We start from the raw sequence: 48,994 nt of genomic DNA, 5'->3' as shown, positions 1-48,994 counted from the left end.
GAAGTGGTGATCGGCTTCGGGCATCCGGTGTACACGATCTCGGACCCGCGCAACAAGGTCATCAAGGAAGTCGCGAAGAAGCTCTCGAAGGAAGCGGGCCACACCAAGCTTTTCAGCATCGCCGAGCGCCTCGAAACGGTCATGTGGGACGCGAAGAAGATGTTCCCCAACCTCGACTGGTTCAGCGCCGTTTCATACCACATGATGGGCGTGCCCACGGCCATGTTCACGCCGCTGTTCGTGATTTCGCGCACGTCGGGATGGAGCGCGCACATCATCGAGCAACGCATCGACAACAAGATCATCCGGCCCAGCGCGAATTACACGGGACCGGACAACCTGAAATTCACGCCGCTGCGCGAACGCAAGTGAAGCGCATGTAACACCCGGGCCTTGCCGCCGCGCACGGCAGCAAGGCCTTTTTTTGATATCGCAGTCACCGTTCGACCCCCGACAATACCCTTGCAGCATGGCCCTTGAAACCAGACCATGCGATGAGCGAGACACGGCCATGAATACTGCAAACCGCAAACCTCTTCCCGGCACCCCGTGCGATTTCTTCGATGCGCGCGCGGCCGTCGACGCCCTCTCGCCCGGCGCCTACGACACCCTGCCCTATACGTCGCGCGTACTGGCCGAGAACCTGGTGCGCCGCTGCGATCCGGCGATGCTCGACGCCTCGCTGCTGCAACTGATCGAGCGCAAGACCGAGCGCGACTTTCCGTGGTATCCGGCGCGCGTGGTGTGTCACGACATCCTGGGCCAGACGGCGCTGGTCGATCTGGCCGGCCTGCGCGACGCCATCGCCGAACAGGGCGGCGATCCCGCCAAGGTGAATCCCGTGGTGCCGGTGCAACTTATCGTCGATCATTCGCTGGCTGTTGAATGCGGCGGCTTCGATCCCGATGCGTTCCAGAAGAATCGCGCCATCGAGGACCGCCGCAACGAAGACCGCTTTCACTTCATCGACTGGACCAAGCAGGCCTTCGAGAACGTCGAGGTGATCCCGCCGGGCAACGGCATCATGCATCAGATCAATCTGGAGCGCATGTCGCCTGTCATTCATTCGATAAACGGCGTCGCGTTCCCCGATACGCTCGTCGGCACCGACAGCCACACGCCCCACGTCGATGCACTCGGCGTGATCGCGATTGGCGTCGGCGGCCTGGAAGCGGAGAACGTCATGCTGGGCCGCGCGTCGTGGATGCGCCTGCCGGACATCGTCGGCGTGGAGCTGACGGGCAAGCGGCAGCCGGGCATCACGGCGACGGACATCGTCCTCGCGCTCACCGAATATCTGCGCAAGGAAAAGGTCGTCGGCGCGTATCTGGAGTTCTATGGCGCAGGTGCGGCGAGCCTGACACTCGGCGACCGCGCGACCATCTCGAACATGGCGCCCGAGTACGGCGCGACCGCCGCGATGTTCTACATCGACCAGCAGACCATCGACTATCTGCGCCTCACCGGCCGCGAAGAAGAACAGATCCGCCTCGTCGAAACCTACGCGAAGACCGCGGGCCTGTGGGCCGACACGCTCACGAATGCGCGCTACGAGCGCATCCTGCGCTTCGATCTGTCGAGCGTGGAACGCAACATGGCGGGGCCGTCGAATCCGCACAAGCGCCTGCCCACGTCGCAGCTCGCCGCACGCGGCATCGCCGGCAAGTGGGAAGAGACGCCGGGCAAGATGCCGGACGGCGCGGTCATCATCGCGGCCATCACCAGCTGCACCAACACCAGCAATCCGCGCAACGTGATCGCAGCGGCGCTGCTCGCGCGCAATGCCAATGCGCAAGGCCTTACGCGCAAGCCGTGGGTGAAGTCGTCGCTGGCGCCGGGCTCGAAGGCCGTCGAACTCTACTTGCAGGACGCCGCCCTGCTGCCCGAACTCGAGAAGCTCGGCTTCGGCATCGTCGCGTTTGCCTGCACGACCTGCAACGGCATGTCGGGCGCGCTGGATCCGGTGATCCAGCAGGAGATCGTCGAGCGCGAGCTGTACACCACCGCCGTGCTCTCCGGCAATCGCAACTTCGATGGCCGCATTCACCCGTATGCGAAGCAGGCGTTCCTGGCTTCGCCGCCGCTGGTCGTCGCTTATGCGATTGCGGGCACGATCCACTTCGACATCGAGAAGGATGCGCTCGGCACCGGCGCGAACGGCCAGCCGGTGTATCTGAAGGACATCTGGCCGGACGATGCGGAGATCGATGCGATCGTCGCGCAGAGCGTCAAGCCCGAGCATTTCCGCCGCGTGTATGAGCCGATGTTCGCGCTCAAGCAGAAAAGCGGCGACGCCATCAACCCGCTCTACGACTGGCGCGGCCAGAGCACGTACATTCGCCGTCCGCCGTACTGGGAAGGCGCGCTGGCGGGCGAGCGCACGTTGCGCGGCATGCGGCCGCTCGCCCTGCTCGGCGACAACATCACGACCGATCACCTCTCGCCGTCCAACGCGATTCTCGCGAACAGCGCCGCCGGCGAATATCTGACGAAGATGGGCTTGCCCGAAGAGGACTTCAATTCGTATGCGACGCATCGCGGCGACCATCTGACCGCGCAGCGCGCGACCTTCGCCAATCCGACGCTCATCAACGAAATGGCCGTGGTCGATGGCCAGATCAAGAAGGGTTCGCTGGCGCGCATCGAACCCGAAGGCAAGGTCACGCGCATGTGGGAAGCCATCGAGACCTACATGGAGCGCAAGCAACCGCTTATCATCGTCGCGGGCGCGGACTACGGGCAAGGCTCGTCGCGCGACTGGGCCGCGAAAGGCGTACGGCTCGCGGGCGTGGAGGCGATCGTCGCGGAAGGCTTCGAGCGGATCCATCGCACGAACCTGATCGGCATGGGCGTGTTGCCGCTCGAATTCAAGCCGGGCGTGAACCGCGTGACGCTCGCGCTCGACGGCACCGAGACCTATGACGTCATCGGCGCACGCACGCCGCGCGCCGATCTCATGCTCGTGATCCAGCGCAAGAACGGCGAACGCGTGGAAGTGCCCGTCACCTGCCGGCTCGATACCGCCGAAGAGGTGTCCATCTATGAAGCAGGCGGCGTGCTGCAACGCTTCGCGCAGGACTTCCTGGAATCGTCGAAGGCTGCTGCCTGACGCGCCGTCTCTTCTTTCAAAGGATTCGATTCACATGGCACACGCACCTCAAATCAGGATCCCCGCGACCTACATGCGCGGCGGCACCAGCAAGGGCGTCTTCTTCCGCCTGAACGATCTGCCCGAGGCCGCGCGCGTGCCCGGCGCGGCGCGCGACAAGCTGTTCATGCGCGTGATCGGCAGCCCCGACCCTTACGGCAAGCAGATCGACGGGATGGGCGGCGCGACGTCGAGCACGAGCAAGACGGTGATCGTCTCGACGAGCACGCGGCCCGGTCACGACGTCGATTACCTGTTCGGTCAGGTATCGATCGACAAGGCCTTCGTCGACTGGAGCGGCAACTGCGGCAATCTCTCGGCGGCGGTGGGTCCGTTTGCGATCGGCGGCGGGCTGGTCGATCCGGAACGCGTGCCGGACAACGGCATTGCGATCGTGCGCATCTGGCAGGCGAACATCGGCAAGACCATCATCGCGCATGTGCCGATGACGAACGGCGCCGTGCAGGAAACCGGCGACTTCGAACTCGACGGCGTGACCTTTCCGGCGGCCGAAGTGCAACTCGAATTCCTCGATCCGGCAGCGGAAGAGGAAGGCGCGGGCGGCGCGATGTTCCCGACCGGCAACGTGGTCGACGATCTCGATGTGCCGGGCATCGGCTCGCTGAAGGCCACGATGATCAACGCGGGCATTCCGACCATCTTCCTGAACGCCGATGCCATCGGCTACACCGGCACCGAGTTGCAGGACGCCATCAACGGCGACGAAGCGGCCTTGAAGCGCTTCGAGACCATCCGCGCGCACGGTGCGCTGCGCATGGGGCTCATCAAGAGCCTCGATGAAATTGCCACGCGCCAGCACACGCCGAAGGTCGCGTTCGTCGCGCGGCCGGCGGCGTACACGGCATCGAGCGGCAAGGAAGTGGGCGTGGAAGATGTGGACGTGCTCGTGCGCGCGATGTCGATGGGCAAGCTGCATCACGCGATGATGGGCACGGCGGCGGTGGCCATCGGCACGGCGGCGGCGATCCCCGGCACGCTCGTCAATCTCGCGGCGGGCGGCGGCGAGCGTCAGTCAGTGCGTTTCGGGCATCCGTCGGGCACGCTGCGGGTCGGCGCGGAGGCGGTGCAGGCGGAAGGCGCCTGGCAAGTGACGAAGGCCATCATGAGCCGCAGCGCGCGCGTGCTGATGGAAGGGAATGTGCGCGTGCCGTTCGAAAGCTCGAACTAAAGCGTCACGCTTCGTCCGGCAACAAGGCCAGCAGCAGGCGCCGCAATTCGCGGCCCTCCGCTGCCGACAACCTTGCGGTCAGGATGCGCTCCACCTGCTCCACGCGAGGCCGCAGCGTCGCAAGCTGCTTCTTGCCGGCGGGCGTCAACGACAGCACGTAGCTGCGCTTGTCGACGGGATCGTCGGAACGCTCGATCAGCTCATTGCGGGCCATGCGCGCCACGAGTTCCGCGATGGTCGAGCGGTCCACGTCGAGTTCGTCGCCAAGCTGGCGCTGGTTCACGCCCGGCGTCCGTTGCAGGATTTCAAGCGCGGCGTACTGCACGCTCGTGATCTCCGTCGACACCTCGCTCTGCCAGACCGCCAGATGCCGCTGCTGGGCGCGCCGCACCAGACTGCCGGTGAATCGGGAAAGGGCGGCGGGAGAATGTGTTTGAGCAGGCACGGTCGACAGGATCAAGCAGTGGAACGGGTTCGGAACAGCGGACGCAGGAATGCGTTCAGTTCATCGAACGCATCGAGCGGCAGCACATGCGCGACGTATTGATCCGGACGGACCACGATGAGCGCACCCCGTTCGCGATCGATGCCGCGCGCGTCGAAGATATCAGCCGACTCGTCGCGCGTAAATACCTTTTCATAATCCACCAGCCCATAACGGCCCTTGCGCGGCAACAGCAGCGCATGCAAGTCCTGCAGGCGCACGTCGCGATGCGGCGTCTGCAACACCGCGCGCAGATCGATGACGCTGTCGATGTCGGCATCAGGTGGCGTGATGTCGCGCAGCCATGCAGCCAGATGCTCACAGAGCGCGTCGAAGGCTCGACCGCTTGCATCCGCGAACGCATACAGACGCCAGCGGCCATCGGCGAGCGCTGCGTGACCGAGGTGCATCGGCCTGGCATCGGCGATGCGGATCACCGGCGCCGAATGAAAGCGCGTGCCGATCGTGAAGCCGCGCGCGAGCGCCTGATGCGTAGTCGCACCCGTCAGCGGACCCGGCCGGTAATGCGTGGCAACGCCCGCCGTATAGCGGCCCGCGCGCACGAAATACGCCTGCAACTCCGCCGGATCCACGCCGCCCGCTTCCGGATGCGCCGGGTCTTTCGGCGGCGCGGCCATCATTGCGGACCATTCCTTGTCGAAGTCGATCAACTCCTGCGCAACCGGTTGGCGTTCATCGGAATAGGTACGCAGCAGGCTGGCATCGCTGCGGCCCTGAAGCACTGCGCCCAGCTTCCAGCCGAGATTGAAACCATCCTGCATCGACACGTTCATGCCCTGCCCCGCCTTCGCGCTATGCGTATGACAGGCATCGCCCGCGATGAACACGCGCGGTTCGCGCGATGAGCCATCGGGCGTCAAGGCGTCGTCGAAACGTTCGGTCAGACGCTGGCCCACTTCATACACCGAGAACCACGCGACTTCCTTCACATCGAGCGTATAAGGATGCAGGATGCGCTGCGCCGTCTCGATGATGCGCTCCGCCTTGATCTGTCGAATGCCGTCGCGGTTCTCGGGCGTCACTTCGCCGAGATCGACATAGAAGCGCACGAGATAACCGCCCTCGCGCGGGATGAGCAACAGATTGCCCTTGCTCGCCGACTGGATCGCGGCCTTGAGGCGAATGTCGGGGAAGTCGGTCACCGCCAGCGCATCCATCACGCCCCACGCGTGATTGGCGGCGTCGCCGTTGAGCGTCTGACCGATGGCCGCACGCACGCGGCTGCGGGCGCCGTCGCAACCCACGACATAACGCGCGCGGATCTTCGTCTCTTCACCGGCGCGCTCCCCTTCCGTGCGCTTCAGCGTGACAGTGAGCGGATGATCAGAAGCGTCGTCGCGCGTGACATCGACGACTTCGAGCGCGTAATCCGGTTCGAGGCGCTGCGTGGAACGATGCATCAGATCGAGCAGATAGGCCTGCAAGCGCGCCTGATTCACGATCACGTGCGGAAACTCGGACATGCCGGTTTCGGTATCCTGAACGCGTCCGGTCCGACGAATCGCGCCCCGGTCAGCGGCATCCGGCCGCCAGAACACCGTTTCGTTGACCCAGTACGCTTCGCGCAGCAGCCGTTCGCTGAGACCGAAGGCATGGAACATTTCCACCGTGCGGCACGCGACGCCGTCCGCCTGCCCCATCAGCAACGGTCCCGCACGACGTTCGACGATGCGCGTGGTGATCGACGCAAACTGCGCCAGCTGTGCCGCGAGCACGAGTCCAGCCGGACCGCTGCCGACAATGAGCACATCCACCGCGTCAGGCATGGCAACGTGCGGCGCGCCTTCGGCGGCGGGTTCGATGCCCGGATCGTCCGTGCGAAAACCGTTGAGATGAAATTGCATGATGTCTGCCTCCACAAGGTCTCGATTTCTCTGGATCGAAATATACTCCGTATGCCAACTATATCCAAGAATTTATCGGAGCCCTGCGGTTTACCCGGAGAAGGCCGATCGGCTGGTTTTTTTTGAGCGGACCGGCGCCCGTGCGCCGGTCCAATGTGAAGTCAGGAAAGCCGCGGCGCCTTCCTGTGCTGCGTGCCGCATTCATACGCGTAGGCATAGCCGAGCAGCGCGCCCTCGTCCCATTGGCGTCCGACGAAGATCAGGCCGAACGGCGAGCCGGATTCGTAGTATCCGGCCGGCACCGCAATGCCCGGCAGACCCGCGATATTGATCTCGCCGACGGTCGTTTCCTGGATGACTTCCTTGCCGTGCAGCGACGGAAGCTCGTTGCGCATCTGCGGGAACACGAGCGCATCGAGACGATGCTGGCTCATCACGCTGTCGAAGATCGTCAGATAACGCGCCTTCAGTGCGACGAATTCCGGCATCTCGGGCGGCAGCGACGGATCGGCCAACGCGGTGCGAAAGTCCGCAAGACTATGCAGATAACGCAGCACGCCATTGGGGCCGAACGCATCGTCATCCCGCGTCGCTTCGGCGAACTCCGCGAACGTCTTGAGCGCCGCATCCCTGCCCAGGCGTTGCAGATACTTCTCCAGGTCGTACGGAATGGATTCGAGTCCACGCGCATCGAAGTGTTCGAGCGGCGGCGTCGGCTTGCGCAAGTCAGCGAAACCCGAACCGGCGAACGGATCCTCGATCAGCATCGCGCCCAGTTCCACCAGTTCCCGCTGCACGCGTTCATAGAGCGCGGCGGCTTCGTCGGAGAGCGCTTGCGTGCGCCAGCCCGGCCCATACAAGCCGATGCGCTTGCCCTGCAACGCATCCGCCGCAAGCGCCGCTGCATAGCCTCCCGCAGGCTGACGGCCGACGCCGGCCAGCGTCTTCGGGTCTTCGCTGGAATAGCCCGCGAGCGCATCGAGGCACAGCGCCGCGTCGCGCACGGTGCGGGCAATCGGCCCGACGACATCGCGATTGCCCGACAAGGGCACGACGCCCGCATTCGGCACCAGCCCGATGGTCGGCTTGATGCCGACGAGATCCTGCGCCGACGCCGGGTTCTGGATCGACCCGCCGGTTTCCTCGGCGAGCCCGAGCACCGCCATGCCCGATGCCACCGCCGACGCCGTTCCCGCGCTGCTGCCGCCGGGTGCGCGGTCGGGCATCGGCACGTTGAGGGTCGGGCCTGCCCAGCTGTCGTTCGCATGCGTGCCCGTGTGACTCAGGATGGGCACGTTGGTCTTGCCGAGCAGGATCGCGCCCGCGCGCCGCATGCGTGCGACGACCGGCGCATCGCGGGCCGGCATCAGGTCGACGCCGCCATGCTTGCCATACAGCTTCTTCCATCCCGCCGTGGTCGGAAAGCCGACCATGTCCATCGGATCCTTGATGACGACCGGCACCCCGGCGAGCGGTCCCAGCACTTCGCCGGCAGCGCGCCGCCGGTCGATCTCGCGTGCGTCGTCGAGTGCGGCGGGGTTCAGGAAGATCAGCGCGTTGTAGCGCCCGTTATCGCGCTCGATCCGCTCGAAGCAGGCCTGCGCCAGGTGTTCCGCCGTGAAGGCGCCGGCCTTGAAACCCGCCTGCACGGCTTCGACCGTGAGCGTGTCCAGATCGATGTCCATCGCACTGCCTCGTTCCATTCGGTGCTCCTGTTGAGGTGGTGTTCGAACGCGCGACGCTCAAAGCTGCACGCCCCGCGTGAGCGCGCCATCGACGACGAAGTTCGCCCCGCTCACGAAGCTCGCCGCCGGACTCGCGATGAACGCCACCGCGTTGGCGATTTCCTGCGGCCGGGCCATGCGTCCGGTCGGATTCAAAGCGAGCGCGCGTTCGAACAGCGCGGCATCGTTATGCTCGATCCAGTCCCACACGCCGCCTTCGAAATACACATTGCCCGGCGATACCGTATTCGCGCGAATGCCCTTCGCGGCCAGCTGGTTCGCGAGCCCTTGCATGTAGTGAATCAGCGCGGCCTTGAACACGCCGTAGGGTCCGGCGGCGAAATCGATCTCGCGTCCCGACACGCTCGATATCGCGACGATCGAAGCCGCCTGGCTCGCTTCGAGAAACGGCATCGCGGCATCGACGAGATTCACGGTGCCCAGCAGATCCGTCTCGAACTCCTTGCGCCAGGATTCAATGTCGTTGCCAATGGCAAGCGCGCTCACATTGGCCACGACGATATCCATCCCGCCCCAGTCCGCCCCGACGCGCGCGACCCATGCCTTGAGCGCGGCGCCATCGGCCACATCGACGGCCGCGCCCGATGCACGCGCACCGCTCAATTCGGCCAGCGCCTCCGCGGTGGTTTCAACGGCGGTCGCATCGCGCGCGCAGATGGCGACGTCCGCGCCTTCCGCCGCCAGTGTCCGCGCAATCGCCAGCCCGATGCCCTTGGTGCCGCCGGTCACGATCGCCTTCAAGCCCTTCAGTTGCAGGTCCATGTTCGCCGCTCCTGTGCATGTCAGTCAGACGCCGGGACGGCGCGCTCACGCTTTCTCGCGCCCGTCCCCTGAACTCATGCCGCGCGCAATCTGCAGCACTTCGCCCGCCTGGATGACGGAGTGGCAGATGTCGTCGATGGTCACGCGCTTCTCCATTGCCTGCGCGCGCAGCATGTCGTAGGCCTCGCGTTCGCTCACGCGATGCATGATCATCAAGATGTTCTTGGCTTCCTGCAGATGCCGGCTGTCGAGCAGTTTCTGTTCGAGCTTCGCGATGCGCTGCGCATGCTGACGCGCGCGCTTCGAGTGATACAGCGCCATCACCACCGTCGAGAGCAGACCCGAAGCGCGCACCGGCGTCGTGACGATGCCGTCGGCGCCGAGCTTGATGGCCTGGTCGATGAAGGTCGGATTCTCGTAGGAAACCACGCAGATGACGGGCGGCGTTTCCGGGCCGGACCACTCACCGCAGGGCGCGCGTTCTTCCGGCAGCAACGCGCGGAATACGAGATCGACGCGCTCGGGCAAGGTGTCCAGCGGCGGCCAGCAGCGCTCCACCTGAAAGCCCATGCGCCGCAGGTGATTGGCGAGCGTCTGTCCATCGTTGTCGTCCGGATGGAAGACGAGCACCCGCGCATGGCGCTCGAGGATCGAACTGGTGAGGCTCCGCTGGCCTCGGTCCGGGCGCGCGCTCACGTCAGGAGTCCCGCGTGCTCAGCTTCGTGACCCAGTCCCCGAGCGTCTGACGCGTCATATAGGGATCGGGCCCGACGGCGAACTTCGATTCGCGCAGGATGGTGAACTGGCCGTCCGCCGAAGCGCGGCCAATGCGCGGATAGAGCGCCATGTGATGATTCACCGGATCGATGCGCACACGGCCTTGCGGCGCGTTGAACTCGGAACCGAGCAGCTGCGGCATGATGCTCGCGAGCTTGTCGGAGCCCGCGCGCGCGAACGCTTCCGCGAACATGTGCATCTGATAGTAGGCGGCTTCCCAGTTCATGTCGGTGGGCGTGTGCGCGCCGTAGCGCGACTGATGCAGCGCGACCGCACGATGGTTCTCCACCGTGTCGATGCTCTGGAAATACGGCGCGGCCGTGATGTGGCCGGCGGCGCTGCCGGGCTCCATCGCGCGGATTTCCGTCTCCGAAGTATTGAGGCTGCCGATGGGCATGCGGGCCGGATCGAAGTCGGCATGCGCGTAGGCGTCGTAGAGATACGGCACGGTCTCGCCGATCACCGTGCAGAAGATCCAGTCCGGCGCCTTGCGGCGGATATCGGCGATGACCTGCTCGAACTGCTCGCGCGTGGCGTCGAACGGCAGATAGCGTTCGCCGAGGATCGCGCCTTCGGGATGCTGGAGCAGCAGCTCCTGCATCGTGCGATTGCATTCGTACGGATAGACATAGCTCGACCCGACGAAATACACCCGCGCACCGAAGGTCTCGGTCATGAAGTCCGCCAGCTGCACGCCGTTCTGATTCGGCGACGCGCCGCTATAGATGATGTTGTCCGAGTACTCGAAGCCCTCGTACATCTGCGCATAGATCAGCAGACGGTTGTGCTTTTCGACGACCGGCAGCATCGCCTTGCGGCTCGTGGACGTATAGCCGCCGAAGATGGTGTTGACCCCGTCCTTCAGGATCAGCCGCTCCGCCAGTTCGCGGAACGCGGCCGGGTCGGAGCCGGGGTCGTAGTGCAGCGCAACGAGTTCGCGTCCGCCAATACCGCCGCGCGCATTGATCTCGTCGACGGCGAGACAGGCGCCTCGCCATTGGGACTGCTCGAGCAGCGCGGTCGAACCGCTGGTCGAGCACAGCAGGCCCACTCGAATGGGATCGGACAAAGCCATTTCTTGACACGCTCTCTTGTTTGCGCGAAGCCGCGGCCTCGCGCCTGGGTCGTCTGGTGTCGTTTCTTCAGACTGAATGATGCGTTACTTCAGATAGTGCTTCGCGACCATCGCGCCAACCGTGTATTTTGGATCGACAAAATTGCCCAGGCGCACGCGGCCCACCTGACTCAGCATCATGTACGCGTCCCACTTGTCGAAGCCATACTCCGCGGCCATCCACAACACGAGCTCGCGATAGGCAATGCGCGTGGCATCCTCCAGCGGCCGAGCGCTGCCGATGCTCATCAGCGCGTCTTCATTCTCGAGCCTCGGCCAGTCGATCCGCCAGCCCTTGATGAGGTCCACGCGCACGGTGGTCGTGCTCTGATACTCAACGGCGGTGCCGCACACCTCGCCATCGCCCTGGCAGGCGTGCGCATCGCCGATGAACAGGCGTCCGCCCGGCGAGCGCACCGGCAGATACGTGATGCTGCCCGGCCCCATGTCCGGCACGTCCATGTTGCCGCCGTGATTATCAGGTGTGAGCGAGTTGATCGAATCGATTTCCGGCGAAAGACTCAGCGTGCCGATATGCGGCTTGTACGGCAAGGTGTTGCGCTTGCTCCAGTACACGTTCTCCTCGTCGATCCTGATCTTGCGCACCACTTCCGGCAAGGGCTCGTTGAGCAGCGCGGTGTAGTCGGTGCCGGTCAGCCCGCCGAAGTTCGGGATCATGCAGCAGAAGCCGTGCGGGTCCGGGCCGCGCGGCGCCATCTTCTCGATGTACACCGCGACCACGTCGCCCTTCTCGGCGCCTTCGATCATGATCGGCCCGTTCTGCGGATTGAGGAACGGCACTTGAAGCACCTGCGACGGCCTGTCCGTCTCCTCCTTGATCTTGCCTTCGAAGGCATCGCGCGTTTCCACCACGATGCGGTCGCCCGGCTTCACGTGCAGCACCGGATCCGAGTACGGACCGATGGTGTAGTGATAGGTCTTCTGCATCTGCTCGGTGAGATGATGCTCCACCGGCTCACGGCCCGCGCCCTGGCCGCGCTTCATCATGATCGAGTCCTCAAGCCATTTCATGTTCCGCTCTCCGTCACAGTGCCAGATACTGGCGAATGAGTTGCTCGTCCCCGAGTTGCGCGGGACTCAATGTCTCGACAATGCGGCCCTTGTCCATCACGCAGCAGCGTGTCGCGATACGCTCGACCATGCCCATGTCCTGTTCCACCAGCACCACGCCAATGCCGGTCTCGCGCGCGATCTGCTGCAAGGTCTCGCCGATCAGATCCACGATGGACGGCTGGATGCCCTCGGACGGCTCGTCGAGCAACAGCACCTTCGGCGCGCTGATAAGCGCGCGGGCAATGGCGAGCTGCTGCTGTTCGCCGCCGCTCATCGTGCCCGCCTTCTGCGCGTAACGCTGCTTCAGGATCGGAAAATAGTCGACGACCCGCTCGCGCATCTGCGCGGCCTTCGCCCGGTTCGCCTGCGCGCCGACCTGAAGGTTTTCCGCGACCGTCAGCGCGCCGAAGATCTCGCGGCCCTGCGGCACATAGCCCATGCCCTGCTGCGCCCTCACGTAGGGCTTCTCGTGGCCGATAGCCGTACCGTCGAGGACGATCTCTCCGGCATCGAGCGGCACCAGCCCGATGAGCGCACGCATCAGCGTCGTCTTGCCGACGCCGTTGCGGCCGATCAGCGCCAGCACCTCGCCCCGTCCGATGCTGAGCGACACGCCGTTGAGCACGCGTCCGCCGCCATACCCTGCTTCCACGCCCGACACTTCGAGCAACGCGCTCATTTCTTTTTCCCCAGATACACTTCGGCGACATCGTCGCGCGCGAGGATCTCGTCGAGCGGGCCGTCGGCCAGCACGCTGCCGCCGTGCAGCACCGTGACGCGCGACGCAATCTGCTTGACGAAGGTCATGTCGTGCTCGACCACCATCATCGTGAGCCCGGCCGCCGACAGCCGCTTGATGAGTTCGCCCGTTGCATGGGTTTCCTCGACCGACATGCCGGCCACGGGTTCGTCGAGGAACAGCAGCTTCGGCCGCAGCGAGACCGCCATGGCGATTTCGAGCCACTGCTTCTTGCCGTGCGACAGATTGCGCGCCAGCACGTGCTCCTCCTGCTCCAGCATGAAGCGCTCGAGCAGGTCGTCGAGGCTTTCGGGCCGGTCGTCGCGCGCGCGATGCAGCGACAGTTGCAGATGCTGGCGCACGCTGAGATCGGGGAACACGCCCGGTATCTGGAACTTGATGCTCATGCCCAGGCGGATGCGCTGGTGCGGCAGCACATGGCTCATGTCCTCGCCGAGAAACATCACGCTCCCCTCCGACGGCCGATGCTCCCCCGTGATGAGCTTGAAGAAGGTGCTCTTGCCCGCGCCGTTCGGCCCGATCACGCAGCGAATCTCGCCTGCGTCGATGCTGAAGTCGATGCCGTTGATGACGTGCGCGCCGCCGAAGTGCTTCTTGAGTCCGCGCGTTTCCAGCAGCGTGGTCATGATTTGCCCTCCTCGCGCTTGAGACAGGGGCCGCCGTGGCGCGCGCCGCCGCCCGCGCGGCCGGCGAGCCGTCCGAGTTGCCGCGTGACGAACGGCAGCAGGCCTTCGGGCGCGGCCAGCACGACAATCAGCAGGATTGCGCCGAGCAGGATCAGCGCGTACTGGCTGCCGTACACGGCGAGATTCTGCGAGAGCCAGACCAGCAGCGCGGTGCCAAGAATCGTCCCGCCAATGGTCTTGCGCCCCGATGTGGCCACCCAGATGACCGGCATGGCGGCCGCGGTGAGGCCCATCGTCGATGGAGTGATGTAGGAGCCCCAGATCGTGTAGAGCGCGCCCGACAGACCGCCCAGCGTGCAACCGAGCACGAACACGAGCCACTGATGACGGCGGATGTCGACGCCCAGCATCTCCGCGCGCTGCGGGTTCTCGCGGATGGCGATCAGCGTGAGACCGAACGGTCCGTCGAGCAGCTTGCGCATGACGGCGTAGACCACGATCAGCAGGATCAGCACGAGATAGTAGAAGCTGGCGTTCTCCAGCGTCAGCGGGCCGCCTGGCCAGGGAATCGTCAGCGGCGTCATGCCGCCCATGCCGTTGTAGCCGTTGAGCCGCGCTTCCCCGATCGCCCATTGCGGCCCGGCGGTCTGCGCCATGAAGGTTTCGAGCACCAGCGTCACGGACAGCGTGACGATGCCGATGAACACGCCCTTGATGCGGCCATAGAAGATCATGTAGCCGATCAGCGCAGCCGCCAGCACGCTGACCACGAGCCCCGCGCCGAGACCGAGCCACGACTGAAACCAGTAATCGCCATAGTTCAGCGTGAAGATGCCGTAGCTATAGCCCGACAGCCCGAAGAACGCCGTCTGCCCGAACGACAGAATGCCGCCGTAGCCCCACATCGCGGCCAGGCCCATCGCGCTGAAGGCCCACAGCAGGCAGTACGCGAGATTGCCGCTGGTGTTGGCATCGACGACGAGCGGCAGGCACAGCGCAACGAGCCACGGCAGCACGCGCAGGACCCGCGCGCAGGCGCCGGGCGCAGCGCTGGAAGCCATTCCGGTTTGCTTCATGCAGGCCTCCTAGCGCAGGCGGGTAAAGAGATTGCCGAGGCCTTGCGGCATCAGCCGGATCACGACGATCACCGTCAACAGCAGCCCGATCTGCCCGAACAATTGTCCATAGGAAGCCGTGAGCGCCGTCTGGATGATGGCAAGGACGCCAGCCGCCGGCGTCGTTCCGGCAATCACGTTCGCGCCGCCCACGACCACCGAGACGAAGGCCTGCACGATGAAATTGCTGCCCATGGTGGGAACCGCCGTCATGGTCGGGGCGTACAGCGCGCCCGTGAGGCCCGCGAGCCCGGCGCCGAGCGCAAAGGTCAGCGTGTAGAGCCGGTCCGTGCGCAGGCCGAGGCATTGCGCGATGCTCGCGTTCTGGATGGTCGCGCGGGCGCACACGCCGTAGTTGGTCTTGAAGAACAGCAGATAGAGCCCGAAGAGAATCGCGAGGGCAATGAGCGGCAGCACAGCGCGATAGGTCGAGAACGAATATTCGCCGAGCGAGAAGGAACCGAACGGCGTCGCGATGCCTTCCATGGACGGCCCCGCGACGAGCAGCATGGTCTGCTGCACGATGAGGCTGATGGCCCAGGTGGCGACCACCGAATCGAACAGGCGGTCATAGAGATGACGGATCACGAGCCGTTCGACGATCACGCCGGCGCACGCCGCCGCGAGCGCGCCGAGCAGCATCGCGAGCGGCAGCGGCAGGCCGCGCTTCGCGGCGATGATGGTGACATAGGCGCCGCACATGATGAACTCGCCGTGCGCGAGGTTGATCACGCCCATCATGCCGAAGATCACTGCGAGACCGAGCGCGGCGAGCACCAGGTAGGCGAAGTTGTCGCCGAACTGGTAGACGAGCGAGTAAAGCGTGGTGAGAGTGGCCATGCATGCTCCACGTTCAGGAAGACGCGCGCGCGGCGCCTGGCAGCGCGCGCCGGCTTCGGATCAGGACTTCTTGGGCAGGTTCGACGGCGTGTACTGGCGATGATCCGGCTTGTTCGGCAGATCGCAGCCGACCTTGCCGAGCCAGTACGGCTGCACGTCGTCCCATACCTTCGGAATCTCGACGCTATGGTCTTCCTTCACGTGCACCAGATAGATGGTATGGCTCGCGTGATGGCTCTTCGGGTCGATGCAGACCTTGCCCTGCGCGCCTGTCGTGCAGATGTCGCCGCTCTCGAGCGCATGGCGCACCGCATCCTGGTTCGTCGTCTTGGCCTTTTCGACGGCAGCCTTGTAGAGATAGATGGCGTCGTAGGCGTTGGCCGCTTCCTGGTTGATGTACGGCTCGTTCGGGAACTTGGCGTGGAAGCGTTTCTTGAAGTCATTGCTTGCCGGTGAATCGACTTCCTCGACATAGTTCGCCGTCACATACATGTCCTTCAGTGCCGGCGGTTTGAAACGCTTGTGCTCGTAGGCCTGGCCGACGTTGACCGAACTGGCCATCGGCAGGTTCAGATGCGCCGATGCCTGCTGCTCGTAATACGACGCCTGGTTCGCGCCGACCAGCAGCGTGACCACGAAGTCCGGCTTGGCCTTCTGGATGTTCTGGATGGTCTGGCCGAACTGCGACACGGACAGCGGGATGAATTCCTCGCCGACCATCGTGCCGCCATTCTCCTTCACGATGTTGCGCACCCATTCCGCCGAGATCTGCCCGAAGTTGTAGTCGGCGGCGATGGTGTACACCTTCTTGCCGTACTTCTGCATCATCCATGGAATGAGCGTGGAGAACTGCTGCTCGGGCACCGCGCCGGTCACGAAGGTGTTCGTGTCGCACACACCGCCCTCGTACTGGTTGTCGTACCAGTAGAGCTGATGTGCGCGGTCCATGATCGGACGGATGGCCTCGCGCGATGCGCTGGAGAACGCGCCGAAGATCACATCGGGCTTGTCGGTCTGCACGAGACGCCGGGCGAGTTCCTGGAACTTGGTGTTGTCCGACTGCGTGTCGTAGGCGATCAGCGTCACCGGACGTCCGAGTATGCCGCCCTTCGCGTTGATCTCCTCGACCGCAAGTTGGGTAGCGTGGATCTTCGGAATGGTGGCCAACGCGAAGTTTCCTGAAGCGTCCTCCAGCAAGCCGATCTTCACGGGATCGGCGGCGCTCGATGCGAGCGAGGTCAGTGCGAGTCCTGCGGTAAGGGCGAGACGCATCCAGCCCGACGGCTTCAGCAACATGCGGGTTCTCCAGAAGTGGGCGCTAGAACAGCGGAATATTTCGGACAAAAAAAAGCCCCTTGACGAACCAGTGGTTCGTCAAGGGGCTTCTGTGCCGGGTCCTCGGGCGGACATCATTGTCGGGCCGCGAGGGTGACTCAAGTCTAAAACGCTGAATTTTTGCTTGTCAACCTCGATCAAAAATCAGTGATGCACGTGAACGCGCGTGCAGCGTCGCTCAATAATCCCACAGCACCGGCACGAAGCGAAAGCCTTCACCGTTCTTCGCAACGTGTCCGATGGAAGGGAACGCGACATGCGCCGCGGCCAGCAAGGCGCCGGATTCGGCGGCTTCATCGAGCAACGCGATACGCACGTCCGCGGCTTTCTCGGGATCATGCTCGAAGCCGTTTTGCCAGGCGGGATGATCGAAGTTGACTTCGAAGATCGCGTCGCCGACGAAGGTCAGCTTCTCGCCGTTCGACGCGACATCCACCACGCAATGCCCCGGCGTGTGCCCACCCGTCACGCGTGCCGACACACCCGCTGCGACGTCCACGATCCGGTCGAAGAGCACGATGTTTTCGCTGTACAGCTTCACGAAAGTTGCAGCCGCTCGGCGCAGCGCGGGCGGTACCGATTCCGGCATGACCGTCCTGCTGAAGTCAGGATCTTTCCAGAACGCCACTTCCGCCGCCGCCACATGAATGCGCACGTCAGGACGCAGCTTGGCCTTCACGCCGTCGTTGTTCAGCCCGCCGACATGATCCATGTGCATGTGCGTGATCACGATATCGGTGATCGCCTTCAGGTCGATGCCCGCCGATTCGAGACGCATCACCGACTGACCCGCGCGCGAGAAGTATTCGAAGCCGTCGCCCACGCCCGAATCGATCAGGATCAGATGCTCGCCGCTGCGCACGAGCGCGATGTTCAACGCCCAGTCGAACCTGTCGCGCTGCAGGAAGCGGCTATCGAACCATGCGTTGCGGTCCGCCTCGCTCACGTTGGTGGACATCGTCGAGGTCGGCAGCGGCAGCACGCCATCGCTGATCAGCACGACATCGACGTCACCGATACGCACCGCATAGCGGGACGGCACGAGTTCGCCTGCATTCTTCCTGCCGAGGCTCGCGGTAACGGGCTGCACGTTGCGGGTAATCTGGCTCATGTTCGAGACTCCTTTCATCACGGGATATGCCGCACGAGGCGACGAATGTCGCGGGCCTGATCCGGCTCGCGTTTCGATCAACTGTGCGACAGAGTGTAGTGAGGAGAAGCGCGCGCCAGTAGCGTCGCGAAGGCCTACAGGATGTTGTCCTGGCGGCAATAATCGATGGTGCGGGAACGCTGCGCCGGCAGCGCGTATAACCATCAGGCAGCGGCGCTTATACAGGAATTTTGGGGCGTCATTCAAACGCCTCGCGACTTGTTTTCAAGTGGGTGCGTACCGGGTGCGCAACTGGACACGGCGTTCGCACCGAGCCTTGCGACGTCGCGTCGCAGCCCTTGCCCCCAGACGTTTGCTCCCGCCACGAGGCGTGGAGTTCGAGCGTCAGTCCGGCTTGCGGCGCCGCCTAACTACGGTCCATGTCGCAGTGATCGCGCCTCGCTGCGCGCATATTGTTTCGGCGCCATGCCGGACCAGCGCCGGAACGCACGAATAAAGGCCTTTTCCGAGGCATAGCCCACTCTCTCCGCGATCTCGATCAGCCTCTGCCGGGTGTGCCTGAGCGCATCACTCGCGAGATACATGCGGTACGACGTGAGATGACCGATCGGCGTTTCGCCGGCGAGTTCGACGAAACGCGCGCTGAAGCGCGAGCGCGACATGCCCGCCGCAGCCGCCAGCGACTCGACAGTCCAGTCACGCTCCGGATTCCGGTGCAGCAACGCGATGGCTTTGCCAATCTGCGGGTCCATGATGCCGCGCAACCAGCCGGTATGGCTGACCGCCGAACCCAAATGCGCGCGCAGCAATTGCACGAACAGCACGTCGGCGAGCCGCGCCGCCGCCACCGCCCAACCCGGCTGGCAGGACATCGATTCGCGGATGAAGGAAGAAAGTGTGCTCGCGAGCCAAGGGACCATGGCAGGATCGTTCGCGCGCACGTGAATGAGCGGCGGCAACACCGAGAAAAGCGGACAGCGCATGGCCTCGCGATATACCACGATACCCGTATATAGTTCGCTCACCGAGCCGCCGCCGCCCGCGCTGAAGCGCAGCGGCGTGTCGAAGCTGGGGCGTATGCCCTGGCTCGCCATCAGGTCGTCGAATGGCACGGGCCTGACCTCGGGCGACGACGCGAGCACGTGCTCGTGCCCATGCGGCAGCAGCAGGAAGTCACCAGGTTCGACGAGCACGGGCTCCATCCCTGCGACGATGACGTAGAACGGGCTGCCGAAGGCCGTTCTGAACATGGCGCCGTCGACAGCCGGCTTGCTGAGCGCAAACGGCGCGGTGAGCGAGAAGTACCCTGTGACCACGGCGTCGGCGCACAGGTCCGCGAGAATATCGCTCAACAAGTCGGTTGCCATCGCCTTCTCCGATCCGGGGCTAGAAGCGCCGCTCGATGCCTACCATCGCGCCGAACTGGTTCGCGCCCGTCTGTACCGCGCCCCCAGCCGCGATCGCGTTCGCCGCAAGCGGGCTGTTGAACATATAACTCACCGACGAATAAGCGGTGGTGCGCTTCGAGAGGGCGTAATTCACGCGCCCGACCAGCATCGTCGAATTCGAATCGTCGCGCAAGATGTAGCGCAGCGCCTGGCCGTCGCACCAGAGCGCGGGCGTGAAGAACCAGGTCGTCCCGAGGAAGAAGATATCGGATTGTGCATGCCTCTCTGCCGAGGTATTGCGCCGGATCCACCCGCCGCCCGCCTTGCCGCGGCTGTACTTCACATATGCGTCGACGATGACCCGCGTGTCTTTGTAGTCCGGGTTCACGAGCGGTGCCGCAGCGCCCGGGCCGCCGTTCATCACGTCGTACGACGCAGCCACCCCGCCCCACGTGCCATCGTAGGCGAGCATCGCCGTGTACTGGCGGCAGGCCACCGCGTCGCCCGGAATCTGGCCCGCGCAGTTCGTCGCGGAAGGCCCGGCAGGTCCTGCCGCGTCGCGGCCGAAGCTATAAGTGCCGCCTGCCGTCACGCCATGAAACTCCCCGAGATAGCCGATAGCGCTGTCGCTGCGCGCGTTTGGCAGATAGCCATCGAAGCTCGCCATCGAATGAATCGAGGGACCGATAACATCTGCGTTGAGCAGCGCGTACATCGACATGTTCATCTGGCGGCCGAGTGTGAACGAGCCGTAGTCGCCGCTCAGGCCCACATTGGCTTGGCGCCCGAAGAGCCGGCCGCCGTAGTTCAGCGCACCGCTGTCCGTTGCGAAGCCGTTTTCCAGGACGAAAAACGTCTTGAAGCCACCGCCTAGATCCTCGACGCCGCGCAGCCCGAAGCGCGACGGCATCTCGCCGGTAAGCGACGGCATGCCGACGAACGAGCCGCCTTTTGGCACGTTGTCGTAGTACTCGATGCCGGTATCGACGATACCGTAAAGTGTCACACTACTTTGGCCGCAGGCCAGACTCGCCGTACCGGTCAGTGCGGCTACCGCCCATAGCTTCTTCAATACCCACTCCAACTAAGTCGTGACAATTATCGATGCAATGTCCCACCTGCTTTGACCAGGAAGAGGCATCCGCTGCCGGCGATCCGCGCCCCACAGGTCGGGTCGCCCCCGGCCCGCCTTCGATCAATTCGTCCTGCTGCCTGCAAGAATCCACTGCACGACGGTTTGAGCGTCTGCGGTGCTGATCGGGTTCGGCGGCATGGGCACGGCGCCCCAGTTGCCCGAGCTGCCGTTCTGCACGTGAGTCACGAGTGTCGCGAGTGCGCCGGCATTGCCCTTGTAGCGGGCGGCCACGTCGCGGTATGCGGGACCAACGAGTTTCCTGTCGACGGCGTGACAACCGAAGCAGGCATGCTGGGTCGCGATCTGCTGGGCGCGCGCAACGTCGATCGCGGCTTCGGCGCGCGCGCCGGTTGCGCTCAGCACCGCTACCAACGGCACGATCAAGCTACGGATACGGATCATGTAAAACACCTCGTCAAAGGTTGAACGGAAGGGTTCCCTTGCCTCAGCCAAGTGGCTGTTCGAGCGGCATCGTGCGCAGGTGCTTGCCCGTCGCCTGAAACAGCGCGTCGGCAACGGCCGGCGCGACCGGCGGCAAGGCTACTTCACCGCAGCCTTGCGGCGGCCGGTCGCTTGCCACGATCACCACCTCGATCGTCGGCATCTCGGCGAGATACAGGAGCGGGTAGTTGGAAAAGTTGTCCTGCTCCACAGCGCCGCCCTTGAACGTGATCTCGCTCTTGAACGTGTTCGTCAGCGCGAAGCCAATGCCGCCCTCGACCATCTCGCGAATCAGCATGGGATTGACGGCGCGCCCGCAGTCGATGCCGCACACCACCCGTTCGAGTTTCGCGCGGCCCTCCACCATGCGCAGTTCCACGATCGTGGCGACATAGGTCGTGAACGCGCCGCCGCGCCCGGTGTAAAGGCAATAGGCAACGCCACGATGCACCCCCGCCGCCGGCTTGCCAGACCAGCCGGCCTTCGCGGCGGTCTGGTCGAGCACGCGCACGGCAAGCGGGTCGTGTTGCAGCATCGTCCGCCGGTACACGAGCGGGTCGATCCGCGCCGCGTGCGCGAGTTCGTTGACGAAGCTTTCGAGGAAGAACACGCTCGACGTACTGCCCACGCTGCGCATGAAGCTCACGGGAATCGGCTGGGTAACGTTGACCGAATCAACGAGCAGGTTCGGCACCGCGTAGCCGAGGTCGTACAGGCCATCGAGCATGGTTTCGTCCCAACCGCCCATCTTTTCGAAGTAGTCGCGCTTGATCGACCAATAGAGCGACTGCCCCACCACGCGCACGCGCATGGCTTGCGGATAACCGTCGGGACCAAGCGCCGCGCGCATGCGCGCCGAGACGCCTGGGCGATAAAAGCCGTGGCGAATGTCGTCTTCGCGCGAGCGGATAACCTTAACGGGTTTGCCCACGGCCTTCGACGCCACGGCCGCGTGAATCACGAAGTCCGGCAGGTACTTGCGCCCGAAGCTGCCCCCAAGGAAAGTCGTGTTCACGATCACCTTTTCCGCACGCACGCTGAAGATGGCGGCGAGCGTCCAGCGCACCTTGTCCTGCCCCTGAATCGGCCCCCATACCTCGATGTCGTGCTCGCGCACGTGCACGGTGGCATTCACGGGCTCCAGCGTCGCGTGCACGACATAGGGCGTGTGATAGTCCGCTTCGACCACGCGCGCCTGCGGCGCATCGAGATACGCCGCCGCGTCGCCGATTCGCGTGGCGACCGGCGCCCCGGTGGCGTTTAGCGCGGCCTTGCGCTGCGCGAGTATCGTCGCACTGTCGAAGGGTGCCGTGCCACCGTCGTCCCATTGCACGTCGACCGCGTCGCAGCCCTTCTTCGCCTGCCAGTACGACTGCGCGACCACGATCACGGCATCCTTCGCCTGCACCACCTCGACCACGCCCGGCATCGCGCGCACCGTATCGCGATTGCGCACGGCAACAGGCCTGCCGTTGAGCGTCGGCGCCATTTTCACGGCCCCGTTGAGCATGCCTGGGACGACCACGTCGACACCGAACCCTGCACGCCCGCTCACTTTCGCGGGCACGTCGAGTTTGTGCAGCGACGCGCCGATGAGCGTGTGCATCGATTCCGGCTTCAAACGCGGCTCCGCATCGAGCGGCAGCTTCGCTACGTCATCGAGCAATTCGCCGTAGGCGACCGCGCGGCCCGTTTGCAGCTGGATCACTCGGCCGCTCTTCGTCGTGCACTGCGTGGGCCGCACGCCGAGCCGATGCGCGCCGGCCTTCAGGAACGCCTCACGCACCTGCGCGCCGGCCACACGCAAGCGCGTGTAGAACATCGTCATCGACATCGAGGCGCCGACGAACTGCTGCGGCATTTCATTCGCTGCCGAAATACGGTAAGCGTCGCGCCCCGTCACGAACGCCACGCTCACCTGGCTCCAGTCGGCATCCATCTCGTCGACGAGCACTTGCGGCAGTCCCGTGTAGACGCCTTGCCCGACTTCCGCCTGGGACAGACCGATTATCGTTCGGCCGTCGGCGTCGATACGCACCCAGTCGTTGATCTCGTGAAAGCGCGAGGTTTCGCCGGCAGCTTCGGCGTGGGTGCTCCAAGCGAGCGGCAGCACGAGACTGCCTGCCACGGCAAAGCCTACCCTCAGGAAAGCGCGTCGGCCTTCGCTGCACGCGCCCTGATCGCACTCACGAATTCGCTGCGACATGAATGGCCTCGCGAATACGGTGATAGGTCGCACAGCGGCACAGGTTCGTCACGCCCTGGTCGATCTGCGCGTCGGTGGGGTGCGGATACTGGGTGAGCAGCGACGCAACGGCCATCACCATGCCCGACTGGCAATAGCCGCATTGCGGCACGTCCTGCTTGATCCATGCGGCCTGCACGGGATGCGTCACGCCGGGCGAAAGCCCTTCTATGGTGGTGATGCGGCGCCCCGCGACCACTGATACCGGGAGCACGCACGAGCGCGTCGCCTCGCCTTCCAGATGCACCGTGCACGCCCCGCACGCGCCGATGCCGCAACCGTACTTGGTGCCGGTCAGGCCGGCGGCCTCGCGAATCACCCAGAGCAGCGGCGTTTCTGGATCGCCGTCAAACTCGAAGGGGCGTCCGTTCAGTGTGAATTGCATGTCATCTCTCCCGGAAACATTGTCGGCCGAAGGCTCACTGCCGCCGAACGCGATGAGTGAAATTCTTGGGCCGGACCAAATGTTCGGCAATGGCATGCACACCCGATTAGGTTGCCGATCGTCTCGCAATGCGTCTTGCAGCGAGTAACCAGCAGAAGGGATTTGCTTTCCCTGAAACACTGTCATGCATGGTTTCACTGAATGCGACAGTCATATGGCCGCCGCATCATCCATACATGGCATTTTCTCGCTTGACGAAACATTGGAGAGACTCATGCACCTGTGGAGATTTCGGTTTCCCAATGAAAAACCTCACCCCGAACGGGCGCTCGTCGCGACGAGCGCCATCGGCATGGCCGAGAGCATCGGGTTCATCACGCTTCCAACTGCTCCAGCACCTTCCCCTTGGTCTCGATGCCGAGACAATGCACCGCGATAGCCGCAAGGAACGGCACGGCCGCGAGAACATAAAATGCAACATCGAGATTGCCGCCAACCATGGTTTTCGAAACGATGGCCGGCGCGAAGATCGCCGCCACCTTCAGCCACGCACCGCCCACACCACAGCCGAGCGCGCGAATACTCGTGGGATACAGCTCCGGCGTATAGACGTACGCGGTGATGAACCCGCACGCCAGCAAACCCAGCGCCAGCGCACAGAACGCCGCGACCACGAACACCGACATGGCGTGGCACACGCCCGCCATCACCAGTGATAGCGCGCACAAGACGAACGAAACGTTGATGATCGGCTTACGTCCCACCTTGTCGACGAGCAGCGCACAGATCAGCGACCCCAGCACGCCGAGTATCGACGCTGCCACCGCGAGATTGAGCGCAAGCTGCAACGGCGCGTGATAGACCGTGCGATAGATCGTGGGCAGCCAGGTCGAAAGTCCGTACTGGATGAAACCGCAGGTCATCCACAGCATCGCAACGGCGAGCGTGCGCCTGCGGTACGCCGGGCCAAACAGGTCCTTCACGCGACGCCTGGGGTGACGGCTGACGAGTGCTTCGAACGCCTCGGCCTGCGCAGGAGCCGAAAGTGCGCCCTTGACGGTGCGCTCGAAAGCGGTCACGGCCATGTCTGCATCATTCAGGCGACGTCGCTCGGCCAGCCAACGCGGCGACTCGGGCACGAGACGGCGCAGTACGAAGAACAGCACGAGCGGCAGTCCGCCGATGAAGTACATCGCCTGCCAGCCGAAGCGCGGCACGATCCACGCACCCAGCGCATTTGACGCGAGCAGCCCGATCGGGAACACAATTTCGAAAAGTAAAACGAACCGTCCACGGCCATGAGCACGGCTGATCTCATTGATATACGTTGCCGCCACGGGCAACTCGCCGCCGAGCCCGAAGCCCTGGATCACGCGCAGCGCTGCAAATGCGGCAAACGTAGGCGCAAAGCCGCAGGCAATGCTCGTCACGCCGATGATGCCGGAACTCCAGGCGATCGCACGCACGCGGCCATGCCGCTCGGCCACCCATGGAAACAGGAATGCGCCGAACAATTGCCCGACCGATCCCGAGGCGATCAAACACGCGATTTCCCATGGGCTCAGGTGCCACTTCTGGATGAGAATCGGCAGCGTCGCGGCAATCGCGATCACGTCGAAGCCATCAAAAAACGTTGCAAGGCCGACGAGGAGGCGCGCACGCACCTGCATTGCGTTGGCCGGCAAGCGTTCCAGCCGGGCAATGATCGAGCCGCGCGTATGCGGTTCGTCCACGGCGAGTCGGTTGCTCTGTCCCACGAATTCATCGATGCTTCCCATGCGTCTCATCCTTCCACATGTGTGTGCGCCATGCGAGCGCCTTGCTGGTGTCGGTCGAGATCGAGAGATCGACCGGGCGGCCTCGACTCATCCACTTGCGCCCAAGCTTCAGGTCGCGCGGCGCATCGATGGCGATATCGCCGGGCAGGGTGCCGTGCCTGACGAAGCGGAGCGCAGCGCGCTTCCAGCGAGGTTGACGCGTATGGCAAGCTGCGCGTCCGCCGGGAGGTCACCGGGAATCAGCGCGTTCACGTCGTACTGGCCGGAGCAGAACCACGGAATCCCGGCATATGCCACCTCCGGGCCCCGCACGGCCTCTGGCACGCCGCCGCACGCGAACACGCGCGGGTTGACCGTCGCGATGACGAGCCGGTCGTCCTCCACCTCGCGCCCCGAACGGGGCTTTACTCCACGCGCCGTGCGGTCGATCGAGGTCGCGCAATCGGGCTGCCACGTCTGGATGTCGAGCGTATCGACATCGCCCGCCAGCACCGCTCTCGGAAGCGGCGGCCGCTCGTCGGGCAAATCCGCTGCGCCGGCGACCATCACGAGGCGCCCTGCAAAGCCCTCCTTGCGCAGCGTCTCGACGACTGTACGCGACGCTTCGAAGGCGCCCTCGTCGAGTGAGCCGCTCATTGCTTACGCTGCGTCATGAACGCTCCGTGCGGTGAATCGGCGCTCTTCTGGCGGCGCGTATTGCCGTCGAGACCACCGTCCACGGCCCATTCCGCGAACACAGTGGGGCCCGGCTCGAAATCGCGCGGCTGCCACGCGGGTGTGAGCACGTCTTCGTCGGCGTAATACTCGATGAGGCCGCCCGCCGGGTTCATGAAGTTCCAGAAGTACGCCGACGACACCGGATGCCGGCCCGGGCCGAGTTGCGTGGTCCAACCGCAACGGCTGAGGTGCAGGCCGCCGCCGAACACTTCGTGAATGTCGCGCACGGTAAAGGCCACGTGGTTCAGCCCCTTCTTGCCGTCGGGCAGCGCGAGCAGGAACAGGTCATGATGGCCGCCGTGCGGCGCGCAGCGCATGAACGCGCCACGCTTCGGATAACGGTCCGAGGTCTCGAAACCAAGCAGTTCGTGATAGAACGCTTCCTGTTCGGCGAGGCAGTTCGTGAAGAACACGACGTGGCCCACTTCGACGGGCTCCGCACGCTCGTACACGGGCGAAGGCGTATCGACGCGCAGCGCCTGGCCCCACACGTTCGACGGCGAACCTTCGACGTCGAGTTCACGGCGACGCGTGACTTCGACGCGAACCGCCATGCCCGCCGGGTCGAAGCAGCCCACCGCGTCATCGGTTGTGTAAAAGCCGGGCTGGCAGGCGAGGAGCTCGCGCAGCGCCGCGAGCTCCTCGCGCCGCGCCACGCCCCACGTGACCTCGCGCAGCGTCGGACCGGCTTCGAACGCCTTCGGCAGCGACGGGTCGTTCGCGTCGACGGCGAGCACCGTGCAGCCGTTCAGCGTTTCGAAACGCGCACGTGTTTCGTCATGCGCAACGTCCTTCAAGCCCCAATCGACGAAAAAGCGCCGGCAGGTTTCGAAGTCCGTCACGCCGTAAGTAATCTGTTCGATGCCGAGAATCGTCATGTTCGTGGTTCCTGTCGGTTCAGGCATTTGCCCAGGGCAGCGGTGCGTCGTTCAAGCCCCAGTAAAGGGTCTTTTGCTGCATGTATTCGCGAATGCCGAGTCGGCCCTTCTCGCGGCCCATGCCGCTCTCCTTCCGGCCCGAGAACGGTGTGGCGATCGAAAACAGCTTGTAGGTGTTGATCCACACGGTGCCCGCTTCGAGCGCACGCGCGGTGCGCCAGGCGCGCTTGTAGTCGAGCGTCCAGATGCCGGCGGCGAGACCGAACACGCTGTCGTTGGCCTGCTCGACGAGCGAGGCTTCGTCATCGAACGCCAGCGCCACGAGCACCGGTCCGAAAATTTCTTCCTGGCAGATGCGCGCGCTGTTTTCGAGTCCTTCGATGATCGTCGGCTGGAAGAAGAAGCCCCTCTCGCGTCCGTCACCAACCGGGCGTTCGCCACCGCACAGCAAGCGGCCGCCCTCTTCGAGGCCGAGCGCCACGTAGCGCTCCACCGACTCACGGTGCTGCGCCGTGATGAGCGGCCCCATCTGCGTCTCGGGCCGCGAGGGGTCGCCTACGCGCAGCTTGCGCGCGCCCTCTGCGAGTCGCTTCATGAACGTGGCGTAGATGGGCCGCTGCACGAACAGGCGCGAGCCCGCAATGCACGCTTCGCCCGACGAACTGAAGATGCCGTATAGCACGCCGTTCACGGCGTGATCGAGATCCGCGTCTTCGAACACGATGGTCGGCGACTTGCCGCCCAGTTCGAGCGAGACCGGGATGAGTTTCTCCGCCGCAATGCGCGCAATGCCACGGCCAACTTCCGTGCCGCCCGTGAACGACACTTTCTTCACCAGCGGGTGGCGCACGAGTACGTCGCCGATCACCGAGCCCTTGCCCGGTAGCACGCTCAGCACGCCCTTGGGCACGCCGGCTTCCTCGCAGATGCGTGCGAGGGCGAGCGAAGCGAGCGGCGTCGGCTCGGCGGGCTTGAGCACCACCGAGTTGCCGCCCGCGAGCGCGGGGGCGAGCTTCTGCGCGTCGGAGGCAATGGGCGAATTCCAGGGCGTGATGGCCGCGATCACGCCGATCGGCTCGTACACGCTCATCGTCAGATAGTCGCCGCGCGAGGGCGTCAGTTCTTCGTCGAGCGTTTCGAGGCAGCCCGCGTAATAGCGGAACGTGCTCGCCGCGCTCGCCACCAGCGCGCGAGTCTCGCCAATCGGCTTGCCGTTGTCGCGCCGCTGCAGGTTCGCAAGCGCTTCGTGGCGCCGCGTAATGAGATCGGCAATGCGGTAGAGCACGAGCGCACGCTGATGCGGCTTGAGCCCGGCCCAGTCGGCGCGGCGCCAGGCGGCGTCGGCCGTGACCACGGCTTCGGCCGCGTCTTCGGCGCTCGCTGTCGACACCTCCAGGTTGAGCGACTGGTCGGCCGGATAGAGGCTCACATAAGGCGCGGCGCGCCCGCGCCGCCACTCGCCGCCGATCAGGATGTCGCCGTTGGGCACCAGATCGTGCACGTGGCTCGTATCGAATGAAGTCATTTCACAGGTCCTGGAATCTGTCTCTTCGCACGTGCCATTGCAGCGGCACGGCCCCGCATTACTGCGCCTCGTTCAGATCACGCAGCGTACCGCGCGGTTGCGCAGTGCGCGAATCGCGCTGTACGCGGTCAACGCCGAGGTTTTCGGGTTGTCGGGCAGCGGACGGCCGCACATTTCGAGCGACATCTCGCCAAACGCGCCGCGCGCGACGATGCGATGCACGTTGCGCTGCACCGCCGGATCGGCGATAAGGCGCACACGCGTTTCGTCCAGGCCGAGGCCCGCGAGCGCGATCGTCGCCGCCACGTTGGCGTTCTTCGGAAAGAGGCGCGCCGCCTCACGCGCACTGCCTTCGAAAACAATGTGTTCGCTCGTGAGCGTGCGCAGGTCGCATACGGCTTCGGCCGGTGTGTCGAGCCAGCCGAGCGGCGGCTTGCGGCTCGTGTACAGCACCTCGTCGAGCCCGCCCAACCGCGCCGCCGAAAGCGCGTCGATTCCGCCAATCGCGCCCGGCAGCAGCGTGAGCGTGGCGCGGCCTTCGTCGGCGGCAAGCGAGAGCCGCTCCAGCAGGTGAACGTCGGAGAGCGCGCCGATCGACGCCATCGCACAGTCGGTGCCCGACTTCAGTAGCGGTACCACGTGATCCTCGAGCGCGCCGTGACCCGCGCATTCGAGCGCGAACTGCGGTTTCGCAGAAAGCACATGCACGGACGACACGACTTCCACCGACGCATCGACAATGCCGCGAACCGCGGCCGCATACTGCGCAGGCACGATCACGTGCGAGACATGCACGAGCGGATCGGAGGCCACGGCCCGATAGACCGTCTGCCCGATCGCGCCAAAGCCGATCATCGCGACGTGGACAGGCGCGTGCCGCGATGCTTCCCAGTGGGCGTCATGCATGTTGCGACTCCTCCGCATCTTCCTTGCGCACCGGCGGGCCGGCGAATGCGGTCTCGAAGCTGCCCACGGTTTTCATGTCCACTTCGAGCAGCACCGGACCTTCGCATTCGAAGCCTTCGCGAATCAGGGCCTCGGCGTCATCGAGCGTAGAGACGCGCAAGTGCTTGAGCCCGAGGCTCGCGCAGAACTGCGCGAACTCCGGCTGATGCAGATCGACATACATGCGGCGGCCGCCGTACTGCGCGTCCTGAATGTTGCGGATCACGCCATAGCATTGGTCATTCATCAAAACGATCATGACGTTCGCTTTTTCCTGCACGGCCGTTGCCAGTTCGCCCACGTTGACCATCAGGCCGCCGTCGCCGACAAGGCACACCGTCTTCGGTGCCGAACCCGCCAGCGCCGCGCCAATCGCCATCTGCATGCCTTGGCCAATGCCGCCGCCAAGCGCATGCACGCCCGCGCGCGGCGTGAAGATCTTCAGCATGCGGTTGCCCCACGTGCTGTTCGAGATCGTCACGTCGCGAACCCAGTTGTAATCGCGGCCCACGACACGCTGCAGTGCGTCGACGAGACGGCGGTAAGGCCCGAGCCCCTTCGCCGTTTCGGCCACGGCCGTTTCGTGCGTGGCGGCGAGGTCGACGGCGAACTGCGGATCGACTTTCATGCGGCCTTCGAGCTTCGTTGCGAGCGCATCGAGTACCGCGACGGCGTCGCCGTGAACGAACAGCGCGTTGCAGTAGCCGCGGTTGTCGGCCAGCGCGTCGGCATCCACGCGATAAAGCGGTTGGGGCAAGGCGAGCATGTACTTGAGCGTTTCGTTGCCGCGCAGGCGCGAGCCCACCACGAGCATTGCGTCGCAAGTCCTGTAGAAGCGCTCGACCGGCTCGCTGACATTAAACGCACCGAGCGTGGCCGAATGATCTTCGGGCAGCACGCCACGGCCCTGCACGCTCGTCACCACGCCGAAGCCCAGCGCCACGAGACGCTCGACTGCCGCGCGCGCGTGACGCGCGCCGCCGCCGAGCCACAACAGCGGACGCCTCGCCTTGGCGAGCGCGTTCGCGAGTTCCTGCACGCGCGCGTCGTCGTGCGTGAGCGTAGTGAGGTGCGGCGCGGCGAGGTCGGCGGGCCACTCGACCCGTGCGGCCTGAATGTCGATGGGAATCTCTACGCTCACTGGGCCGCTCGGCGCGGTGCGCGCAACGCGCACGGCTTCGCGGATGGTCGGCAGCGCCGTGTCGACCGAACGCACGCGAAATGCGGCCTTCGAGATCGACTTGAGCATCGTGAGCTGGTCCGGAGCCTCGTGGATATAGGCGAGGTCCTGATCGAGATAATCGCTTTCGATCTGGCCGGTGATATGCAACAGCGCCGTGCCCGCGGTCAACGCTTCGACCATCGCGCCGGCCGCATTGCCCGCTGCCGTGCCGGTGCTCGTGAAGGCCATGCCGAGGGCGCCGGAAACGCGCGCGAGCCCGTCCGCCATGTTGACGGCGCCCGCTTCGCCGCGTGCGCCGACGTAGCGGATCTTGCCGCGCCGGCCGATCGCATCGAGGATCGGCATGTTATGGATCGAGATCACGCCGAACGCGGTCTTGACGCCACATTGTTCGAGAAAGGCGGCAATCAGCTCGCCGACGGTAGTGGTTTCAGACATGTCGCGCAACGCCTCCAGATACATCGATATGACTGCCCGTCGTGTAGGACGACAGCGCCGTCGCCAGATAAAAGAGCGCCTGGGCCGCTTCTTCGGGGCGACCGAAGCGGCCAAGCGGAATGTTCTTCTTGCGTGCGAGCTCGCGCGCCCAGTCGTCCCAGCTCTGGCCGGCGGCCTGCGCCTGTTCGTCCGCTTCATGGCGGCGGCGCCACTGGCCCGACTCGACGATGCCGATCAGGATCGAGTTCACACGAATCCGCTCGGGCGCGAGTTCGCTCGCGAGCGACTTGATGAGGCTCAGCACGCCGGCGCGCGCCGACGACGTCGCAACCATGTGCAACTCCGGCTGCAGCGCGAGCAGCGAATTCACGCAGACGATCGATGCGTTGCCGCTCGCCGCCGCGCGCAACATCGGCAGGAATGCGCGCGTGGGCCGGATGATGCTGAAGTACTTCAGTTCCAGTTCGTCGCGCCAGGCTTCGTCGCTGGTGTCGGCGAACGTCGAGATGCGGCCCTGGCCCGCGTTGTTCACAAGCATGTCGGTGCGGCCGAAGCGCGCCTGCACCGCGCTCGCGAAGGCGCTCACGTCGATCGCGTCGAGCACGTCGCAGCGCGCGACCAGCAATTGCGCCGCGGGAAAGCCATCGCGCAGGCCCCGCTCAGCGCGTTCGAGACGCGCGGCGTCGCGGCCGCAGATCGCGACCGAGGCGCCCGCCTGCAGAAAGAGTTCCGCCGTCGCGAGCCCGATGCCGGACGAACCGCCCGTCACCACCGCGACCTGACCGGTCAGGTCGAATCGAATCATCGGATCCCCAGGGCCTTCATGTATGGGTTGTGCTTCTGCACGGCCGAGCCGTGGCAATTGAACCGCTTCGCGAGGTCGCCAGCGGCATGACGCACCTTGTCGACAAGGAAAGCCGAGCAATTCCAGCGTCTGCAGCAGGCGAAACACAGTCGTGCGCGGAATGCCCACGCGGCGCGACCATCTGGGCACGTCGAGCATTCAGTGAGAATGCGCCGTCCCCGTTCCAGACCCGGCACGCGATAGTGCGCGTCGCTGCGGTCCTCGTCGGCGTCGGTTGCCGCGCTGGCGAAGTCGAGCGTCATTCAGTGACTCCGATTTGCGTCGCAGGCGCGGGCGAACGCGGCAATCAACGCGTTGTAGGCCCGCGGGGCTTCGATATAACCGGCGTGGCCGGCGTGCGGCACGATCTGCAACGGCGTGCGCGCAGCCTTCGCAATGCGTTCGCAGGCCGCGGGTGAAGTGATCGTGTCCTCGGCGCCCACCGCGACGCTCACTACGCCGCGGTAATGCGCGAGATCGGCCGCGAGATCGGCATGGGCGAGCAGATGGGTAGCCTGGGCGTAGCCCTGCGGAATCACACACGACATGTTCCAGCGCACCCATGCGCGCGCGGCCTCGTCGGCGGAGGCGGAAAGCATGTTTGGGCTGCGCCGTTGCGCGAGGCCCGCCGGGCCCAGCTCGGCGAGCATGGCAAGACGCGCGTCGCGCTTCTCATCGCGCAGCGCTTGCGTGGCCGCGCCGTATCCGCCTGCCGGCGAAACGAGCAGCAAGCCGCCGAGCCTTGCCGGATGCGCTACGGCGAACGCGCCCGCGACGATTGCACCAAGCGAGTGCCCGACCAGCACACAGCGCGACACGCCGAGCGCATCGAGCCACCCCGCGAGCACGCGCGCATAGTCTTCGGGGCGCGGCGAGGCCGGCGCCACCGGCGTGGAAACGCCGTAGCCTGGCGCGTCCCACGCGAGCACGCGGCGCGTGCCGCCCAGCGCTTCGAGTTGCTGGACCCAGGAGCCCGCCCCCGAACCGAGGCCATGCAGCAGCACGAGCGGCAACGCGTGTGTCGCGTGTGCCGCTGTCGCCTCGCGATACGCGACGATGACTCCGCCCGCGTCGGCAATGCGCGCCGGGAAGCGCGCGCTGCGTGCTTCGAGAGGCGCGGCGGCGCTATAGGCGGGTTGGTGGATATCATTCATGGATTCGTTTGCGGCAGCAGGCAATCTGTCATCCTTACTTTTTCAAGTCACGCTTGATCTTCGCGAGCGGCGAGTCCGGCGGGTATGTCGGCGTAATGGGCTTCGGCGAGCCGAGCATCACGCACATCAGCGCGTCTTCCTCGCCAACGTTGATTTCCGTGCGATAAACGCCCGGCGGCACCGAGATCAGATCGCGCTCGCCGAGCACGGCTTCCCAGGTCTCGCCATCTTTTTCGCAAACTACCTTCAACTTGCCGCGCAGCACGAAGAAAATTTCTTCGACGTCGGTATGGATATGGCTCGGGCCGATGTTGCCGGCCGGAATCACCATCGTCGAAAACGTGAAGCCGCCTGCGGGCACGGTGTTCGAATCGTTCGCCACGCCCGTACCGCCCGTGCCTACATAGCGCATTTGCGCGCGGCGATACGTCGGGTCGTAGTCGGCCTGAAACTTCAGCGCGTCCCAGTCGTAGCGGCGCGTGTCGAGACGCGCCACGCGGCCGTTCATCCACCGGTCAAAACTGGCGTCTTCGGGACGCTCCCACGACTTGCGTTCGATATCAGCATCCACCATCGCTTTCTCCTTTCGCTCCGACCAGGTCAATTCATCACAAAGCCGCCGTTCACCCGCAGCAACTACACGCTTACGACGCGCGCGGCATCCGGAGGCAGGAACAGCACCGGGGCTCCCTCTGCCCCTATCGGACGCGATAGCGACGATCGCCCCGCAACCCGACTCGCACAGCAGCGCTTCAGCTGACGGGTCCATGCCAACGCGGCGCCGTTGAACACGAACTCCGGCGATGTGTCGCCGGACAGGTCGCCGGCATGTCCGGCACGTGCGCCGTACTCCAACCAGCTGCCGCTATCGGCCCTGCATCTTGTTCCTTATATGGAACATTGATTTACATATGGTCATTATATGAATCGGGTTCTCAGGGAAAAACAAAAATCCTTTTGTTCCAGGGAAAACACTTAGGTAGCTTCGAAAAAATCACCGTACCAATTCCCCGAAACGCTCGACGAGGTTGCCGAAACGCTTGATATTCAATACCTTGCGATCATGAGACTGCACTCATCCCGCCTTCCTGAAAGTGTCTCGATGACTTGCAAGTTTTCGAATACGTTCCACCCACGTTATTATTAACCACCTATGGAACAAATGGGTCGGCCTTCTCGGTCCCAGGCGGGAGCGACCGAAATCAAAGTGAGGTCTACGCAGGGCTGGCGTAGTCAGTTCATGGTTGCCAACAGCGTGGTGGGCGGCGCAGCGGCTTCTATGCTCTCCGGCCACCGCCGGACACACCACATGACCGGCCACGTGCACGCGCTTTCGAAGTCCACGCCGATGTACGTGAACGCGCTCTACGAGCACGCCACTTCGAGGCGCAGGCAGCGCTCTTCACGGCGGCGGGCATACATCCGGATCAGGCGATCGTGCTGACCGGCATGCGCCGCTCGTTCTGGTTGCGCGCGAAGCATGCACGGCGAGGCACGTGAAGCGCGGGCGCGCCTCGCCTGCTGTGGCAGCCGGCGTGTTTCAGGCCGCCGGGACCGCCCGGCGGTGCGACGCGAGCAACGCCGTAGGATCGTTCGGCCCGGGCCGGTAATTCAGGCGCGTGGACAGATCGAGCGCCGCGCCGCACACGGCGCTGACCAATGGCGCACGTTCGGCCTCTCCGCCGATGTTCGAGCGCGGCACCGTCACGGTAATCGCCGCGACGATGCGCCCCGACTGGTCGCGCACGGGCGCGCTCACTACCGATATGCCCGTTTCGAAGGAAGCCTCGCTGAGCGCAAAACCGTGCTCGGCGCTTTCGCGCACGCGCGCGTAGAGATCGGCAAGGGTGGCCGGCGTGCGGTCGGTATAACGTTCGAACTGCTTCTCCGGATAGAGCGCGCGCAGTTCGGCAAGCGTGAGGTCGCCCATCAGCACCTGGCCGTGCACAGTGGCATGCCCGGGCAAACGCGTGCCGACATTCACCTTCACGGAACTGAACATGGGCTCGCGTGTTTGCGCCTTCGCGACGAACACCACGTCGCGCCCATCGCGTATCAGCAGGTGAGCGCTCAGGCCCGTCGTGTCACGCAGGCGCTCCAGCACGGGCGTGCCGAGATCGGTAAGTTCGAGCGAACTCAGATACTCGAAGCCGAGGCGCAGCACTGCGACACCCAGTTGAAACTGGCGGTCGCCGTTGACGCGCTCGAGAAACCCGAGCGTTTCGAGCGTCTGAAGCAGGCGGAACGTCGTGGTGCGCGGAATGCCGATACGGCGGGACAGTTCCGGTGCTCCGAGCACCGGTTCGCGCGCGGAAAATTCGGTCAGGATGCGCAGGCCGCGTTCGAGTCCTGGCACGAGATACGCGGACGCACCTGCCTCCTCCTCGCCCCGCTCCTCCATAGGTTCGTCCGATCCTGCACGATCGGACGCGACGATCTCATCCGCGGTGGCCCGCACTTCGCTTTCGCGCTGCCGCGCACCGCGGCGTGCGGCATCAGTGGTATTTCGTTTGGCCATTGTCGGCTGGTCTGTCTGACGGGTCGTTTGTTCTTTGGAAAAATAGCACGTGGCACTCGCGATCCCATGCTCACGCCGCATTCGTCTGCAATGGGAGCAAAGCCACGCCCGGCCTTTCGCCGCGCGCCTGGGCGACGCCGGAAGTGTCCGGTTCACACTGAGCGAGCATATCAGGTGGCCCCGGTGCGCCCCGTTTGCGCATGCTCACTCATTCGCCACCTCAGTGACGCCCGATGCCGTCGGATACATCACGCAGCGCCCGCTGCAATAGCGCTGCCTGCAAGCCGTAACGGAGCGAAACGGCTGGGCAGTTCCTTGCGTCGCATAAACCGCCGCCCAAAACCTTAGGGCTCGAAAAAGTAGCCTGCCGTCTCTTCTCAAACGATGCCCTCTCCCCGAACGGGACATTTCAGCGCCGAACGGAGAGACGGACGAAGCGACCCCGTTAAAGGCTGGAACGGGACAGTGCACTGGCGGCGGCCCTGACGCTCGCTTCGACCGTTGCGCGCAGGGAAACATCATTCGAAAACGCGATGTCCGGACCGGCTACGCTCAGCGCGGCGAGCACGCCGCCGCGGCGATCCGCGACGGCCGCCGCGCACGAATCGATTCCCGCTTCGAGGCCCGAAAAACTCCAGGCGCATCCTGTTTCGCGCACTTTGCCGAGCGCGGCATTGAGCGCTTCCCAGTCTGGCTGGTCGGCGACGCTTGCATCTGGACTGTGCGCGTATAGGTCGGCGAGCGCTGGCCCGTCGAGCGTTGCCAGCATGGCAAGTCCCGGCGTTGCGCGATGCGCCGGAATACGGCTGCCGACACGAATGCGGCTGACGAGCGGCGTATCGGGCGTCTCGCACAACAGATAGATCAGTTCGGTGCCTTCGAGTACAGCCAGATACGCCGACAAGCCTGTTTTCGCGACCAGTTCGGGCAGGATCTGGCGCGCGCGCGAGGTGAGATCCGCCGAGCCGAGCGCGCTCGCTGCCAGCGTCAGGAACGGCATGCCGAGCCGGTGGCCGCCGCCGGACGGAATGGGTTCGATCAACCCGGCCGACGTCAGCGATTCGAGCAGCCGCATCACCGTGACGCGGTTCACGTTGATCTGCCGCGCGACCTCGCTCAGATTGGTGGTCGAGCCGCCGTCGGCGATATGGCGCAATAGGCTGAACGCGCGTTCGACGGGCGTTGCCGACGCGCCGGAAGCGCTCGCAGTGTCCGATGGCTTGGTCATCTTCAGATAGTTCCGGTCAGTTCAAGTCGTGCGCAGGAGGCTCATGGCAGCGCCACGGACCACGCGTCGTATCCGTAAACCCAGTCGGCATTGCCGCCCGTCTTCAGCCAGTTGTTGCCACGCGAGCCGATCTGGATCCTGGCGGTGCGCTCCTGGCGCGCGCGTTCATAGCGCGAGAGCGCCGCGCCGAGCCCGCTGGCTTCGACGCCCTCGAGCGCACGAGACAGCACAACAGCGTCCTCGATCGCCATGCCCGCGCCTTGCGCCATGAACGGCATCATCGGATGGCATGCGTCGCCGAGCAGCGCCATGCGCGCACCCGTCCAACTGGCCAACGGATCGCGAATATACAGGGCCGACGCGAGCACGGTGTCGCAAGCGTCCAGCAGTACACGTGCTTGCGGATGGAAGTTTGCATAGGCGCGCCGCAACGCGTCAGCATCGCCGGGCGTGGTCCACGATTCGTGCGTCCAGTCGGCTTGCGACGTCGTCGCGAATATGAACACATTGCGGCCGCGATCGAGCGGGAACGTGACGATCTGCAGATCGTCGGTGGGCCCCCACCATTTGACGAACGCGCCAGGATTGCTGCCGCTCAGGCGTTCGGCGGGCACCACCGCGCGATATGACACGATGCCGGTGAACTGAGGGTGTTCTTCGCCAAACAGGAACTTGCGCACGCTGGAATGGATGCCGTCGGCGCCGACCAGCAGGTCGAAAGCCTGCGTCGAGCCGTCCGCGAACGTCACGCCTGCCTGGCCGTCTGCATCGGCGAATGAGACGCTTCTTTTGGCGAGGTGCAGTGCGCCGGGCGCCATGGCCTGCTCGAGCGCGGCCATGACGTCCGCGCGGTGCATCGTCAGTTGGGGCGCACCGTACTTGCGTTCCGCTTCATCCGACATCGCGAGCCGAGAGGTTTCTTCGCCCGTGTCCCACATCCGGCTGATACGCGCGTTCGGACGCGCCGCCGTTTTCCGCAACTGTACGCCGACACCCAGACCGTCGAGCGCGCGTACCGCATTCGGTGTCAGGTTGATATCCGCGCCGACCCTTCCAAAGCGCTCGGCCTGCTCGAACACGCTTACCTGATGTCCCGCTTGTTGCAGCGCGATTGCCGCCGCCAACCCGCCGATTCCGCCGCCAATGATCCCGATATTCATGCTCTTCCTCGCCTGGACTCGCCATTGAATTGTTCATTTATGAACATTACGAACGAAAATGAACAATCATTCTGTGACAGTTTGGCTTCGATCGCAAGGGAAAGCTCATCATGAAAGGCCAAGCTACACGTGCCCGGAAATGCCGTTCGCTCGAGACGAACGACAGCCTTTTGCGATGTTGGAGAGATCGTAGACAGGCAAGCGCGCCTGCGTCGAAGACGCGCGTCACTGCTTGCGAAGTACGCGCAAGGGCGCGCATGGAGTGAGCGTACATGGGTCCGTCGCCCGCGCCGGAATTGCCAGGGCGTCGGTCGCTCTTGTCAACACGCCCCCTGCCTTCACTCGCGGAGTCGCATCACCTTGCGTTCGCGTGGTTTCGCACACCGGAACGCGCAACCTGTTGATTGCTGCGCGAGTGTGTTCGGGAACGGGTCGGTGCGGACCTGCCAGAAAACATCCGGCGCAGCAACGCCCGACTACGCTTTTGTGAGTCTGGGAAACCTGTCGGATTCAGTGCGAGGTGCATTGAGTTGTATTGGCTGTATTCGCGGTGTTGGCCAGGACTTGATCTGACAGCAACGCCGCCAGAGCCCCGGAACCACCTCGGCACGTCACCCGCCCGGCGACCAGCCCCCGCCCCCGAACGCCCCTTCCAGAAACTCGACACAAGCCTTCACCCGCGCCGAGGTCGCGAGCCGCGACGGATAGACCGCGAATACATCGGCGGGCTGCGTGACTTCCGGCAGAATCTGGATCAGCCGGCCATCGTCGAGATAGGTCCGCACGTTCCAGATCGAGCGCAGCATCACGCCGCGCCCGGCCAGCGCCCACTGCACCGCGGCCTCGCCATCGTTCGAAGCCAGCGCGCCGCTCACTCTCACCCGCATGTCCTCGCCGTTCACGACGAAACGCCAGACGCCGAACGGATGATCCCGCTCCTTGATGCACAGACATTCATGTGCCTGCAACTCGCCGATACTCCGTGGCGTGCCGCGCGCCCTGAGATACTCCGGCGCAGCGCATAGAATCCGGTGATTGGTCGCAAGACGCCGCGCGATCAGATGCGGCGCGATGTCATTGCCGACGCGGATATCGAGGTCATAACCTTCAGCGGCCACATCGACGATACGGTCGAACAAATCGAGCCGCATGTTCAGTTGCGGATGAGTCTCGATGAAGCGCGCGAGCACCGGCGCGACCACCCGCCGCCCGAAGCCGAAGCTGCTGGAAATCCGCAGCATGCCGCGCGGCGCGTGCTTGACGCCGGACACATCGTCGAGCAGTTGATCCGCATCGTCGAGCAGCTTCTGCGCGCGCCGGTACAGCCGCTCGCCGGCTTCGGTGAGCGCAACGCGCCGCGTCGAACGAAACAGCAGCGGCGCATCCAGCGCGCTTTCCAGCAACTGGATGCGCTTGCTCACATAAGCGGGAGACACCGACAGAAAATCAGCGGCCGCCGCAAAGCTGGACTTCTGCGCGACCACATGAAACACGCGCAGATCGTTCAGATCGACATGCCGGTTCAATCGAGCCCGCCTTCGCACACATACTTGACGCACAGGTAGTCGTCGAGCCCGTAGCGCGATCCTTCGCGGCCATAACCCGATTCCTTCACGCCGCCGAACGGCGCCGCCTCGCTCGACACCGCGCCTTCGTTCGCACCGATCACGCCCGCCTCCAGTTGCGCCGACACGCGATGAATGCGCCGCGCATCGCGCGTGTAGAAGTAGGCGGCAAGTCCGTAAGGCGTGTCGTTCGCGGCGCGGATCACGTCTTGCTCCTGCTCGAAACGGAACAGCGGCACGACCGGTCCGAAGGTCTCCTCGCAGCACACGGCCATGCCGTCTTGCGCGTCGAGCAGCACGGTCGGCGCATAGTAGTTCGGACCGATCGCATCGAGCCTGCGGCCGCCGGTCAGCACGCGTGCGCCGAGCGACAGCGCATTGTCGACGTGACGCGCGATCTTCTCGACCGCACGCGCGTTGATCATCGGGCCGATCTGCGCGGTCTCGTCGGTGGCAGGCCCGACCTTCAGCGCCGCCACGCGCTCACCGAGCTTGCGCGCGAAGGCATCGTAGACGCCCGCCTGCACGTACACCCGATTCGGGCACACACACGTCTGCCCGCCGTTGCGGAACTTCGACGCCATGAGCCCTTCGATCGCCGCATCGAGATCGGCGTCGTCGAACACGATGAAAGGCGCATTGCCGCCCAGTTCCAGCGACAGCTTCTTCAACGTACCCGCCGATTCACGCGCAAGATGTTTGCCGACCGCCGTCGAGCCGGTGAAGGTGATCTTGCGCACACGTGCATCGGCGAGCCAGTCGGCGACCGCCGCCACGCCCCGTTCGCGCGACGCCGAGATCATGTTGAGCACGCCTGCGGGCAAGCCGGCTTCCAGCGCGAGTTGCGCAAGCGCCAGCGCGGTGAGCGGCGTGTCCTCGGCGGGTTTCGCGACCACCGTGCAGCCGACCGCGAGCGCGGGCGCGATCTTGCGGGCGATCATCGCGAGCGGGAAGTTCCACGGCGTGATCGCCGCGACGATACCGATGGGCTCCTTCACCGCGCTCATGCGCTTGCCGCGCTGCTGCTGAGGAATGAGGTCGCCATACACGCGCGGCCCTTCCTCCGCGAACCACTCGACATACGACGCACCGTAGCGCACTTCGCCACGCGCCTCGGCAAGCGGCTTGCCCTGCTCGGTCGACATGATGCGCGCGAGATCTTCCAGGTTCTCCAGGATCAGCCCATGCCAGCGGCGCAGGATGGCCGCGCGCTCGCGCGGCAGCGTCGCGCGCCAGGCGGGCCATGCGCGCGCGGCGGCATCGGTCGCGGCGCGCGCATCGGCGGGCGTGCTGTCGGGGACCTCGGCGAAGCGCTCGCCGCTGGCCGGATTGATGACCGGATAGCGCCCGTCTTCGGCCGCCCCGCTCCATTTACCATCGATCAGATTGCCCGTGCGTACGAGCTCCGGTCGCGTCAGTTCGAGAAACATGCGAATTCCTTGTGATGAGTCCGGCGATCCCGCTTCAGGCGCCGCGCGCGAACACCGTGCCGGCTTCGTGCATCGCGTCGATCTGTTGGTCGGCATAGCCGATCTCGCGCAGCACCTCGCGCGTGTGCTGTCCGAGCAAGGGCGCGGCGAGTCCCGATTGCGACGCATTGCCGCCCGAGAAACGGATCGGCAGGCCGATGCCCCTCACGTCGCCCGCGAGCGGATGATGCGACTCCACCACCATGCCGCGCGCCTGCGCCTGCGGATGCTCCAGCGCCTGCGCGACATCGAGCACGGGACCGGCGGGCAAGCCCACTTCGTCGAATGCGCGAATCCATTCGTCGGTCGTGCGGGTCATCAGGCGCTCGGTCAGCAGGCGCACGAGTTCGTCGCGATTGGCCATGCGTCCGGCGTTGTCGGCGAAGCGCGGGTCGGCGGCGAGTTGCGGCATGTCGAGCACCGCCAGCAGGCGTTCGTAGTTGCTCTGGTTCGCCGCGCCGATGTTGATCCAGCCGTCCTTCGACGCGAACACCTGATACGGCGCGCTCGTCGTGTTGGCCGAGCCCATCTTCTTCGGCAGGGTCCCTTGCGCGAACCAGCTCGCGGCGGGCCAGTACATCTGCTGCAGCGCGGCCTCGAACAGCGACGTATCGACGACCTGCCCTTCTCCCGTTTTCAGCTTGTGCGTGTAGGCCGCCGAGATGCCGAGCGCGGCCAGGATACCGGCGTTGATGTCCGCCACCGGCGAGCCGGCCTTGACAGGTGGCCGCCCTTCCTCGCCGGTCAGGCTCATCATGCCGCTCATGCCTTGCGCGATCAGGTCGAAGCCGCCCTTGCCCGCCCACGGACCGGTCCGTCCGAAGCCCGAGATGCAGCAATAGATGAGACCCGGATTGAGTTCCTTCAGCGTGTCGTAGCCGAGACCGAACTTCTCCATCGTGCCTTCGCGATAGTTCTCCGTGACGACATCCGCGCTCGCGAGCAGCTTGCGCAGCACTTCGCGCGCGCCTTCCGTCTTGAGATTGAGGCCGATGCCGCGCTTGTTGCGGTTGACGATCATGAACGAAGCCGATTCGCCGTTATCGAGCATCGGCGAGAAGCGCCGCGAATCGTCGCCCAGCGGAATCTTTTCCACCTTGATGACTTCGGCGCCCATGTCGGCAAGCATCATTCCGCACACGGGTCCCGACATGATGTGCGCCAGTTCGATCACGCGCATGCCGCTCAAAGGTCCTGCCATGTCTGTCTCCTTTCAGTTCGATTCGATGATTCAGGCCGCGCGCCGGTCGACGCCACCCGCGGCCAGTCTGCTTTCGCGGGTGACGAGCAGCACCAGCGCCGCGCCGAGCGCAAGGCACGCGCCGACGACGATCAGCGCCACGTCCGTGCGTCCCGTCACGGTATTCAGATAACCGATCAGATAGGGCGCGATAAAGCCCGCCAGATTGGCGATCGCGTTGATCAGCGCGATGCCGGCGGCCGCCGTGACGCCGGTCAGCAGCGCCGTGGGCAAGCCCCAGAAGAGCGCCGGAATAGAGTACACGCCCATGTTCGCCAGGCACAGCGCGATGATCCCGAGCACCGGCTGATGTTGCCAGACGACGCACAGCGCGAAGCCCAATGCGCCGGTGACATAGGCGATCGTCAGATGCCAGCGCAGATCGTTGCGGCGGCTCGAACTCAGGCCCATCAGCACCATCGCGGCGATTGCGCAGGCGCTGGGGATCGCCGTCAGCAGCCCGATGCTCAGCGCATCCTTCACGCCCATGCGTTGCACGAGTGTCGGCATCCAGAAGCTGATTGCGTAGAGGCCCATCGTGAAGCCGAAATAGATGGCGATCAGCGCCCAGATGCGGCCGCTCGCGAGCAGCGCGCCGAAGCCCGTTTCGAGCTTGTGGCGGTTCTCGCTGGCGAGCACGGTTTGCAGATGGCGCTTTTCGTCGTCCGAGAGCCAGGACGCGTTGGCGATGCTGTCGTTCATGCGGAACCAGATGTACACGCCGAGGAGCAAGGTTGGAATACCCTCGCAGAGGATCAGCCATTGCCAGCCCCGCAATCCGCCGAGATCGCTCATGTAGTGCAGGATCGCGCCCGATACCAGACTGCCGAACAGACCCGACGACGCCAGCGCCACATAGAACACGCCCCATGCCCGGCTGCGCCGCGCGCCCGGATACCACTGGCTCATGTAATAGATTGCGCCCGGAATGAAGCCCGCTTCGGCGAGGCCGAGCAGGAAGCGCATCCCGTAGAACTGCATCGGCGTCTTGACGAAGATCGTCGCGCACGAGAGCAGCCCCCATGTCAGCATGATGCGCGAGATCCAGCGCCGCGCGCCCACCTTGTGCAGGATGATATTGCTGGGCACTTCCAGCAGGAAGTAGCCTACGAAGAAAATGCCCGCGCCGAAGCCGTACACCGCGTCGCTGAAATGCAGGTCGCTCGCCATCTGCAGCTTGGCGAAACCCACGTTCACGCGGTTCACATAGGAAAAGAAAAACGCCAGCATGAGGACCGGAAGAATTCGCGTGGATATCTTCCGGAAGAGCCGGTTCTCGTCGATTGCCTGCATGTTCGTCTCCTGGGTTTTCTTTATGATCATGCGTTGGGAAAGGCTTGTTTCACGGCGCGTCTACGCGATACACACGCCGGCAGGTTTCCGCGAACAGCGCGCGCAACTGTGTTTCAGTGGCGTCGGGCAGCGCGCCGGTCACATCGGCGATCATTTGCGTGAAGCTTGTGGAGAGACCGCCTACCGGCAGGTTGCTCGCGAACATCGCGCGCTCATAGCCGAACATGTCCACGGCTTCGCGCACCACGCGCCGGTTGCTAGCGCTGTCCCACACGCCGCCCTTCAGACCGAGTTCGGAAACCTTGAGGTGCACGTTCGGGCAATCGGCAAGCGCCCGCATGCCGCGCCGCCACACGGCAAGCCCCTGCTCCGAGCGGTCCAGCGGCAGGCCGAGATGATTCAGCACTACCGTCGTATCCGGAATGCCGCGCACCACTTCGGCCGCTTCCTCCAGATGCCAGAACGGCACGCGCAAATCCCACGAAAGACCGAAGCGCGCGAGCGAGGCGAGGCCGCGCAGCCATGCGGGGTCCTGCATCGTGCCGGGTTGGCCACGCACGCTCGAGGCCGCATCCGGCGCCGTCACCGGCTTCGACCGCACGCCGCGCACGAGCGGATGGGCCGCATGCGCGGTGAGCACCGTTTCGCAATCGTCCTGGGTAAAGTACACATGCGCGACCGCCGCGCACGGCAAGCCTTCACACGCCTTCAGTCGCGCAAGGAAATCGTTCTCGCGGGTCTGCTCGCTGCGGGCGCGCTCGGCTTCCATGTGCACCGTGCCGATCACGTCGAAGCCCGCCGTCGCGGCGCGATAGTCCGCAGGCAGGAAGTCGCGGCAGATCGCGCGGTAATCGCCCAGGAAGAAGTCCGGGTTATACGCGTCGGTGAGCCACGGATAGTGGCCATCAGACAGATCGAAGAAATGATGGTGCGCATCGAGGATCGGCAAGTCGAAGCCCAATGCGTTACGCGGCGCGCCCGCCTGCATCACGCGGCCTGCTCGACGTTGCCCGTAAGCAGCGCGATCAGTTCCGGCACCGGCGTGTGTTCGCCGCCTTCGGTCACGGCCTGTTGATACACGTCGCGCACTGCGCTGGCCGCCGTATGCGCGGCGCCGACTTCACCCGTCATCGCGACGTAATAGCTCATGTCCTTGAGCGCATTCGACATCGAGAAGCGGAAGCCGGAACTGTCCGCCGACTCGATGAACGGCTTCAATCGCTTGAACACGACGCCGTCGCCGCCGCCCGCCGCCAGCACGCTGATGAGCACGTCAGGGGACACGCCTGCGCGGTTCGCACACGCGGCGGCTTCGGCCAGCACGGCAGAGAAGCCGAGCGAGACGAAGTTGTGCAGCAGCTTGAGCCGATGCCCCGAGGACGCCTCGCCCGCGTACACGATGTTCTCCGCAAACGTCTGCAAGAGAGGCAGGCACTCGTCGAACACCGCGCGCTCGCCGCCGACGATCAGATTGATGCGGCCTTCGGCGGCTTCCTTCGGGGTGCGCGTCATGGGCGCATCGAGGAAGCGCGCGCCGGCGTCCTGCACCGCCGCCGCAATGCGCATGGTCGATTCGGGAATGGCCGTCGAGCAGTCGATGACCACCGTCCCCGGACGCAAGGCCTCCAGCACGCCGCGATTGAACAGCACGTCCTCCACTTGCGGCGTGCCGGTGACGCACAGGATCAGCACATCCACCGAAGCCGCGAGCGCCTTCGGATCAGCCGTGGTGCGCGCACCCGCCGCGCGCAGCGCATCGAGCGGCTGGTTGCCGGGATGTTCCAGCACGTTCAGTGCATAGCCGTGCTTCTGGATGTTGCTCGCGATACCATGCCCCATCATCCCTACCCCGATCACGCCAATCTGCTTCATGCCATCTCCTGGTGTATGTTGTCGGTGCATGCGAGACGACTGACTCGCATCGCAAAGTCATAGTACAAATTTATACGACACATTTGTCAAGCGAATTTCTCGACGATGTTATGATCGAGTGACCCGAACTCATCGCTTCCGATCATGCAAGACGCCAGGATGAACAACGACGAATCCACCCTCGCCGACCGCGTGACGCGGCTGCTGGTGGATCAGATCCGCAGCGGCTACTACCCGGTGAATGCGCGCCTGCCCACCGAGAAGTTCATGACCGAGCAGTACGGCGTGAGCCGCACGGTGGTCCGCGAGGCCATCTCGCGCCTCAAGTCCGAGGGGCTCGTGGACACGCGCCAGGGCAGCGGCACCATCGTGCTCGATCCGAAGGCCGCGCAGGTGTTCCGTCTCGCGCGTGACGAGGTCAATCCGGCGGCGGGCGTGGTGCGCATCATCGAGTTGCGGCGCGGCATCGAGGCCGAGATGGCGGCGCTGGCCGCCGAGCGGCGCACGGTGGCGCAAATGAGCGTGATCCGGCGTGCGCTCAAGGCCATCGACCGCGCGGTGGCCGAAGGCGGCGACGGCGTCGAGGCCGACCTCGAATTCCATCTGGCCATTTCACGCGCGGCGGGTAATCCCTACTTCACCGAACTCCTGTCGATGCTGACGCACGCGCTCCAGGACGCCATCCGCATCACGCGGACCAACGAGGCGCGCCGCGCCGATCTCGCCGACGACGTCCGCGCGGAACACGAAGCCATCGCGGCCGCGATCGAGGCGCGCGACCCCGACGCCGCGCGTCAGGCGGCGCACGCGCACATGCAGCGCACGGCCATGCGCATCCAGCAGGTGGATCGCAGTTTCTGGAGCGGCGACCGCGGCGCGGCCGCGCAACGGCTGTCGCGCGCGCGGCTCGATACGGTGATCGAAAAGCCGGCGCGTGGTGCAAAGGGGTGAATCAGGCTGGCGCGTAAAACGCCACTGCGTTGTCATGGAAGAGGCGCCGTTGATCGGCCTCGCTCATGTCCTGCACGATCTCGAAGAAGCCGTCATAAATTTCGTCGAACGTCGCGCACAGGCTGTCCACCGGGAAATTGCTCGCGAACATGCAGCGGCCGGCGCCGAACAGTTCGATGGTCGTGCGCACGATCCAGTCGTTCGCTTCCGCCGTCCACGGCATGCCGGGCTGACCCAGACCCGAGATCTTGACCCACGCGTTATCGCATTGCGCGAGCTCGGCCATGGCATCGCGCCACGCCGCGAGCATGGCGGCGCTGCGATTGGCGGGCAGACCGGTGTGATTCAGCACAAGGCGCGTATCCGGATGATCGCGCGCCAATTCAGCCGCTTCGTGCAGATGCCACCACGGCGTCTGCAATTCGAAATGCAGGCCGTGTTGCGCAAGCCGCGCATAACCCGCGCGCCACGCCGCGTCGCTCATGCCGCCCGCCGCGCTCATGCCCGGCGCGGCATTGGCGCGGGGCTTGTGACGGATGCCGCGCACGAATGCATGGCGCGTCAGTCCCGCAAGCGTCGCGTCGAGATCCGGGCGATCCAGCCACGCCTGTCCCACGGCGACGCTCGGCAAGCCTTCCCGCCGCCGGAGTTCCGCGATGTACTCCATTTCGCCGAGCGGACCGCGCGGCTCCCATTCCGCCTCGATATACACGCTCCCCGCAAGCCGGAAACGCTGTGTGTCGCGCCGGTAATCTTCCGGCAGGTACGGCGCCCGGATCGTGCGATAGTCGCCATAGCGGAAGTTCGCGATGGTCTCGCCGCACAGCCACGGATAGGTGTTAAGGCGCGTGTCCCAGAAGTGCTGGTGGGCGTCGAAGATGGGCAGGGTCATGTCGGCAGGAATCCGGTCGAAATCCACGGCACGAACGCGACCACCACGATCACCAGCAGCAGCGCGAGCAGATACGGAACGACGCCGCGCATTACGCCGTCGGGTGAGGTCTTGCCGATCATGCACGCCGCATAGAAGCCCACGCCGAAGGGCGGCGCAAACAGGCCGACGCCCATGCACAGCACGACCACGATGGCATAGTGCACGTCGCCGATGCCGAGCGCGCGCGCCACCGGAAACAGCAGCGGACCGAACAGCACGACGGCCGGAATGCCTTCGAGCACGCTGCCGAGCACAAGAAACACGACGATCGAAATGGCCAGGAAGCCGATGCGCCCGCCCGCCACGCTCTCCATCAACGCGGCCAGCGACGCCGAGAAACCCGACTGCGTCAGCGCCCAGGACATGGCCGTCGCCATGCCGATCGTGAACAGAATGGCTCCCGACAGACTGGCGGTTTCGATCAGGATCGGATACAGCCGCCGGAACTCGATATGCCGGCGAAACGCATGCAGCGCGAGCCCCGCGACAATCGTATAGGCCACGCCGACGGTCGCCACTTCGGTCGCGGTCGCGACGCCTTCGACCACGGCCGAGCGGATCAGCACCGGCAGGGCGAGCGCGGGCAACGCGGCCAGGAAGGCGCGCAGGATCTCGCGCGGCGGCGCACGGCGGAACAGGCTTTTCGGTTCGGAACGGGTCTTGAACCAGACCACGGCCGCAATCGCCAGGCTCGCGACGCACGCGGGCAGCAGGCCGCCGGTGAACAGCGCGGTGATGGAGATGCCGCATACGGCGCCGATGGTGATGAGCACGATGCTCGGCGGAATGGTCTCGGTCATCGCCGCCGATCCGACCAGCAGCGCAACGAGTCCGCGCGGATCGCAGCCGCGCTCTTTCATTTCGGGAAACAGCGCGGGCGCGACGGCGGCCATGTCGGCTACCTTCGAGCCCGATACGCCCGAAACGAGGAACATCACGACCAGGAGGACGAATTGCAGGCCGCCGCGCAGATGGCCGATCAACGCCGCCATGAATTCGATCAGCGCGCGCGCCAGTCCGGACAGATCGAGCAGCGCGCCGAGCAGCACGAACAGCGGCACGGCGAGCAGGATCATCTGCGACATGCCCTCGTCCATGCGATTCACGACGATGCTCACGTCGATGCCTGCCGCCAGGTTCAGGTACGTGACCGTGGCCACACCGAACGCGAAGGCAATGGGAATGCCGGCCGCGATCGCCATGCCGAGCAGCAGCACGAAGAACACCAGCAGGTTGTAATTGCCCATCGCGGCCAGCGGTTCACGTGCGAACCACAACGCCGCGCCGATCGCGCCCAGCACGGCGAAGGCCAGCGCCAGCTGACGCGGCGAGCTTTCACGCACCAGCACCGCGAGCGAGGCGATCAGCATCAGGATCGCGCCAACCGGCAGCGCCGCCGTGCGCAGGCCCACGGGAATTTCCAGCGCGGACGTGGTGATCGCCATGTCGGCCTGCGCGTGACCGATGGCCGGCACGATGATCAGCGCGACGAACACGCACACCAGCATCGCAGCGACCGTGCGGCACCAGGTCTGCCAGCGCGCGGGCAGCCGGCTGACGAGCGCGGTCATCGCCATGTGCTCGCCGCGATCGAGTGCGAGCGCCGCACCGAACATCGCGAGCCAGACGAACAGGATGGACGCGAGTTCGTCCGACCAGACGAGCGGCGCATCGAACGCATAGCGCGCCACCACGCCCGCGAACAGGATCACCGTTTCGGCCACCACGAGCAACGCCGCCAGCGCGCCGGCCAGCCGCATCGC

At 64.9% G+C, this 48,994-nt stretch carries 41 protein-coding genes and 2 pseudogenes (1 of these 43 running past the window's edge); 4 read left to right on the top strand and 39 right to left on the bottom strand.

Annotated features, from left to right (window positions below):
* From QCE64_RS14765 to prpF, 3 genes are all read left to right on the top strand, one after another.
* Window positions 1–372, top strand: a 372-nt coding sequence (locus tag QCE64_RS14765) for a citrate/2-methylcitrate synthase (RefSeq protein WP_310004521.1), incomplete at its 5' end; no start/stop codon positions are given.
* A 139-nt stretch (window positions 373–511) separates the two neighbouring features.
* Window positions 512–3,109, top strand: coding sequence for a Fe/S-dependent 2-methylisocitrate dehydratase AcnD (gene acnD / locus QCE64_RS14760; RefSeq protein ID WP_310004520.1), 2,598 nt, complete (start codon window positions 512–514; stop codon window positions 3,107–3,109).
* 34 nt (window positions 3,110–3,143) lie between these two features.
* On the top strand, window positions 3,144–4,337 hold the full coding sequence (gene prpF / locus QCE64_RS14755) for a 2-methylaconitate cis-trans isomerase PrpF (RefSeq protein ID WP_310004518.1): 1,194 nt from the start codon (window positions 3,144–3,146) through the stop codon (window positions 4,335–4,337).
* Window positions 4,338–4,341: 4 nt separating this feature from the next.
* On the opposite strand, the gene QCE64_RS14750 is transcribed toward prpF, so the two are convergent.
* The 37 genes and pseudogenes from QCE64_RS14750 to QCE64_RS14570 form a co-directional block, all read right to left on the bottom strand.
* Window positions 4,342–4,782, bottom strand: a complete 441-nt coding sequence (locus QCE64_RS14750) for a MarR family transcriptional regulator (protein WP_309920953.1) — start codon at window positions 4,780–4,782, stop codon at window positions 4,342–4,344.
* Window positions 4,783–4,793: 11 nt separating this feature from the next.
* Complete coding sequence (locus tag QCE64_RS14745) at window positions 4,794–6,686, bottom strand: FAD-binding monooxygenase (RefSeq protein ID WP_310004516.1); 1,893 nt, start codon at window positions 6,684–6,686, stop codon at window positions 4,794–4,796.
* 161 nt (window positions 6,687–6,847) lie between these two features.
* Entirely contained in the window at window positions 6,848–8,389 is a 1,542-nt protein-coding gene (locus QCE64_RS14740; RefSeq protein WP_310004515.1) for an amidase, read from the bottom strand.
* Window positions 8,390–8,428: 39 nt separating this feature from the next.
* Window positions 8,429–9,193, bottom strand: a complete 765-nt coding sequence (locus QCE64_RS14735; protein WP_310004513.1) for an SDR family oxidoreductase — start codon at window positions 9,191–9,193, stop codon at window positions 8,429–8,431.
* A gap of 45 nt (window positions 9,194–9,238) precedes the next feature.
* Window positions 9,239–9,889, bottom strand: a complete 651-nt coding sequence (locus QCE64_RS14730; protein ID WP_309920941.1) for an ANTAR domain-containing protein — start codon at window positions 9,887–9,889, stop codon at window positions 9,239–9,241.
* 1 nt (window position 9,890) lies between these two features.
* Window positions 9,891–11,045, bottom strand: coding sequence for a transporter substrate-binding domain-containing protein (locus tag QCE64_RS14725; protein ID WP_310004511.1), 1,155 nt, complete (start codon window positions 11,043–11,045; stop codon window positions 9,891–9,893).
* Window positions 11,046–11,129: 84 nt separating this feature from the next.
* On the bottom strand, window positions 11,130–12,116 hold the full coding sequence (locus tag QCE64_RS14720) for an acetamidase/formamidase family protein (protein WP_310004509.1): 987 nt from the start codon (window positions 12,114–12,116) through the stop codon (window positions 11,130–11,132).
* A gap of 13 nt (window positions 12,117–12,129) precedes the next feature.
* The gene (locus tag QCE64_RS14715) at window positions 12,130–12,837 is read right to left on the bottom strand and encodes an ABC transporter ATP-binding protein (RefSeq protein ID WP_309812794.1); all 708 of its coding nucleotides are present in this window, start codon (window positions 12,835–12,837) and stop codon (window positions 12,130–12,132) included.
* Window positions 12,834–13,544, bottom strand: a complete 711-nt coding sequence (locus QCE64_RS14710) for an ABC transporter ATP-binding protein (protein ID WP_309932101.1) — start codon at window positions 13,542–13,544, stop codon at window positions 12,834–12,836. Before QCE64_RS14710 ends, QCE64_RS14715 begins: the two co-directional genes overlap by 4 nt.
* Window positions 13,541–14,620, bottom strand: coding sequence for an ABC transporter permease subunit (locus QCE64_RS14705; RefSeq protein ID WP_404987377.1), 1,080 nt, complete (start codon window positions 14,618–14,620; stop codon window positions 13,541–13,543). The genes QCE64_RS14710 and QCE64_RS14705 overlap by 4 nt, the downstream gene beginning before the upstream one ends.
* A 9-nt stretch (window positions 14,621–14,629) precedes the next feature.
* Window positions 14,630–15,499 carry an ABC transporter permease subunit gene (locus QCE64_RS14700; protein WP_309920932.1) on the bottom strand — a complete coding sequence of 290 codons (870 nt, stop codon included), beginning with the start codon at window positions 15,497–15,499 and terminating at the stop codon, window positions 14,630–14,632.
* A gap of 60 nt (window positions 15,500–15,559) precedes the next feature.
* Window positions 15,560–16,795: an urea ABC transporter substrate-binding protein gene (locus QCE64_RS14695; protein ID WP_309834307.1), complete on the bottom strand. Its 1,236-nt coding sequence runs from the start codon at window positions 16,793–16,795 to the stop codon at window positions 15,560–15,562.
* Between the two features lie 217 nt (window positions 16,796–17,012).
* The gene (locus tag QCE64_RS14690) at window positions 17,013–17,945 is read right to left on the bottom strand and encodes an MBL fold metallo-hydrolase (RefSeq protein WP_309932100.1); all 933 of its coding nucleotides are present in this window, start codon (window positions 17,943–17,945) and stop codon (window positions 17,013–17,015) included.
* A gap of 410 nt (window positions 17,946–18,355) precedes the next feature.
* Window positions 18,356–19,312, bottom strand: a complete 957-nt coding sequence (locus tag QCE64_RS14685) for an AraC family transcriptional regulator (RefSeq protein ID WP_309920925.1) — start codon at window positions 19,310–19,312, stop codon at window positions 18,356–18,358.
* A gap of 19 nt (window positions 19,313–19,331) precedes the next feature.
* Window positions 19,332–20,405, bottom strand: a complete 1,074-nt coding sequence (locus QCE64_RS14680) for a porin (RefSeq protein WP_310004506.1) — start codon at window positions 20,403–20,405, stop codon at window positions 19,332–19,334.
* 123 nt (window positions 20,406–20,528) lie between these two features.
* Window positions 20,529–20,870: a c-type cytochrome gene (locus tag QCE64_RS14675; RefSeq protein WP_310004504.1), complete on the bottom strand. Its 342-nt coding sequence runs from the start codon at window positions 20,868–20,870 to the stop codon at window positions 20,529–20,531.
* 43 nt (window positions 20,871–20,913) lie between these two features.
* On the bottom strand, window positions 20,914–23,115 hold the full coding sequence (locus tag QCE64_RS14670; protein ID WP_309920919.1) for a molybdopterin cofactor-binding domain-containing protein: 2,202 nt from the start codon (window positions 23,113–23,115) through the stop codon (window positions 20,914–20,916).
* Window positions 23,096–23,539, bottom strand: coding sequence for a 2Fe-2S iron-sulfur cluster-binding protein (locus tag QCE64_RS14665; RefSeq protein WP_309920916.1), 444 nt, complete (start codon window positions 23,537–23,539; stop codon window positions 23,096–23,098). Before QCE64_RS14665 ends, QCE64_RS14670 begins: the two co-directional genes overlap by 20 nt.
* A 374-nt stretch (window positions 23,540–23,913) precedes the next feature.
* The gene (locus tag QCE64_RS14660) at window positions 23,914–25,317 is read right to left on the bottom strand and encodes an MFS transporter (protein WP_310004502.1); all 1,404 of its coding nucleotides are present in this window, start codon (window positions 25,315–25,317) and stop codon (window positions 23,914–23,916) included.
* Window positions 25,301–25,953 (bottom strand): annotated as a pseudogene (locus tag QCE64_RS14655) (oxidoreductase C-terminal domain-containing protein). The gene QCE64_RS14660 and the pseudogene QCE64_RS14655 overlap by 17 nt, the downstream one beginning before the upstream one ends.
* On the bottom strand, window positions 25,950–26,912 hold the full coding sequence (locus tag QCE64_RS14650) for a VOC family protein (RefSeq protein ID WP_310004500.1): 963 nt from the start codon (window positions 26,910–26,912) through the stop codon (window positions 25,950–25,952). The pseudogene QCE64_RS14655 and the gene QCE64_RS14650 overlap by 4 nt, the downstream one beginning before the upstream one ends.
* 19 nt (window positions 26,913–26,931) lie before the next feature.
* Complete coding sequence (locus tag QCE64_RS14645; protein WP_310004498.1) at window positions 26,932–28,437, bottom strand: aldehyde dehydrogenase; 1,506 nt, start codon at window positions 28,435–28,437, stop codon at window positions 26,932–26,934.
* 72 nt (window positions 28,438–28,509) lie between these two features.
* Entirely contained in the window at window positions 28,510–29,343 is an 834-nt protein-coding gene (locus QCE64_RS14640; RefSeq protein WP_310004496.1) for an aspartate dehydrogenase, read from the bottom strand.
* Window positions 29,336–31,003, bottom strand: a complete 1,668-nt coding sequence (locus QCE64_RS14635; RefSeq protein ID WP_309920902.1) for a thiamine pyrophosphate-binding protein — start codon at window positions 31,001–31,003, stop codon at window positions 29,336–29,338. The genes QCE64_RS14640 and QCE64_RS14635 overlap by 8 nt, the downstream gene beginning before the upstream one ends.
* Window positions 30,996–31,808: an SDR family oxidoreductase gene (locus QCE64_RS14630; protein ID WP_310005780.1), complete on the bottom strand. Its 813-nt coding sequence runs from the start codon at window positions 31,806–31,808 to the stop codon at window positions 30,996–30,998. Before QCE64_RS14630 ends, QCE64_RS14635 begins: the two co-directional genes overlap by 8 nt.
* 138 nt (window positions 31,809–31,946) lie before the next feature.
* Window positions 31,947–32,006 (bottom strand): annotated as a pseudogene (locus QCE64_RS14625) (hypothetical protein); the annotation flags it as partial.
* A 104-nt stretch (window positions 32,007–32,110) separates the two neighbouring features.
* Window positions 32,111–33,001: an alpha/beta hydrolase gene (locus tag QCE64_RS14620; RefSeq protein WP_310004494.1), complete on the bottom strand. Its 891-nt coding sequence runs from the start codon at window positions 32,999–33,001 to the stop codon at window positions 32,111–32,113.
* Between the two features lie 34 nt (window positions 33,002–33,035).
* Window positions 33,036–33,575 (bottom strand): cupin domain-containing protein, encoded by a 540-nt coding sequence (locus QCE64_RS14615; RefSeq protein WP_310004492.1) that lies wholly within the window; start codon window positions 33,573–33,575, stop codon window positions 33,036–33,038.
* Window positions 33,576–34,541: 966 nt separating this feature from the next.
* Complete coding sequence (locus QCE64_RS14610) at window positions 34,542–35,402, bottom strand: IclR family transcriptional regulator (protein WP_404987403.1); 861 nt, start codon at window positions 35,400–35,402, stop codon at window positions 34,542–34,544.
* Between the two features lie 562 nt (window positions 35,403–35,964).
* A complete protein-coding gene (locus QCE64_RS14605; protein ID WP_310004488.1) occupies window positions 35,965–36,747 on the bottom strand; it encodes an IclR family transcriptional regulator in 783 nt (260 codons plus the stop codon).
* 41 nt (window positions 36,748–36,788) lie between these two features.
* Complete coding sequence (locus QCE64_RS14600; protein WP_310004486.1) at window positions 36,789–37,907, bottom strand: FAD-dependent monooxygenase; 1,119 nt, start codon at window positions 37,905–37,907, stop codon at window positions 36,789–36,791.
* Between the two features lie 611 nt (window positions 37,908–38,518).
* Entirely contained in the window at window positions 38,519–39,433 is a 915-nt protein-coding gene (locus QCE64_RS14595; RefSeq protein WP_310004484.1) for a LysR family transcriptional regulator, read from the bottom strand.
* Window positions 39,430–40,902, bottom strand: a complete 1,473-nt coding sequence (locus QCE64_RS14590) for an NAD-dependent succinate-semialdehyde dehydrogenase (RefSeq protein WP_309932090.1) — start codon at window positions 40,900–40,902, stop codon at window positions 39,430–39,432. Before QCE64_RS14590 ends, QCE64_RS14595 begins: the two co-directional genes overlap by 4 nt.
* Before the next feature lie 34 nt (window positions 40,903–40,936).
* Entirely contained in the window at window positions 40,937–42,142 is a 1,206-nt protein-coding gene (locus tag QCE64_RS14585) for a CoA transferase (RefSeq protein ID WP_309932089.1), read from the bottom strand.
* 30 nt (window positions 42,143–42,172) lie between these two features.
* Window positions 42,173–43,474, bottom strand: a complete 1,302-nt coding sequence (locus QCE64_RS14580) for an MFS transporter (protein WP_309932088.1) — start codon at window positions 43,472–43,474, stop codon at window positions 42,173–42,175.
* A 49-nt stretch (window positions 43,475–43,523) separates the two neighbouring features.
* Complete coding sequence (locus QCE64_RS14575) at window positions 43,524–44,462, bottom strand: amidohydrolase family protein (RefSeq protein ID WP_310005778.1); 939 nt, start codon at window positions 44,460–44,462, stop codon at window positions 43,524–43,526.
* On the bottom strand, window positions 44,462–45,346 hold the full coding sequence (locus QCE64_RS14570; RefSeq protein ID WP_310004482.1) for an NAD(P)-dependent oxidoreductase: 885 nt from the start codon (window positions 45,344–45,346) through the stop codon (window positions 44,462–44,464). The genes QCE64_RS14575 and QCE64_RS14570 overlap by 1 nt, the downstream gene beginning before the upstream one ends.
* 159 nt (window positions 45,347–45,505) lie before the next feature.
* Here QCE64_RS14570 and QCE64_RS14565 point away from each other — a divergent pair, with 159 nt between their 5' ends.
* Window positions 45,506–46,297 (top strand): FCD domain-containing protein, encoded by a 792-nt coding sequence (locus tag QCE64_RS14565; protein ID WP_310004479.1) that lies wholly within the window; start codon window positions 45,506–45,508, stop codon window positions 46,295–46,297.
* A gap of 1 nt (window position 46,298) precedes the next feature.
* On the opposite strand, the gene QCE64_RS14560 is transcribed toward QCE64_RS14565, so the two are convergent.
* Both QCE64_RS14560 and QCE64_RS14555 read right to left on the bottom strand, forming a co-directional pair.
* Window positions 46,299–47,189, bottom strand: a complete 891-nt coding sequence (locus QCE64_RS14560) for an amidohydrolase family protein (protein WP_310004476.1) — start codon at window positions 47,187–47,189, stop codon at window positions 46,299–46,301.
* On the bottom strand, window positions 47,186–48,994 hold the 3' portion of the coding sequence (locus QCE64_RS14555; RefSeq protein ID WP_309920868.1) for a TRAP transporter large permease subunit. Its footprint extends 78 nt past the window's final position; the window shows 1,809 of its 1,887 coding nt (coding positions 79–1,887); the start codon falls outside the window, past its right edge; it ends in the stop codon at window positions 47,186–47,188. Before QCE64_RS14555 ends, QCE64_RS14560 begins: the two co-directional genes overlap by 4 nt.

Source organism: Caballeronia sp. LZ043 (assembly GCF_031451075.1).
Taxonomy (GTDB): domain Bacteria; phylum Pseudomonadota; class Gammaproteobacteria; order Burkholderiales; family Burkholderiaceae; genus Caballeronia.
Note: the sequence above shows the minus strand (reverse complement) of the source record. Positions and strands in the feature narration are given on the sequence as shown.

Coding starts and splice junctions, on each gene's coding strand:
- acnD (WP_310004520.1), top strand. CDS start 512: ATGAATACTGCAAACCGCAAACCTCTTCCCGGCACCCCGTGCGATTTC.
- prpF (WP_310004518.1), top strand. CDS start 3,144: ATGGCACACGCACCTCAAATCAGGATCCCCGCGACCTACATGCGCGGC.
- QCE64_RS14745 (WP_310004516.1), bottom strand. CDS start 6,686: ATGCAATTTCATCTCAACGGTTTTCGCACGGACGATCCGGGCATCGAA.
- QCE64_RS14740 (WP_310004515.1), bottom strand. CDS start 8,389: ATGGAACGAGGCAGTGCGATGGACATCGATCTGGACACGCTCACGGTC.
- QCE64_RS14735 (WP_310004513.1), bottom strand. CDS start 9,193: ATGGACCTGCAACTGAAGGGCTTGAAGGCGATCGTGACCGGCGGCACC.
- QCE64_RS14725 (WP_310004511.1), bottom strand. CDS start 11,045: ATGGCTTTGTCCGATCCCATTCGAGTGGGCCTGCTGTGCTCGACCAGC.
- QCE64_RS14720 (WP_310004509.1), bottom strand. CDS start 12,116: ATGAAATGGCTTGAGGACTCGATCATGATGAAGCGCGGCCAGGGCGCG.
- QCE64_RS14715 (WP_309812794.1), bottom strand. CDS start 12,837: ATGAGCGCGTTGCTCGAAGTGTCGGGCGTGGAAGCAGGGTATGGCGGC.
- QCE64_RS14710 (WP_309932101.1), bottom strand. CDS start 13,544: ATGACCACGCTGCTGGAAACGCGCGGACTCAAGAAGCACTTCGGCGGC.
- QCE64_RS14705 (WP_404987377.1), bottom strand. CDS start 14,620: ATGAAGCAAACCGGAATGGCTTCCAGCGCTGCGCCCGGCGCCTGCGCG.
- QCE64_RS14700 (WP_309920932.1), bottom strand. CDS start 15,499: ATGGCCACTCTCACCACGCTTTACTCGCTCGTCTACCAGTTCGGCGAC.
- QCE64_RS14695 (WP_309834307.1), bottom strand. CDS start 16,795: ATGTTGCTGAAGCCGTCGGGCTGGATGCGTCTCGCCCTTACCGCAGGA.
- QCE64_RS14690 (WP_309932100.1), bottom strand. CDS start 17,945: ATGAGCCAGATTACCCGCAACGTGCAGCCCGTTACCGCGAGCCTCGGC.
- QCE64_RS14685 (WP_309920925.1), bottom strand. CDS start 19,312: ATGGCAACCGACTTGTTGAGCGATATTCTCGCGGACCTGTGCGCCGAC.
- QCE64_RS14675 (WP_310004504.1), bottom strand. CDS start 20,870: ATGATCCGTATCCGTAGCTTGATCGTGCCGTTGGTAGCGGTGCTGAGC.
- QCE64_RS14670 (WP_309920919.1), bottom strand. CDS start 23,115: ATGTCGCAGCGAATTCGTGAGTGCGATCAGGGCGCGTGCAGCGAAGGC.
- QCE64_RS14665 (WP_309920916.1), bottom strand. CDS start 23,539: ATGCAATTCACACTGAACGGACGCCCCTTCGAGTTTGACGGCGATCCA.
- QCE64_RS14660 (WP_310004502.1), bottom strand. CDS start 25,317: ATGGGAAGCATCGATGAATTCGTGGGACAGAGCAACCGACTCGCCGTG.
- QCE64_RS14650 (WP_310004500.1), bottom strand. CDS start 26,912: ATGACGATTCTCGGCATCGAACAGATTACTTACGGCGTGACGGACTTC.
- QCE64_RS14645 (WP_310004498.1), bottom strand. CDS start 28,437: ATGACTTCATTCGATACGAGCCACGTGCACGATCTGGTGCCCAACGGC.
- QCE64_RS14640 (WP_310004496.1), bottom strand. CDS start 29,343: ATGCATGACGCCCACTGGGAAGCATCGCGGCACGCGCCTGTCCACGTC.
- QCE64_RS14635 (WP_309920902.1), bottom strand. CDS start 31,003: ATGTCTGAAACCACTACCGTCGGCGAGCTGATTGCCGCCTTTCTCGAA.
- QCE64_RS14630 (WP_310005780.1), bottom strand. CDS start 31,808: ATGATTCGATTCGACCTGACCGGTCAGGTCGCGGTGGTGACGGGCGGT.
- QCE64_RS14620 (WP_310004494.1), bottom strand. CDS start 33,001: ATGAATGATATCCACCAACCCGCCTATAGCGCCGCCGCGCCTCTCGAA.
- QCE64_RS14615 (WP_310004492.1), bottom strand. CDS start 33,575: ATGGTGGATGCTGATATCGAACGCAAGTCGTGGGAGCGTCCCGAAGAC.
- QCE64_RS14610 (WP_404987403.1), bottom strand. CDS start 35,402: ATGGAGGAGCGGGGCGAGGAGGAGGCAGGTGCGTCCGCGTATCTCGTG.
- QCE64_RS14605 (WP_310004488.1), bottom strand. CDS start 36,747: ATGACCAAGCCATCGGACACTGCGAGCGCTTCCGGCGCGTCGGCAACG.
- QCE64_RS14600 (WP_310004486.1), bottom strand. CDS start 37,907: ATGAATATCGGGATCATTGGCGGCGGAATCGGCGGGTTGGCGGCGGCA.
- QCE64_RS14590 (WP_309932090.1), bottom strand. CDS start 40,902: ATGTTTCTCGAACTGACGCGACCGGAGCTCGTACGCACGGGCAATCTG.
- QCE64_RS14585 (WP_309932089.1), bottom strand. CDS start 42,142: ATGGCAGGACCTTTGAGCGGCATGCGCGTGATCGAACTGGCGCACATC.
- QCE64_RS14580 (WP_309932088.1), bottom strand. CDS start 43,474: ATGCAGGCAATCGACGAGAACCGGCTCTTCCGGAAGATATCCACGCGA.
- QCE64_RS14575 (WP_310005778.1), bottom strand. CDS start 44,462: ATGCAGGCGGGCGCGCCGCGTAACGCATTGGGCTTCGACTTGCCGATC.
- QCE64_RS14570 (WP_310004482.1), bottom strand. CDS start 45,346: ATGAAGCAGATTGGCGTGATCGGGGTAGGGATGATGGGGCATGGTATC.
- QCE64_RS14565 (WP_310004479.1), top strand. CDS start 45,506: ATGAACAACGACGAATCCACCCTCGCCGACCGCGTGACGCGGCTGCTG.
- QCE64_RS14560 (WP_310004476.1), bottom strand. CDS start 47,189: ATGACCCTGCCCATCTTCGACGCCCACCAGCACTTCTGGGACACGCGC.